Here is a 56070-nt window from a genome sequence, read left to right on the forward strand (position 1 = left end):
GGGCCGCCCATCCTGGCGCCCAGACGGCGGTCGACGACGGCCCCGAGACGTCGCGTGCCGGCGAGGATTCGAGCGGCTTCAGCGCGCCGCCGGTGATCGAGCCGATCCCCTCGTCGCGGGCCGGCAAGGGGCCGCCGAAGGCGTTCCAGCGCATCTTCCGGGGCTTTGTCGTCGCACGCGCCCTGCTGGCCGTGCTGCTGCTGGCGATGCAGGCGGTGATCGCCATCTATGGCACCGCTGGCTCGACGCTGTTCTCGCTGGCGGTCTGCGGCGGTTATGCGCTGGCCACCCTGCTGCTGGTCGCGCAGGTCGAGCTGCGCTGGCTGCCACGGCTGAGTGCGCCGCTGGACCTGCGTGGCCATCTGCGGCGGCGCTGGCAGGTGTTGACGATCGGCGTCGACCTGGTCGCCTTCTCGGTGCTGCTGGTGGCCTCGATTGCTGCGCCACTGAACATCAACGCGCTGTTCCTGCTGCCGGTGCTGACCGCAGGCGCGCTGCTGCCGCGCCGTTCGGCGGCAGCGGTGGCCGCCGCCGTCGTGCTGCTGTTGCTGGGTTCGGCCTGGTGGCGCGTGATCGATGGTGCCGACATGGCCGCGCAGCTGACGCAGTCGGGCATGTTCGGCGCGATGGTGTTCGCGCTGGCGCTGCTGACGGCCGAGATGGCCGACCGCCTGACCCGCCAGGAAGCCGCCGCACGCAGCACCCTGGAGATGGCGCGCCAGCAGGCGCTGCTCAACCGGCTGATGATCGAGGAGATGCAGGACGGCGTGATGGTGGTCGACACCGAAGGCCACGTGCGCGCCGCCAACCCGGCCGCGATGGCCCTGATCGGCGCACCGCCCGGCCGGCGCTTCATGGCCTTCGACCTGCGCCAGCACGAGGCCTGGGAGCCCCTCTGGCTGGCCCTGGAGCGTGCCTGGGCCACCGGGTTCTGGCCCGATGGCGGCGAGGAGATCCGCCTGCGCCTGAGCCAGGGCGCGAAGGTCGAGGAGCGTGGTCTGCGCCTGCGCATGCGCTTCACCCGCCGCCAGGACAACGCCGGCCCGGCCGACGAGGACAAGCCCGGCGAGTCGCTGCTGTGCGTGCTGTTCATGGAAGACGTGCGCACACTGCAGACGCGGGCGCGCCAGGAGAAGCTCGCCGCGATGGGCCGTGTCTCCGCCGGCATCGCCCACGAGATCCGCAACCCGCTGGCCGCGATCGCGCAGGCCAACGCGCTGCTGGCCGAGGACCTGATGCAGCCGGCGCAGCGCCAGCTCACGCGCATGGTGGCCGACAACGTCGTGCGGCTGCAGCGCATCGTCGACGACGTCATGGAGGTCGCCCCCGGCGCACCGCGCGAGGCGCCGGTGATCGACCTCTCCGCCCAGGTCCAGATGCTGTGCAACGACTGGGCCCGCACCGCCAGCCTGCCGCAGATCGGCCCGAGCCCGCTGATGGTCGAGGCCGGCGACGGCGTGCTGCCGGTGCGGTTCGATCCGGACCATCTGCGGCGCGTGCTGGTCAACCTGCTGGAGAACGCCCATCGCCACGGCAGCGGCCGCACCGATGCGCTGTGGGTGCGCGTGCATGCGCGTGGCGACGCGCAGGCCGTGGTCTCGGTGGCCAGCGACGGTCCGCCGATCGCCTCCGACGTCGAGCCCTACCTGTTCGAGCCGTTCTTCTCGACCCGCAGCCGCGGCAGCGGTCTCGGGCTCTACATCTGCCGCGAGCTCTGTGAACGTTATGGCGCCACGATCGAGTACCACCCGCGCGGCGCCGGTGCGCGGCACCGCAACGTCTTCGTGATGACCCTGCCGCGCATGATCCCGGTGACGCAGCCGATGCGGCCTGGGATGGCCCGATGAGCGCGACCTCGCTGCACAGCCTGCTGGTCGTCGACGACGAGCCCGACCTGCGCACGGTCTACGAGCTGACGTTGCTGCGCGAGGGCTATGAGGTCGAGACCGCCGGCAGCGTCGAGGAGGCCTGGGCGCAGCTCAAGGACCGCACCTACAGCGCCGTCATCACCGACATGCGCCTGCCCGACGGCAGCGGGCTGGACCTGCTGCGCCGGCTCGAACAGTCGGGCCGCAGCGAGCGGGCTATCGTCATCACCGCCTACGGTTCGGCCGAGAACGCGGTGCAGGCGCTGAAGTCGGGCGCCTACGACTACCTGACCAAGCCGGTCGACCTGAAGGTGTTCCGCAGCGTCGTCGCCGCCGCGCTGGGCCGCAGCCCGGCCGCACGTGGCGCCGCACCCCATGCCGGTCCGCCGGCCACCGGTGCCGTTCCGGTCGACTTCGGCCAGGGCCCCCGTTCGATCGTGCCGCGCCACGAGCGTGGCAGTGGCGCGCTGCGCCGCATGGCCGGCCAGTCGGCGGCGATGCAGCAGGTCCGCGCGCTGGTCGACAAGGTCGCGCGCAGCATGGCGCCGGTGCTGGTGCAGGGCGAGTCGGGCACCGGCAAGGAGCTGGTCGCGCGCTCGATCCACCAGGTCAGCACGCGTGCGGCTCAGCCCTTCATCGCCGTCAACTGCAGCGCCATCCCGGAACAGCTGCTGGAGGCCGAGTTCTTCGGCTACCGCAAGGGCGCCTTCACCGGCGCGGCCGAGGATCGCGAGGGCTTCTTCCAGGCCGCACACGGTGGCACCCTGTTCCTCGACGAGATCGGCGACCTGCCGCTGTCGATGCAGAGCAAGCTGCTGCGGGCGATCCAGGAACGCGCGGTGCGACCGGTCGGTGCCATTGCCGAGGTGGCCGTCGACGTGCGCATCATCAGCGCGACCCATCGCGACCTGGCCGACGAGGTGGCCGAAGGCCGGTTCCGCCAGGACCTGTTCTATCGCCTCAACGTGATCCAGATCCGGGTGCCGCCGCTGCGCGAGCGCCGCGACGATCTCTACGAGCTGTGCGCGCGTGTGCTGGAGCGGGTCGCCGCCGATGCCGGCATGGCCGTGATGCCACGCCTGACGCCGCGCGCGCTCGACCACCTGGCCCACTACGACTTCCCCGGCAACGTGCGGGAACTGGAGAACCTGCTGCACCGTGCCGTCGCGCTGAGCAGCGCCAGCCAGATCGACGTCGAGGACCTCGAACTGCCGATCCCGCCGCGTGGCCGTCCTGCTGCGGTGCCGTCCGCCCAGGCCACCGGCTGGGGCCAGGAGGCCCGGATCGACCCGCCGTGGACCGGTTATCCGTTCAAGCCGGCGACCGTCCTGCCGGCCGACGTGGCGCCGATGCTGTCGACCGTGCCGTCGATGGCCGAACCGGCCGTGCCCGATGACCTGGTGGCCTACCTCGACGAGGTCGAGCGCGCGGTGCTGGTGCGGGCGCTCGAACGCCATCGCTACAACCGCACGGCGGCCGGTGCAGCGATGGGCCTGACGCTGCGCCAGATGCGCTACCGCATGGCGCGCCTGGGCATCCAGGTGGCCGGCGAAGGCCTGACCGTCGACGACGGCGAGGGCGGCGTCGAGTGAGTCGGGCATGAAGGTCGCGCGCCGCCCGCGCGACGGACGTGGCCCGTGGCTGGCCGGCTGGCTCCGGTCGGCACGATGCGTCGCCAGTCCCAACTTCGGCCGGCGGCCCGAAGGCATCGCGATCGACCTCGCGGTGGTGCATTCGATCAGCCTGCCACCCGGCCGCTACGGTGGCGACGCGATCGAGCGGCTGTTCACCAACCGGCTCGACCCGCAGGCCCATCCCACCTTCGCGGCGCTGGACGGGCTGCAGGTCTCGGCCCATTTCGTGATCCGCCGTGACGGCGCGCTGCTTCAGTTCGTGCCGCTGCAGGGCCGCGCCTGGCATGCCGGCGTGTCGCACTGGAAGGGCCGCGACAACTGCAACGACTTCAGCATCGGCATCGAGCTGGAGGGCCTCGAAGGCCGCACCTTCGCGGCCGTGCAGTACCGCGCGCTGGCGCATCTGCTGCGCCGGCTCGCACGGGTCCTGCCGCTGCGCGAGGTGGCCGGGCACGAGCACGTCGCGCCGGGTCGCAAGGGGGATCCGGGCTCCGGTTTCGATGCGGCGCGACTGGGTCGCAAGCTGCGGCATCGGGGCCTGTCGCTGGCCTGGCGCTGAACCCGAAATGCAAGAGTCGCGGCACTCGGGGTAATTGCTCCCCTCACACTAGCGCTAGTGGCTGGCGGCTACCCAGGCACTAGCTATAGTGCCTCATCGTGTTATCCTTCGCCCCGTTCCAGACAAGCCCAGATCCCGCGATGCACCGGGCAACAGGCCATTTGACCGGTCATCCGGTCGGCCCTCCCGGATCGTGTCCCAAGGGACGTTTCCGACCCCATCCCGCAGTTCTTTGACCGCCGCCAGGCGAGACGCGCAGCGTTCCGATGCTGACGCCCGATGCCAGGCGAGGCGAAGCCTTGCCGAACGATTTTCCAGACATGCAAGGAGCCCAGATGCAAGCAACCGGCACCCCTCACCAGCAGCCTTCCCTGCACGCCCCGACCAGCACCCTTGGTGGTGACGCCCGGGTGGCGACCAGCGTCTATGGCAGCTACCAGATCATCCGCCGCAACGGTGCGGTGGTGGCCTTCGAGCCGCACAAGATCTCGGTGGCCATGATGAAGGCCTTCCTGGCGGTGCACGGGACCCAGGGCGCGGCGTCGGCCAGCGTGCGCGAGACCGTCGATGCGCTCACCGAGGCGGTGGTCCGCGCGCTGATGCGCTCGCGTCCGAGCGGCGGCAGCTTCCACATCGAGGACATCCAGGACCAGGTCGAGCTCGGCCTGATGCGCGGTGGCCATCACGATGTCGCCCGTGCCTACGTGCTCTACCGCGAACGCCGGGCCCAGGAACGTGCCCAGCAAGGCCAGGCCGCACGGGCGGCCGAGCCGGCCTTCTACGTCACCGACCGCGGCCAGCGTGTGCCGCTGGATCTGGCCCAGCTCAGCGGGATCATCGAGGCGGCCTGTGCCAACCTTGGCAGCGAGGTCGTGGCCGCGCCGGTGCTGGCCGAGACCCGCCGCAACCTGTACGACGGCGTGCCGATCGACGAGGTCTACAAGGCCGCCATCCTGGCCGCCCGCACGCTGATCGAGAAGGACCCGGCCTACACCCGCGTCACGGCCCGCCTGCTGATGCACACGATCCGTCGCGAGATCCTCGGCGAGGAGGTCACGCAAGGCGAGATGGGTGCGCGCTACGCCGACTACTTCCCCGCCTTCATCAAGAAGGGCATCGAGGCCGAGCTGCTCGACGAACGTCTGGCCCAGTTCGACCTGGCGCGCCTGGGTGCCGCACTGAAGGCCGAGCGCGATCTCGACTTCGACTACCTCGGCCTGCAGACCCTGTACGACCGCTACTTCCTGCACGTGCGCAAGGCCCGCATCGAGATGCCGCAGGCCTTCTTCATGCGCGTGGCGATGGGCCTGGCGCTCAACGAGGTCGACCGCGAGGCCCGCGCGATCGAGTTCTACGAGATCCTGTCCTCGTTCGACTTCATGTCCAGCACGCCCACGCTGTTCAACTCGGGCACGCGCCGCTCGCAGCTGTCGAGCTGCTACCTGACCACCGTGCCCGATGACCTCGACGGCATCTACGAGGCCATCAAGGACAACGCGCTGCTGTCGAAGTTCGCCGGTGGCCTGGGCAATGACTGGACGCCGGTGCGCGCACTGGGCTCGCACATCAAGGGCACCAACGGCGAGTCGCAGGGTGTCGTGCCCTTCCTCAAGGTCGTCAACGACACCGCCGTCGCGGTCAACCAGGGCGGCAAGCGCAAGGGCGCCGTCTGCGCCTATCTCGAGAGCTGGCACCTCGACATCGAGGAGTTCCTCGAACTGCGCAAGAACACCGGCGACGACCGCCGTCGCACCCACGACATGAACACGGCGAACTGGATCCCCGACCTGTTCATGCGTCGTGTCATGGAAGGCGGTGACTGGACCCTGTTCTCGCCGTCGACCTGCCCGGACCTGCACGACCGTTTCGGTGCCGACTTCGAGGCCGCCTACACCGCCTACGAGGCCCGCGCCGACCGTGGCGAGCTCAAGCTGTTCAAGCGCATCCGTGCCGTCGACCTGTGGCGCAAGATGCTGACGATGCTGTTCGAGACCGGGCATCCGTGGATCACGTTCAAGGACGCCTGCAACGTGCGCTCGCCGCAGCAGCACGTCGGCGTCGTGCACTCGTCGAACCTCTGCACCGAGATCACGCTCAACACCAACGATCGCGAGATCGCGGTGTGCAACCTCGGCTCGGTCAACCTGGCCCGTCACCTGACCGATGGCGAGCACGGCAAGCAGATCGACCAGGCCAAGCTGGCCCGCACGATCACGGTGGCGATGCGCATGCTCGACAACGTCATCGACATCAACTACTACGCGGTCCGCAAGGCACGTGATTCCAACCTGCGCCACCGCCCGGTCGGCCTGGGGATCATGGGCTTCCAGGATGCGCTCTACCAGCTGCGTGTGCCCTACGCGTCGCAGGAGGCGGTCGAGTTCGCCGACCGTTCGATGGAGGCGGTCTGCTACCACGCCTACTGGGCCTCGACCGAGCTGGCCGCCGAGCGTGGCCGTTACAGCAGCTACCGCGGCTCGCTGTGGGACCGCGGCATCCTGCCGCAGGACTCGCTCAAGCTGCTGGCCGAGGCGCGTGGCGGCTATGTCGAGGTCGACACCTCGTCGACGCTGGACTGGGATGCGCTGCGGGCCCGCATCGCCCAGCACGGCATGCGCAACAGCAACTGCGTGGCGATCGCGCCGACCGCGACGATCTCCAACATCATCGGCGTCGACGCGTCGATCGAGCCGTGCTTCGGCAACCTGTCCGTCAAGAGCAACCTGTCGGGCGAGTTCACGGTCATCAACGAGTACCTCGTGCGTGACCTCAAGAAGCTCGGCCTGTGGGACGACGTGATGGTCATGGACCTCAAGCACTTCGACGGCAGCCTGCGCCGCATCGACCGTGTGCCCGAGGAGCTCAAGCGCCTGTACGCGACCGCCTTCGAGGTCGAGCCGGTGTGGCTGGTCGAGGCCGCGTCGCGTCGCCAGAAGTGGATCGACCAGGCCCAGAGCCTCAACATCTACATGGCCGGCGCGTCGGGCAAGAAGCTCGACGAGACCTACAAGCTCGCCTGGCTGCGTGGCCTCAAGACCACCTACTACCTGCGCACGATGGGCGCGACGCATGCCGAGAAGTCGACCGTCAAGGCGGGCTCGCTGAACGCCGTGCCGGGTGGTCAGGGCGGTGGTCTGCAGGCCGCGTCGATGGATGCGCTGGCCGCTCAGGCACAGGCCCAGATGGCGGCTGCGACGGCCGAGTCCAACCCGGCCACGGACGTCCGTTTCTGCGCCATCGACGACCCGACCTGCGAAGCCTGTCAGTGAGCTGAGGCGACCTGATCCAGCCCTTGCCCGAAGGCCTCGTGCCGATGCGCTGCAAGAGGGCCACGCGCCCTCTTGCAGCGTGTCAATAAGTGCTTGGTGTTTCGACGCAACATTCAGATAATTCACGTCATCAGGAAGTCAGACATGCTCGTCTGGGAAGACACTCCGCGCCCCACGCCCTCGTCGGCGACCCCGTATCCATCGAACGTTCCGCGTGACGCTTCGATGCAGCCCTCGTCACTGCCGCACGCTGCGGTCGGCCTGCCGAGTGCGCGTGCATCGACGGCCGCGACCCATGAATCGGGCGACTCCGGCCGCCGCGTCAACATCGCCGACAAGCGCATCATCAACGGCCAGACCGACGTCAACCAGCTGGTCCCGTTCAAGTACAAGTGGGCCTGGGACAAGTACCTCGCGACCTGTGCCAACCACTGGATGCCGCAGGAGATCAACATGTCGCGCGACATCGCGACGTGGAAGGATCCGAACGGCCTGACCGATGACGAGCGCCGCCTCATCAAGCGCAACCTCGGGTTCTTCGTGACCGCCGATTCGCTGGCGGCCAACAACATCACGCTGGGCACCTATCGCCACATCACCGCGCCCGAGTGCCGCCAGTTCCTGCTGCGTCAGGCCTTCGAGGAAGCGATCCACACGCATGCCTACCAGTACATCGTCGAGTCGCTGGGGCTGGACGAAGGCGAGATCTTCAACGCGTACCACGAGGTCGCGTCGATCCGCGACAAGGACGAGTTCCTGATCCCCTTCATCGACGCGATCATGGACCCGGCCTTCAAGACCGGCACGCTCGAGAACGACCAGACCCTGCTCAAGAGCCTGATCGTCTTCGCCTGCCTGATGGAGGGCCTGTTCTTCTACGTCGGCTTCACGCAGATCCTCGCGCTGGGCCGGCAGAACAAGATGACCGGCGCGGCCGAGCAGTACCAGTACATCCTTCGCGACGAGTCGATGCACTGCAACTTCGGCATCGACCTGATCAACGCGATCAAGCTCGAGAACCCGCAGCTGTGGACGACGTCGTTCAAGGCCGAGATCAAGGCCTTGTTCATGAAGGCGGTCGAGCTGGAGTACCGCTATGCCGAGGACACCATGCCGCGCGGCGTGCTGGGCCTCAACGCCTCGATGTTCAAGGGCTACCTGCGCTACATCGCCAATCGGCGGGCCACGCAGATCGGCCTCGACGAGCTCTTCCCGAACGAGGAAAACCCGTTCCCGTGGATGAGCGAAATGATCGACCTGAAGAAGGAGCGCAATTTCTTCGAGACCCGCGTCATCGAGTACCAGTCCGGCGGTGCGCTGTCCTGGGACTGACCGATCGCCGCGCCGGCCGCTCGCCGGTGAAGCCGCGATCCGTTGACGAGGGTCCGACCCGAGTGGGCGCGGCAGGCTTGAAGGCCTGTCGCGCCTGAACACATCCCCGGCACCCGAGGTCGGCGCAAGAATGACCCGGGCTCTGTGGATCATGCGGTTCATCGGACCGCATGTCCCGTCAACCTGATCAAGGAGATTCACATGGCAACTGCGAAGAAGGCTGCAGCGAAGAAGGCAGCCCCGGCGAAGAAGGCTGCGGCCCCCGCCAAGAAGGCCGCCGCACCGGCGAAGAAGGCGGCTGCACCGGCCAAGAAGGCGGCACCGGCTCCGGCCAAGAAGGCCGCTGCGAAGAAGGCTGCGCCCGCCAAGGCTCCGGCCAAGGCACCGGCGAAGAAGGCTGCTGCGGCACCGAAGCCCGCGCTGAAGAAGGCGGCTCCGGCCAAGAAGGCGGCTGCCGCTCCGGCGAAGAAGGCCGCTGCGAAGAAGGCTGCTGCGCCGGCCAAGGCACCTGCCAAGAAGGCGGCTGCGGTCAAGAAGGCAGCGGCGCCGGCCAAGAAGGCGGCTGCGGCCCCGGCCAAGGCGCCTGCCAAGGCCCCGGCCAAGAAGGCCGCTGCGGCAAAGAAGGCTGCGGCGCCTGCCAAGGCTCCCGCGAAGAAGGCGGCCGCCAAGAAGGCCGCAGCGAAGAAGGCAGCCAAGAAAGCGGCCCCTGCGCCTGCTGCCCCTGCGGCGCCTGCAGCCCCTGCGGCGAAGACCACGCTGAGCCCTCAAGCGGCCTGGCCCTTCCCGACCGGCGACAAGCCCTGATCCAGCCACCGGCCGCCGTGCGGGTCTTGCGACCCACGGCGGTGGTGGCCCGATCCGGCCCGGACCTGTTCCGGGCTTTTTTTCGTCCGTGCCTTTCGACCCGAGCCTTGCGCATGAACCGGCGATCCAGCCCTCCCGCCCGACCTGCCGCCCCGTCCGCGGACGTCGTCGTGGCCAGCTTCCTGAACTGGCCGCAGGCCGGCGGCGTGCTGGTCGATGTCGCGGTGGTGCCCAACGCCAGCCGCACCGAGGCCGTCGGCCTGCATGACGGTGCCTTGCGGGTGCGGCTGGCTGCGCCGCCGGTCGACGGGGCCGCCAACGAGGCCTTGCAGACGTGGCTGGCGCGGTCGCTGGGCGTGCCGCAGCGGGCGGTCGAGCTGGTGCAGGGCCAGACCAGCCGACGCAAGCGCCTGCATGCCCAGGCCGATGCGGCGGCGGTGCGGCGCTGGCTGGCCGACCTGCGAACGGCCGGGGTACCGGACCTGCCGGCGGCGGATGCCTGATCGATCGGCCTGACGCCGCTTCAGGCGTCGGGTCCGGCCGCCCCGCTGGCGCCTTCCAGGCGGCCCTGGCTGCGTTCCGGCGAGTCCTGTGGGGGTGTGTGAGGGTTGGACGATTCCGATGCCGCCAGCCCCGTCGCCGGCCCCGCCACGAGACGGCCCGTGCCGGTCTCGGGCTCGTGCGGTGCATAGGCGGCCCGCAGCTGCCGGTTCTTCTCGCGCAGGCGCCGCACCTCGTCCTGCAGGCTGGCGATGTGGGCCTGATCCGATTCGGCCTCCGCCAGACGCTTGCGCAGCTCCAGCAGCTGGCGCGCGGCCGCCTCGCGCGAGATGCGCAGCTCGGTCTCGGTCTCGATGACCGTGCGGCGGGCGCGCTGGCGGTCCCAGCTGGCCAGCATCACCAGCACCAGCCCGGCGACCAGGCCGAGCACGCCGACGAGGCTGAAGACGACGTCCACGGGCGGTGCGGCCTGGGGCCTCAGGCCGCGACGAGGCCCAGCGCGACCGGGTCCAGCACGTGGTTCTGGGTGCCGGCCGCAGCGATCTTGATCGCGCCGACGCGGTTGCCCAGCTCGACGCAGCGGACCAGGTCCCAGCCGCGTTCCAGGCCGTAGAGCAGCGCGGCGCGGAAGGCGTCGCCGCAGCCGGTCGGGTCGACCACGGCTTCGGCCTGCACGCCGGCCACGCGGGTCACCTGGCCGTCGACCCAGACGTCGCAGCCCTCATGGCCCAGCGTCACGACCAGGCCATTCAGGTGCGAGCGCGACAGCGTGGCGAGGTCCGAGCCGGTGCGGTCGCACAGCATGCGGCCCTCGTAGTCGTTGACGGCCACCCAGGTCGCCAGCTCGACGAAGTGGCGCAGCTCGTCGCCGTTGAACAGCGGCAGGCCCTGGCCCGGATCGAAGACGAAGGGGATGCCGGCCTCGGCCATCTGTTCGGCGTGGCGCAGCATGGCGTCGCGGCCATCGGGCGCGATGATGCCGATGGCGATGTCGCCGCGCGGGTTGGGGATCACCAGCCGCACCGCATGTTCCATCGCGCCGGGGTGGAAGGCGGTGATCTGGTTGTTGTCGCGGTCGGTCGTGATGTGGCACTGGGCCGAGTAGCACTCGGGCAGCAGCGCGACGTGGCGGGCGTCGATCTCCAGGTCGCGCAGGCGCGCCAGGTAGACGTCGCCGTCGGCGCCGACGGTGGCCATCGGCAGCGGCTCGCCGCCGAGTTTCTTCAGCGAGTAGGCGATGTTGCCGGCGCAGCCGCCGAACTCGCGTCGCAGCGAAGGCACGAGGAACGAGGTGTTCAGGATGTGGATGTGATCCGGCAGGATCTGATCGGCGAAGCGGCCGGGAAAGGTGGCGATCGTGTCGAAGGCTAGGGAGCCGCAGATCAGGGCAGGCATGGTCACTCCGGTGTCGGGACGGCGGCGCCGGCCGCGTTGAAAACGGGCGCGATTGTCGCCTCGAAGGGCCCAGTCGACCGGGGGATGCTGCGCTGCACCGTGCGTTCGGGACGGATCGGCCCGGGCACGAAAAAAGAAGGGGGACGGGACAGGTGCTCCGGACGCTCGCTCTCTCTTGCCCGGCTTGCCCGCCCCCCTGGGACCTCACCCAGTCCCGAAGGCTACTCTGTCGAGGAGACGCAAAGTAGTTCTTCGACCGTCGCCGCGCCGGGGTGAGGCTCGCGCGGCGGCGGGGTTCGTCGACGCACCGGCGGGGGGCCGGGCGGGACTTGAATGACAGGCGCCGAGACCGTCGGACGGCTTCGGCGCCGGGGTGTCGGCCGTCAGCGCAGCTGCGCGGTGACGACACCCTGTTCGGGGCTCTCGGCGCCGGCAAAGGCGCCCAGTGCGATGACCAGCGCGGCAGCAGCCGCCCAGTCGGACCAGCGGAATTTCTTCATCTCCCGGCTCCCTCTTGAAGGCTGGAGGATCCTGGCAAGACCCTGAACCCAGCCTGATCTGAAAACGCAGGAGCCGTGCCATGCAGCGAATGTGTCGCCGATCACGGGCCGGGATCGGGTCTGAAATGGGTCATTGCAAGACTGACGCAAAACGTCAGACAGACTGACGGGAAACGTCGCCCGGGCCCCGCTCGACGGGGTTGAACTGCCGGAACCTGTCGAATCGGCGCGTGTCGCTCGCCTGTCAGCGCACCCGGCAGCCGTCGACGAAGGTGGCGAGCTCGCCCGGCTGCAGCGCCTGCCAGGCCTCGTCGCGGGTCAGCGGTTCGGTGACGACGATGGCCACGCGGTCGTCCGGCGTGGTCTGCGTGGCGAAATCCACGGTCAGGTCCTCGTCCTGCAGCTGCGCCTGCGCGAACGGGTGACGGCGCTCGACGTAGTGCAGCCGGGTCGAACAATGCGCCCACAGCGCCTCGCCGTGGCTGAGCAGGAAGTTGAAGGTGCCGTGGCGCGTGATGCGCGGCACCAGCTCGGCCAGCGTCTCGCTCAGGTGGGCGATGCTGGGCAGCGAGGCGTGGTTCTTGGCCAGCTCCTGCATCAGCCAGCAGAACGCGCGTTCGCTGTCGGTCGATCCGACCGGGTGAAAGGCGGCATGCAGCTTCGGGTGGAAGTCGACCAGGTTGCCGTTGTGCGCGAAGACCCAGTAGCGGCCCCACAGCTCGCGCTGGAACGGGTGGGTGTTCTCCAGCGCGACGACGCCCTGCGTGGCCTTGCGGATGTGGGCCAGGATGTGGCGGCTGCGGATCGGGTAGTGCTGCACCATCTTCGCCACCGGCGACTCGGTCGCGCTCTGGTGGTCGACGAACAGGCGCACGCCCTTGCCCTCGAAGAAGGCGATGCCGAAACCGTCCTTGTGCTCGACCGCCCGCTGCGCGAAGCCGGTGAAGCTGAAGACCAGGTCGGTGGGCGTGTTGGCGTTGAGGCCGAGCAGTTGGCACATGGCGATGGATCCCGTCAGCGCAGGGTGAACAGCCGCGCCAGGCCCTTGAGCGACAGCAGGTTGCCGGGGTTGCTGGTCTCCTCCAGCACGCCGCTCATGCGCCGCAGCACCGCAGCGCTGCGGCGGGCCCGCCAGATCACCAGATCGGCCAGCCAGGGGTGATGGTTGACCTGGTTGGCCTTCTCGTAGAGATCGAAGCGCGGCTGCAGCGCGGCCACGGCGGCCTGGTAGCGGCCCAGCACGTCGGCATCGGCCTGCGCATCGGTGCCGTCGTCGCGGATGCAGGCGGCGGCCAGCATGCCCGTCTCCATCGCCTTGCCGATGCCTTCGCCGCTGAAGTCGTAGGTCGAGCCGATCGCCTCGCCGGTGGCCAGCACGCCCGGTCGACCCAGGCGCGCGCCACGCAGCGTGCAGCGCAGCGGGGCGCCCTTGGTGTCGCCGCGCCAGCGGGCCTGCTGCATCAGCTCGCGGGCCGGTGGGTGGACCCGCACGAAGGCGTCGAACAGCTCGTGCAGGTTGGTGCCGTCGCCGCTCTCGCCGCGCTGGAAGAAGGCGCCGACGCCGATGTTGAACAGGCCGTCGCCACACGGAAAGATCCAGCCATAGCCGGGCCGCAGCGCGCGGTGCCAGACCACGTCCATCGTCGTCAGCCGCTGCGCCAGGTCGGGCGCGTGCACATGCACCCGCAGCGCCACGCCGGTGGGGGTGCGGCGCTCGCACAGGTCGGCCTTGATCAGCGCCGGCACGGCCGCGCCGGTGGCCATGACGACCCAGCGGGTGGCGACCTCGCGGGTCTCGCCCGCACTGCCGGGTGAACGCAGCCGGGCCCCGCGCACGCGGCCGTCGGACTCGATCAGGCCGTCGAACTTCCACGGCGTGCGCACCCTCGCGCCGCAGCGTTGCGCCTGCTGCACCAGCAGCGTGTCCAGCACCTGGCGCGGCAGCACCGCGAGCCGGCCCGGCACGTCGACCTGGCCGCCGCGCGGCGCGACGCAGCGCACGTGCGCGACGCCCTGGGCCCGCGCCATGACCGCATCGAGCACGCCCAGGTGCGCGAGCGCGGCGTGGGCATCGGGGATCAACCCTTCGCCGCAGACCTTGTCGCGCGGGAAGTCGTGCTGGTCGACCAGCAGCACCGATCGCCCGGCGCGCGCCAGCTCGATCGCGCAGGCACTGCCGGCCGGTCCGGCGCCCACCACCAGCACGTCGACCGAGGCGGGCCAGTCGCCACCGCCGTCGACCCGCAGCGTGGCGTCATGGCCGAGCCGGGCGGCGACCGCGTCGGGCAGTCCGGCGACGGGCATGGTCGGTGGGCGATCGGGTGCGGTCATGCGGAGGAGGGCTGCGGTGGATGGGTTGCGTCTGAAGGGCTGCGTCGGCAGGGGCCTGGGCGGCGCGCGGATTCTAGGGATCGCCCCTGCGCGGGCTGCCCCCCTGATCACCGGTCCGCACCGTCCACCTTGCGCGGCGTCAAGCCCGGCACTGCCGGGGCGCGAGAGCATGGGTCAACCACCGGAGAACGCCATGAACACCGTCCGCCGTCATCCCGACCCGAGCTTCCACGTCGCGCCGCCGCAGACCGGGCATCTGGATGTCGCGCAGCGACTGACCTTGCGCCACGTGCTGGAGCAGCGCCGCGAGCGCCTGCTGGCCGAGTTGCGCCTGCACGAGGCCGGCGACGGCCGTGTCGCCCATGCCGCCGACCTGCTGGCCCAGGACGGCGACGACGCGCCGCAGCGTGACGCTGACCGCGAGGTCGACCTGGCGCAGTCCGACCAGCTGCGCGTCGAGCTAGCGCAGGTGATGGCGGCGCTGGCGCGGCTCGACGGGCCCGGCTTCGGCCGTTGCGGGCAGTGCGGCGACGCCATCGCGTGGGCGCGCCTGCAGGTCCGTCCGGAAGCGGACCTGTGCATCGCTTGCGCGGTCGGCGCCGAGCGGGTCGGCGACCGCGTCGCGCATCCGAGGATGTGAGCCGGGCCGGCAGAATGGCCCGATGCGATGGCGACGATCGACGACAGGCCGGGCTGGCGGACTGCTGGCCCTGATCTTCATCAGCCTGGCTGCGGCCGGCCAGACGGGGCCGACCGGCCGGGCCGCTGGCCCGCCGCTGGCGGACTGCGGCCTGGCGCGCGGACTCCGGCCCTGCGTCGGACTGGTCCTGTCGGGCGGCGGCGCGCGCGGGCTGGCCCATGTCGGCGTGCTGCAGGTGCTGGAGGAGCGCCGCATCCCCGTCGACCTGATCGCCGGCACGTCGATGGGCGCCATCATCGGCGGGCTGCGGGCCTCGGGCCTGTCGGCCGACCAGCTCGAACAGGTGCTGCAGGGGCTGGACTGGGAGGCGCTGTTCGCCAACCGCCTGCCCCGCGAGTCGCTGCCGCCGCGTCGCAAGGACGAGGACCAGGAGATCTCGCCTGCGCTCGAGATCGGCCTGGCGCGTGACGGCACGCCGATGCTGCCGCTCGGTCCAGTCTCCAGCCGGGGCCTTGAACTGCTGCTGCGGCGACACACGCTGGCGGTCCGGGGCGTGTCCGATTTCGACCGCCTGCCGATCCCGTTCCGGGCTGTCGCGACCGACATGGAGTCCGGTTCGGCCGTGGTCTTCGACCGAGGCGACCTGGCCCAGGCACTGCGCGCGAGCATGTCCGTTCCTGGCGTCTTCCCGCCCTCGGACGTGCAGGGCCGGCTGCTCGGCGATGGCGGGCTGGTCGACAACCTGCCGGTCGACGTGGCGCGTCGGCGCGGCGCCGATGTCGTCATCGCCGTCAACGTCGGCACGCCGCTGGCCGGGCGCGAGTCGCTCGGCACGGTGGTCGGGCTGACGGCGCAGATGATCAACATCCTGACCGAGCAGAACGTGCAGCGCTCGCTGGCCACGCTGCGACCGGGCCAGGACGTGCTGGTGGCGCCGGCGCTGGGCGCCTTGACCTCGGCCGACTTCGGCCGTTCGCGCGAGCTGATCGCGCGCGGCCGGGAAGCCGCGAACGCCGCCTGGCCGCAGCTGCTCGCGCTGGCCTTGCCCGACGAGCGCTGGCTGGCGCTGCAGGCCCGGCGGCAACGGCCCGAGCCGGTCGCCGCACCGATCACCAGCTTGCGGTTCGAGGGCGCCGATGTCAGCCAGCCGCAGCAGCAGGCCGATGCGCTGGCGAGCCGGCCCGGGCTGGCCTTCGACCTCGACCGGGTCGAGGCCGACACGCGAACGCTGTCGGCCACCGGCGACTACCTGCATGCCGACTACCGGCTGGAGGACCTGCCGGCCGGCACCGGGCTGGTGTTCTCGCTGGTCGAGAAGCCGTGGGGGCCGGACTACTTCCGGCTCGGGCTGGAGATGGCGAGTGATTTCGCCGGCCGGGGCGACTTCAACCTCAAGCTTGGCCACAACCGCCACTGGCTTAGCAGCAGCGGCACGGAATGGCGCAACCGGGCCCAGATCGGCTCGGTGCCGCGCTGGTTCAGCGAGCTCTACCAGCCGCTGGGCAGCGTCTCGGCCAGCGGCGCACAGGCCTTCACGGCGCTGCAGATCGAACTGGAACGCCGCCGGCTGGACGTCTACCAGCCGATCGCGCCCGAGCAGGACAGCGCCGCCGCCGTGCTGGTCGCCCGCCATGCCCGAACGGCCGGCCGGTTCGGGCTGGATGTCGGCCGCACGCTCGGCCCGCTGGGCGAATGGCGCATCGGCCTGGCCAGCCTGCGCGAGCTGGAGATCGCCGAGCTGACGCGCGATGGCGCGGCATCCGCCACGACCCGCGACGAGCGTGAACGCACCCGCGAACGCGGCCTGCGCGCGCAGCTGCTGGTCGACCAGCTCGACCACGTCAGCTTCCCGCGCAGCGGCTACCGCGTGCGGCTGCAGGCGGAGGCGGGGCGACGGCTGCTGCGGCCGGAAGGGGTCGACGACCGGACCGAAAGCTACCGGCGTCTGGAGCTCGACGGCCAGCGGGTCGTCAGCCGGGGCGCGCACACGGTCGACGCCGGACTGCGCTGGCGCCAGGCCAGCCAGAGCCCGCTGCTGGGCCGGCAGGCCTACACGCTGGGCGGCTTCCACAACCTGTCGGGGTATGCCGTCGACCAGCTCGACGGCAACGCGACGCTGCTGGCGCGGCTGACGTGGACGTTGCGGCTGAACACCCAGCCGGTGCTGACGCGCGGCTTCTTCGCGGGTGCCACGCTGGAGGCCGGCAATGCGTGGCGCGATGCCGCGTCGGCCGACCTGCGCCAGCTGCGCCCGGGCAGCAGCGCCTTCCTCGGCGCCGATACGGGGCTGGGGCCGCTCTATTTCGGCGCGACCTGGGCGCCGCAGGGCAGCCCGGGCCTGTTCCTGCGGCTGGGTCGGCCCTGAACGCGGTTCAACCCGCTTGAACGCCCGGCGTCAGGCCGCCGAGCTGCGCCGCACCACCAGCTCGACCGGCAGCACGATGCTGGCGGTGGCTTCGCCGGCGGCCTGCTGCATCAGCGCGGCGACCAGCGCGTCGGCGGCCGGCTCGATTGGCTGGCGCACCGTCGTCAACGGCGGTTCGGCGTGGCTGGCCCAGCTGATGTCGTCATAGCCGGTGACGGCGACGTCCTCGGGCACGCGCAGGCCGTGGGCCCGCACGGCGGACATCGCCGCGATCGCCAGGATGTCGCTGCAGCAGACGATGCCGTCGATCGGCGTGCCCGTATCCAGCAGCGTCTGCACCGTCGTGCGGGTGTGCGCCAGGTCGGTCGTCTCGGTCAGATGCAGGGCCGGGGCCGGCGTCAGGCCGCAGGCCTCCAGCGCGTCCCGGTAGCCCAGCCAGCGTTCGGCCGGCTCGGGCGTGGACAGGTCGCCGATGAAGGCGATGTGGCGGCGGCCCTGGTCCAGCAGGTGGGCGGTGGCCAGCCGGCCGCCTTCGCGGTTGTCGCAGCCGACGCAGCAGTAGCCGATGTCGGGCAGCGGCGCCCCCCAGACCACCAGCGGCACGCCGGCGCGGGCAGCGGCTTCGAGCGAACCGGTGTCGTGCCACTGGCCCAGCTGGACGATGCCCACCGCCGTGCCCGAGGCGTGCAGCGCGGCGATCTGGTCGGCCGGCGTGCGCGACAGCAGCATGTCGTAGCCGCGGCTGGTCAGCGCATCGGCCAGCCGGCCGATCATCGCCAGCAGGAACGGATCGCTGATCGGCTGCGGCGCGGCGGGGTCGCGCGGCACCACGACCGCGACGGTCCGGTTGCCCTTGGTGCGCAGGTTCTTGGCGCCCGCGTTGACGGTGTAGTTGAGGCTGCGGGCCAGCTCGGCGATGCGCTCGCGGGTCGCCGCGCTGATCTCCGGATGCCCGTTCAGCGCCCGCGAGACGGTCGCGACGGAGACGCCGGCCAGGCGGGCGATGTCGACCATCTGCGGTCGACGGCGCAGGGGTGCCGGCACAGGGGCGGCAGGCTTGTCGTGGTCGTCAGGCATCGGGCGGGATGGCTTCTTCCGGTGTCGGTTCGGCGGGCTCGTCTTCACGCGGCCGGCACCAGGATTGCAGCACCTGCGCGACCTCGCCGACGCCGGACTTCGACAGCGCCGAGAACAGCGTCACGCCGACGTCGGAGTCCTCGGTGGCCAGCTCGCCGAGCACCGCCTGGGCGTTGCGCAGCGAGGCGCTGGCGTCCTTGCGGTTGAGCTTGTCGGCCTTGGTCAGCACGACCAGCAGCCGCACTTCGCCGGTGGCCACGCGCGGCTGCACGAACTGCAGCAGCTGGCGGTCGAGCTGGGTGAAGCCGTGGCGCGAGTCGACCATCTGGACGACCCCGCCGAGGTTGCGCCGCAGCGCGAGGTAATCGGCCATGACGGCCTGCCAGCGCAGCTTGGCGGCCCGCTCGACGGCCGCGTAGCCATAGCCGGGCAGGTCGGCCCAGTAGGCGTGCGGGGCGTCCTTCGGGCCGACCTCGAACAGGTTGACGTGCTGCGTGCGGCCGGGCGTCTTGGAGGCAAAGGCCAGCTGGCGTTGCTGCGCCAGGGTGTTGATCGCGGTGGACTTGCCGGCATTCGATCGACCCACGAAGGCGATCTCCGGCAGGTCGTGCGCGGGCAGCTGTTCGAGCTTGCTCGCGGTGGTGAGGAAGCGTGCGGTGTGGGCCCAGGCCAGGGCGGCGCGCGTGGCGTCCGCGCCACCTTCGGCGGGGTTGGGTGTCGGGCTCATGGGGGCCATTGTAAAATCGTCGGGTTTTGGATCTCATAGCCCTGTCCACCATGAAATCGCTGCCCAAGTCGCTCCTCGCATTGATCTGCGCTGTCACCCTGGCCGCATCGGCGCAGGCCAACGAAGCGGCAGCAGCCAAGGTCGATCCCGCCAAGGGCGCGACGATCTCGGGCCAGGTCTGCGGCGCCTGCCACACCGCCGACGGCTCGCGCGGTTCGCCCGCCAATCCGATCCTGCAAGGCCAGCATGCGGCCTACCTGGTCAAGCAGCTGACCGAATTCAAGTCCGGCAAGCGCGAGAACGCGATCATGAAGGGCTTCGCGTCCGGTCTGTCCGATGAGGACATGAAGAACGTCGCGGCCTTCTACGCCAGCAAGCAGGCCAAGCCCGGCTTCGCGAAGAACAAGGACCTGGTCGTGCTGGGCGAGAAGATCTACCGCGGTGGCATCGCCGACCGCAACATCCCCGCCTGCGCCGGCTGCCACAGCCCGACCGGTGCCGGCATCCCGGCCCAGTACCCGCGTGTTGCCGGCCAGCATGCCGACTACACCGAGGCGCAGCTGAAGGCCTTCCGCGACGGCATCCGCAAGAACAACGCGCAGATGACCGGCGTGGCCGCCAAGTTGAACGACCGCGAGATCAAGGCCGTCGCCGACTACATGGCCGGCCTGCACTGAGCGAGCCTCGCCCCCCTGAAGAAGCCGGTCCTGGACCGGCTTTTTTCATGCCCGGACACCCGCTGCGGGCGCCGCTGTAAGAATCGACCGGGCAGGCCCGACCGAGCCGGCACAACCCCCGCCACGATCCCAGGAGCGCGCATGCCATCCGTCCGACGCAACCCCCACGCGATGGGCTACCTCCATCCGCTGTCCAGCGAGATCACCCCCGCCGCCGTGTATGCCGACCGGCGCCGCTGGCTGCAGCAGGCCGGCCTGGGCGTCGCCGCCGGGGCGACCGCGCTGAGCGGCCTGCCGGCGCTGGCCCAGGGCGCTGCCGGCACGGTGACGCGGCCGGGCAAGCGCGCCGCGTTGCCGGGTGCCCGCAGCGCGGTCGCCGGGGCGGTCGTGATGGACAAGGTCACCGAGTTCGACAACGCCGCCGGCTACAACAACTACTACGAGTTCGGCACCGACAAGGCCGATCCGGCCCGCAACGCGCAGAAGCTCGTCACCCGGCCCTGGACCGTCACGGTCGAGGGCGAATGCAACAAGCCCGGCACCTTCGACCTGGACGCGCTGCTCAAGCTCGCGCCGATGGAGGAGCGCATCTACCGCATGCGCTGCGTCGAGGGCTGGTCGATGGTGATCCCGTGGGTCGGCTGGTCGGTGGCCGAGCTGCTGAAGAAGGTCGAGCCGCGCGGCAATGCCAAGTACGTCGAGTTCGTGACGCTGGCCGACCCGAAGCAGATGCCCTTTGTCGGCTCGCGCACGCTCGACTGGCCCTATGTCGAGGGCCTGCGGCTCGACGAGGCGATGCACCCGCTGACGCTGATGGCCTTCGGCATGTATGGCGAGGTCCTGCCCAACCAGAACGGCGCGCCGCTGCGTCTGGTGGTGCCCTGGAAGTACGGCTTCAAGGGCGCCAAGTCGATCGTCCGGATCCGCCTGGTCGAGAAGCAGCCGGCGACCGCCTGGGTCAAGGCTGCGGCCCAGGAATACGGCTTCTATTCGAACGTCAACCCGGCCGTGGACCACCCGCGCTGGAGCCAGGCGACCGAGCGCCGCATCGGCGAGGACGGCGTGTTCGCCAAGAAGCGCCCGACGCTGATGTTCAACGGCTACGAGGCCCAGGTCGGTCAGCTCTACGCCGGCATGGACCTCAAGAAGAACTACTGATGATCGCCGCCTGGCTGTTGCGCCCCTGGGTCAAGCCGCTGGTGCTGGCCCTGGCCCTGTTGCCGCTGGCGGGCTGGATCCGGGGCATCGCCGCCGACAGCCTCGGGCCCAATCCGGCCGAGGCGCTGCTGCGCGGCACCGGCCTCTGGACGCTGCGGATGTTGTGCATCACGCTGGCGATCACGCCGCTGCGGCTGTGGTTCGGCCTGCCGGCGCTGGCGCGCTGGCGTCGCATGCTCGGGCTGACGGCCTTCGGCTATGCGCTGCTGCACTTCCTGTCCTATGCGTGGCTGGACATGGGTTTCGACGCGGCGGCGATCGTGCGCGATCTCGACAAGCGGCCGTTCGCGCTGGTCGGCTTCGTCGCCTTCGTCGGCCTGCTGCCGCTGGCGCTGACCTCGTTCAACCGCGCCATCCGCGCGCTGGGTGCAGCGCGCTGGCAGGCGCTGCACCAGCTCGTCTGGCCGGTCATCGCGCTCGGCCTGCTGCATTTCCTGTGGATGCGGGCGGCCAAGCATCGCGAGAGCGAGGTGCTGGTCTACGCGGCGATCGTGGCGGTGCTGATCGCCGCCCGGCTGGCCAAGGGCGGCACCGTGGCGTGGTTCAAGGCTCGGCGCCGGCCTTCATCCGCCGGTCCAGTTCGGCGCGCTTGAGCTTGGCGACCGGGTCGCCCTGACGGGCCGCGCGGTCGTACCAGTAACGCGCCAGGCGCTCGTCGACGGCGGTGCCCAGCCCCGTCTCGTACATCGAGGCCGTCAGGTACTGCGCACCGATGTCGCCGGCCTTGGCGGCCTCGCGGTACCAGTGCAGGGCCTGACGTTCGTCGCGCGCCGTGCCGCGGCCCAGGTAGTGGGCCGATCCGACGTCGATCTGTGCCTGCACATGGCCGGCCTCGGCAGCGACCTGCAGCCAGGGCAGGGCGCCGGCCGGATCCTTGCGGCCCAGCCGCCCGCTCTCGTGCAGTTCGGCCAGCGCCAGGACGGAGGTCACGAAGCCCTGCCGCGCGGCCTTCTCCAGCCATTGCCGAGCCTGGTCGACGCTGGCATCGGGCAACTCGCCGCGCAGGTGCATCACGGCCAGGTCGTGCATGGCCACCGGTTCGCCGGCCTGGGCCAGCGTCGTGAAGGCGCGGGCGGCGGTCTCGAAATGGCCGGCGCGGTATTCCAGGATGGCCGCCAGCAGCGGCGACTGCGGCGCAAAGCCGTTGCCGTCGGTGACGGCGGCGGCCGCGTTGGCGCCGGCAGCCCGGGCGGCCGGCGTGGACAGCGCCAGCGGCGCGCCGAGCAGGGCGGCGACCACGGCGGCGACAAGGGGAAGTCTGCGGTGCGGCATGGTGATCCTGTGAAGGTTCGAGGGCAGGGTTCAGGCCTCTGTCGCCCGGGTCCGCCGATTCTTGCGCGGACCGTGCATCCTGGTCGACGCGCACGACAATCCGGGCCATGCCCGAAGCCCTCATCCGCCACCGCGGCCGCCTGCCCTACGAGCCCACCTATGCCGAGATGCGCGCCTGGACCGAGGCCCGCACCGAGGCCACGCCCGACGAGATCTGGGTCTGCGAACACGACCCCGTCTACACGCAGGGCCTGGCCGGAAAGGCCGACCATGTGCTGGCGCCCGCCGGCATCCCGGTGGTGCAGACCAACCGGGGCGGCCAGGTGACGTACCACGGGCCCGGACAGGTCGTGGCCTACCCGCTGATCGACCTTCAGCGCCTGGGCATCTACGTCAAGGAGTACGTCTACCGGATCGAGGAGGCGGTCATCCGCACCCTCGCGATCTGGAACGTGACGGGCCACCGCATCGGCGGCGCGCCCGGCATCTACGTGCGGCTGGACGACCCGTTCGACCACCGCGCGCTGACCGGCCCGGCCGATCCGCGCGACCCGTTCCGCGGCCTGGGCAAGATCTCCGCGCTCGGCATCAAGGTCAGCCGCCACCGCACCTACCACGGCGTGGCGCTCAACGTGGCGATGGATCTGGCGCCGTTCGACGGCATCAACCCTTGCGGCTACGCCGGGCTCCAGACGGTCGACCTCGCTAAACTCGGCGTCGCCGTCGAGGTCCCGGATGCCGCCCGGCGACTGGCCGACCAACTCGCGGCGCTGCTCGCACCCTGAGCCGCCCCCGCTGCCCACCGGCAGCCCGCAACGCCCCTCCGACATGTCCACCGACCAGCCGTCCTCCCCGATCCCGTCGACCCCTGCCGCCTACGACCCGACCGCCAAGCAGAAGGCCCAGGCCAAGACTGCGCGCATCCCCATCAAGGTCGTCGCGGCCGAGACGCTGAAGAAGCCCGACTGGATCCGCGTGAAGGCGGGCAGCCCGACGACGCGCTTCTACGAGATCAAGCAGATCCTGCGCGAGCACAAGCTGCACACGGTCTGCGAGGAAGCCAGCTGCCCGAACATCGGCGAGTGCTTCGGCAAGGGCACGGCGACCTTCATGATCATGGGCGACAAGTGCACCCGCCGCTGCCCGTTCTGCGACGTCGGCCACGGCCGCCCGGACCCGCTGGACACGGCCGAGCCGCTGAACCTGGCCAAGACCATCGCGGCGCTCAAGCTGAGCTACGTGGTCATCACCAGCGTCGACCGCGACGACCTGCGCGACGGCGGTGCCGGCCATTTCGTCGAGTGCATCCAGCGCACCCGCGAGCTGTCGCCGGCCACCCGCATCGAGATCCTGACGCCCGACTTCCGCGGCCGCATGGACCGCGCGCTGGAGATCCTCAAGGCCGCGCCGCCGGACGTCATGAACCACAACATGGAGACCGTGCCGCGCCTGTACAAGGAAGCGCGCCCGGGCTCGGACTACGCCTTCAGCCTGAACCTGCTCAAGCGCTTCAAGGAATTCGCGCCGGGCGTGCCGACCAAGAGCGGCCTGATGGTCGGCCTGGGCGAGACCGACGAGGAGATCCTCGACGTGATGCGCGACATGCGCGCCCATGACGTCGACATGCTGACGCTGGGCCAGTACCTCGCGCCCAGCGGCCACCACCTGCCGGTGCGCCGCTACGTCCACCCGGACACCTTCAAGATGTTCGAGGACGAGGCCTACAAGATGGGCTTCAGCCATGCCGCCGTCGGCGCGATGGTGCGGTCGAGCTACCACGCCGACCAGCAAGCCCACCAGGCCGGCGTCGAAGGCGCGATCTGATGCCCCTCGATCGGCGGGTACGCCGGTCGATCCCCCGAGGGGATGCGCAGGCCGCTTGGGAGCGGCCCGGCGCTGGCCTGCGGTCCTGAGGCCCCGGGGCAGCCCGTGAACCGTCAGCCGGGCTTGCGCTCGGGCAACGGGATGCGCTCGGTCTCGCCGGGCACGCGGCCGAGCGTGTCGTCCGACCAGGCCTGCGACGCCGCGTCGATCAGCTCGCGCCGCGTCGCGACGAAGTTCCACCACAGCAGGCGCCGGCCCAGAGGCGCGCCGCCGATCAGCGCGACCCGCGCCGGCTCGGCGCCGCTGCACAGCCGGGCGCTGCGGCCTTCGGGCAGCACCAGCATCTCGCCGGTGACCAGCCGCTCGGCGTGGCCGTCGTCGTCGAACACCACCTCCACCTCGCCATCGACGGCATAGAGCGCCTGCTCGATGCCGGGCTCGCGTGCCGGCAGGTCGACCCGGCCGCGTGGCTCCAGCCGGTGATCGAGGAACAACGTCGGCGAGGCCGTGCGCACCGGCGACACCAGCCCATAGGCCGAGCCCGCCAGCACCCGCGTCGTCACGCCGCAGGTCTCGTGCTGCGGGATGTCGGCGGCGGCGGTGTGGGCGAACTGCGGCTCGCAAGCCTCGTCGGCCTCGGGCAGGGCGACCCACAGCTGCAGGCCGTGCAGGCGGTAGTGGCGCCCGGCCAGATCGTCCGGCCGACGCTCGGAATGCACGATGCCGCGCCCGGCCGTCATCCAGTTGATCGCGCCGGGCTCGATGCGCTGCACCGCGCCGGTCGAGTCGCGGTGGACCATCGCGCCGTCGTAGAGGTAGGTGACCGTGGCCAGGCCAATGTGCGGGTGCGGGCGCACGTCGTGGCGGTCTTCCGGTTCGACCAGCAGCGGGCCGAAATGGTCGAAGAACACGAACGGACCGACCGCCTGTCGGCTGGCCGCCGGCAGGCTGCGGCGCACGGTCAGGCCGCCGCCGAGGTCCTTCACGTGGGGGCGCAGGCGTTCGACGGTCATGGGCGTTCCTGGGTCAGGTGTGCGGATGAGGGGAGACGTCCGGCACGATGTCCGGAAAAGGATCGACCAGCCAGTGGCCGATCACGTCGGCGCTGACCTGGGCCGCGACGACCTCGATGAAGCGCAGGAAGTCGACATGCGCGCTGTCATCGGCGCGGTCGGAGATCGTGCGCAGCACCGCGAACGGCAGGCTCAGGTCATGAGCCACCTGGGCCAGCGCGGCGCCTTCCATCTCGACGGCCAGTGCGTCGGGCAGCTCCTGCTGCAGGGCCAGGCTGGCATGCGCATCGCCGATGAAGCGGTCGCCGCTGATGACCAGGCCACGGTGCAGCGCCGGGTTCGTCACGCCCAGCGCAGCGGCGTCCGCGCCGAGGTGGCCGGGGCGTCCAAGCACCTGCCGGACCGAACGCGCCAGCGCCAGGTTCAGCGCGCGGTCGGTGTCGAAACGGCTGCGGCCGGTCAGCGGGATCTCGTGGCGCGGGAACAGCGGCGAGGCGTCCATGTCGTGCTGCAGCAGCGCGTCGGCCAGCACCACGTCGCCCACCTTGACGCCCGGACCGAGTCCGCCGGCCACGCCGGTGAAGACCAGCCGCCCGGCGCCGAAATGCGTGCCCAGCAGCGTCGCGGTCGTGGCGGCGGCGACCTTGCCGATGCCGCACAGCACCAGCACGACCTCATGCCCGTGCAGGCGGCCGACGTGGAAGTCGCGCCCGGCCAGCCGCACGACACGGTCGGTCTCGCACAGCGCCAGCAGCGCCGCGAGTTCCTGCTGCATCGCGCCGACGATGGCGGTCGGGCGGGTCATGCCGCCGCCTCAGCCGCCCAGGCCCAGCGCGCGCTGGACCATGCGCGCCATGCTCTCGCCGCGCACGCGCTGGACCTCGTCGATGAAGTCGCGGGCGACCTGTTCCAGCTCGGCCAGGTTCTGCGCCTTCTCGATGCGCAGCGTGTAGCGGTAGCCGCGGAACAGCCCCAGCGATTCGCGCAGCAGCGCGTTCAGGCTGTCGTACAGCTCGGTGTAGCCGAGGTTGCGCGCGCCTTCGGGCATCGGCGAGGTGTCCAGGCCGGCGAAGTCGCTCGGCGGGCGGCTGGACGGGCCGGACAGGCCGGCCGGGCGGGACAGCGGATCCAGCCCGCCGGGCGTCGTGTCACCCCGGCCGGACATGCCGGGCGGCAGCGTCGGCGGGCCGCCGGGCGAGCGGGCCGCGCCGCCGAGCCGGTCCAGGCCCATCGGCTCGCTGGCCAGGCCCGAGGTGGCCCGGGCTCCGACCGGTGCGGCGGCGGGGCGGGCCGGCGCGGCAGGCGTCGCGGGCATGGCCGGCGTCGCTGCGGGTGGCCGGACCGGCCGACCGGCGGGATCACGCAGGCCGGCGTACTGCGACGGCACCTGCCAGCCGGTGTGGCCCATCGGCTCGGTCGGCTCGAACTGGGCCGGACGATCGTCGGCGGACGGCGGCGACTCGATCAGGCCCGCTTCCAGCAAGGCGACCGCATCGGCCAGCGTCGCGCCCTGGATCATGTCGATCCAGGCCGTCAGGCTCTTGGAGCTGTCGAGGATCAGCAGCAGGTTGCGGGCGGTGCGCGACAGGTTGAGGCTGCGCTCGCGGACCTCGCGGCGCCCTCGCTCGGTCTTGCGAAAGTATTCGGCCATGACGGATTTTTCTCCCTTTGCCAGTTTCGCCGCAATGCGGGCCATCCAGGCGACAGGACAGTTGGCAGGAGGGACGAAGCCGGCGCGGCCGTTGTGCGGCGGCTGCGCCAGCAGGCGGGAACGGGCCGATCAGCCCGGCGTGGCGGTCGTCGACGCAGCGGGTGCGGCTGCGTGCGCAGGGGCCGGCTTGCCGCGCAGCTCGCGTCGCAGCACCTTGCCGACCGGTGTCTTGGGCAGCTCGGTGCGGAACTCGATCACCCGCGGCCGCTTGTAGCCGGTGAGGTTCTGCTCGCAGTAGGCCCGCACGTCGGCTTCGGCCAGGGCCGGGCTGCGCGGCACGATCACGACCTTGACGGCCTCGCCGGTGCGCTCGTCGGGCACGCCGATCGCGGCGCATTCGAGCACGCCGGGCATCAGCGTCAGGACATCCTCGATCTCGTTGGGGTACACGTTGAAGCCCGAGACCAGGATCATGTCCTTCTTGCGGTCGACGATGCGGAAGTAGCCGCGCTCGTCCATCACGCCGACGTCGCCGGTGCGGAACCAGCCGTCGGCGGTCATGACCTTGGCGGTCTCGTCCGGACGCTGCCAGTAGCCGGCCATCACCTGCGGGCCCTTGACCGCGATCTCGCCGGGCTGGCCGGCGGCGACCGGGTGGCCGTCGTCGTCGAGCAGGCGCATGTCGGTGTCGGGCAGCGGCAGGCCGATGGTGCCGCTGTAGCGCGTGCTGTCGGTGGGGTTGCATGACAGCGACGGCGAGGTCTCCGACAGGCCGTAGCCCTCGCAGATCGCGCAGCCGGTCTTGTCCAGCCACAGCTTGGCCGTCGCCTGCTGCACCGCCATGCCACCGCCCACCGAGATCTTCAGGTGGCTCCAGTCGACCGTGCCGAAGTCGGGGTGGTTGGCCAGCGCCATGAACAGCGTGTTGACCGCCGGGAAGGTGTGGAAGCGCTGGCCCTGCAGCGCCTTGAAGACGGCCGGCAGGTCACGCGGATTGGGGATCAGGATGTTGCACGCGCCGATGCGCATGCCCAGCATCATGTTCGTGTTGAAGCCGAAGATGTGATAGAGCGGCAGCGCACAGACCTGCACGATCTGCTCGCCTTCGGGCACCTTCTTCAAGGCCGGCTGGTACCAGGCCTCGCTCTGCAGCAGGTTGGCGACCAGGTTGCGGTGCAGCAGCACGGCGCCCTTGCTGACACCGGTGGTGCCGCCGGTGTACTGCAGCGCGGCGATGTCGTCCGGGCCGACGTGGACCGGCTGCAGCGTGCGGGCCGCGCCGATCGACAGCGCGTCCTTGAAGCGCAGCGAGCCGGGCAGCGACCAGGCCGGCACGAGCTTCTTCACGCGGCGCACGACCAGGTCGACGATCAGGCCCTTGGGGAAGCCCATCAGCTCGCCCATCGACGCCACCACCACCTGCTGCAGCGGCACCGTGCGGCGCACCTGCTCCAGCGTGTGGGCGAAGTTTTCGAGGATGACGATGACCTTGGCGCCCGAGTCCTTGAGCTGGTGCTCCAGCTCGCGCGGCGTGTAGAGCGGGTTGACGTTGACGACCACCGCACCGGCCCGCAGCACGCCGGCGACCGCCACCGGGTATTGCGGCACGTTGGGCATCATCAGCGCGACCCGGTCGCCTTGACCGATGCCGACGGACTGCAGCCAGGCCGCGAACTGGCGCGACAGCTGGTCGACCTGCGCGTACGGGAAGTCGCGGTCCAGGAAGCGGTAGGCCGGCTTGTCGGCGTGGCGCGCGAAGCTCGCTTCCATCAGCTCGACGAGCGAGGTGTACTGGTTCAGGTCGACCGTGGCGGGGACACCGGCGGGGTAGTGTGAAAGCCAGGGCTGCTGAGTCATTTTCTAAGGATGGGCTGATCTGGTCACGATTCTGACGGACGACTGACAGCCGGACTCCCGGGTATTACGCCTAGCCCTGAAGAGTCGACCGGTTCAGGCGCGCATGAAAAAGGCCGGCATCGAGCCGGCCTTCCAGGGTGTGAACAGCGCCTGCGCGCGGCCCTCGGGCCGGCGCGCGGCGAGCGGTCACTCGACCGCCTTGACCATGTCCTCGACCACCTTCTTGGCGTCGCCGAAGACCATCATGGTCTTGTCCATGTAGAAGAGTTCGTTGTCCAGGCCGGCATAACCGGCCGCCATCGAACGCTTGTTCACGATGATGGTCTTGGCCTTGTAGGCCTCCAGGATCGGCATGCCGTAGATCGGCGTGCCCTTGGTCAGCGCGGCGGGGTTCACCACGTCGTTGGCGCCCAGGATGATCGCCACGTCGGCCTGACCGAACTCGCCGTTGATGTCCTCCATCTCGAAGACCTGGTCGTAGGGCACCTCGGCCTCGGCCAGCAGCACGTTCATGTGACCGGGCATGCGGCCGGCGACCGGGTGGATCGCGTACTTGACCGTGATGCCCTTGTGCGTGAGCTTCTCGGCCAGTTCCTTGACGGCGTGCTGCGCGCGGGCGACGGCCAGGCCGTAGCCCGGCACGATCACCACCGTCTCGGCGTTGCCCAGGATGAAGGCCGCGTCGTCGGCGCTGCCGCTCTTGACGCTGCGCTGCTGCTGCGCACCGGCCGTGGCCGCCGTGGCGTCTCCGCCGAAGCCGCCCAGGATCACGTTGAAGAACGAGCGGTTCATCGCCTTGCACATGATGTACGAGAGGATGGCGCCCGAGCTGCCGACCAGCGAGCCCGCGATGATCAGCATCGAGTTGTTGAGCGAGAAGCCGATGCCCGCCGCCGCCCAGCCGGAGTAGCTGTTGAGCATCGAGACGACCACCGGCATGTCCGCACCGCCGATCGGGATGATGATCAGCACGCCCATCACGAAGCCCAGCGCGCAGATCAGCGCGAAGGACTCGACGCTCTGGCCGCTCCAGAAGGCCACCAGCAGCACCAGCGTGGCGATGCCCAGGGCGGCGTTGAGCTTGTGCTGGCCGGCGAACTGAACCGGCGCGCCCTGGAACAGGCGGAACTTGTACTTGCCGCTCAGCTTGCCGAAGGCGATGACCGAACCGCTGAAGGTGACCGCGCCGATGAAGGCGCCCAGCGCCAGCTCGATCCGGTTGCCGCCGGGGATCAGGCCGCCCTTCTCGGTGATCGAGAAGGCCCACGGTTCCAGCACGGCCGCGACCGCGATGAAGACCGCCGCCAGGCCGATCATGCTGTGCATGAAGGCGACCAGCTCGGGCATCTTGGTCATCTCGACGCGCTTGGCCATCGTGGCACCGAGGCCGCCGCCGATGACGAGGCCGGCCAGCACGTAGCTCATGCCGGCGGCGCTGCCCGCCAGCTTGACGATCAGCGCGGCCGTGGTCAGCACGGCGATCGTCATGCCGATCATGCCGAACAGGTTGCCGCGGATCGAGGTGGTCGGGTGCGACAGGCCCTTCAGGGCCTGGATGAAGCAGACGCTCGCGACGAGGTACAGCAGGGTGACGAGGTTCATGCTCATGTCAGTGCTTCCCTTCCGCTGCGGGCTTCTTGTCCTTCTTCTTGAACATCTCCAGCATCCGGCGCGTGACCAGGAAGCCGCCGAAGACGTTGACCGCCGCCAGCGCCACGGCCAGCGTGCCGAAGGCCTTGCCGGCGGTCGTCTCGGTCAGCGCGGCGGCCAGCATGGCGCCGACGATGACGATGGCCGAGACCGCGTTGGTCACCGCCATCAGCGGCGTGTGCAGCGCGGGCGTCACGGTCCAGACGACGTGGTAGCCGACGTAGATCGCCAGCACGAAGATGATCAGGTTGATGATCGTGGGAGAAACCGCATCCATGGTCTTCAGCTCCGGGTGACGTTGCCGTCACGGGTCACGAGGCAGGCGGCGACGATGTCGTCGTCCATCGGCACGTTGATCGCGGCGGCGTCCTTGGGCAGCACGAGCTTGAGGAAGTCGAGCACGTTGCGCGCATACAGGGCCGACGCATCGGCGGCGACCAGCGCGGGCAGGTTGGTCTCGCCGATCAGGTTGACGCCGTGCACCTGCACGGTCTGGCCGGCGACCGTCAGCGGGCAGTTGCCGCCACCGTTCGGGCCCTTGCCGGCGGCGATGTCGACGATGACCGAGCCCGGCTTCATGGCCTTGACCATGTCCTCGGTGATCAGCGTGGGCGCCGGGCGGCCGGGGATCAGCGCGGTCGAGATGACCACGTCGGCCTGCGCGACACGCTTGGCGACCTCGACCTTCTGGCGCTCCATCCAGCTCGCCGGCATCGGGCGGGCATAACCGCCGACGCCGACCGCGGCCTCGCGCTCTTCATCGGTCTCGTAGGGCACGTCGATGAACTTGGCGCCCAGCGACTCGACCTGTTCCTTGACCGAGGGCCGCACGTCCGAGGCCTCGATCACCGCGCCCAGGCGCTTGGCCGTCGCGATGGCCTGCAGGCCGGCGACGCCGACGCCCAGGATGACCACGCGGGCGGCCTTTACCGTGCCGGCGGCGGTCATCAGCATCGGGAAGAACTTCTGGTACTGGTTGGCCGCCATCATCACGGCCTTGTAGCCGGCGATGTTGGCCTGGCTGGACAGCACGTCCATGCTCTGCGCGCGGGTCGTGCGCGGCGCGGCTTCCAGCGCGAAGCCGGTCAGGCCGGCGGCTGCGATGCGCTCCAGGCCGGCACGGTCGAACGGGTCGAGCATGCCGACCAGCGCCGCGCCGCGTTTCACCTGCGTCAGCTCCTCGGCCGACGGTGCGCGCACCTTCAGCACGAGGTCGGCGCCCAGCGCGCCGGCCGCATCGGTGATCTCGGCACCGGCCGCCTCGTAGGCCGCATCGGTGGCGCTGGCCGCGAGGCCGGCACCGCTCTGGACGCGGATCACGTGGCCTTGCGCCTTCAGTTTCTTGGCCGTTTCCGGCGTCACCGCCACGCGGGTCTCGCCGGCGGCTGTCTCACGGGGTACCCCCACCAACATGTCAGATCCTCCTCGTCATGCGGCGGGGAGCATACACACGTTCGACCTTCGGCCGTACCCGGGTAGAGACGCGTGGCTGTTGTTTCACGGGCGGTACGGCGGAGCGTGCCGTTTCGCGACGCTGTGCGATCCGGCGACGCTGGCGCCGGCCTAGCATCGCGCCATGACCGACCTGCGCTGGAAGCCGAATGTCACCGTCGCGGCCATCGTCGAGCACGACGGCCGCTACCTGCTGATCGAGGAACGCACGCCCGAAGGGCTGCGGCTGAACAACCCCGCCGGCCACCTCGATCCGGGCGAGACGCCCGAGCAGGGCGTGATCCGCGAGACCCTCGAAGAGACCGCCTGCGCCTTCGTGCCGACGGCCTTCCTGGGGCTCTACATGGCCCGCTTCGTCCGGCCGGACGCGGGCGAGGACGTCACCTACGTGCGCCTGGCCTACAGCGGCCATGTCGGCGAACCCGACCCGGCCCGGTCGCTCGACGACGGCATCGTGCGGCGCGTCTGGCTGACGCTGGCCGAAGTCCGCGCCAGCGCCGCGTGCCACCGCAGCCCGCTGGTGCTGCGCTGCATCGAGGACCACGCCGCCGGCCGCGGCCATCCGCTCGACCTCGTCGTGATCGATCCGTCGCTGCTGGCACCGGAGATCAAGCGGCCCGCAGCTTCGTCCCCCGTCGCCGATCCCGACGCGGCGCTCGACCCGTGAGCACCTCGCCCTACAACCTCGCCCGCTTCGACTTCGTGTCGATCCGGCTGGCCGTGGGCTGCGCCCTGACCGGCAACCTGACGGCCGCCGCGCGCGACTGCAACCTCGTGCTGCCGGCCGCCAGCCGGCGCTTGCGCGACCTGGAGCGGGCGCTCGGCGTCGCCTTGTTCGAGCGCCACTCGCGCGGCCTGAAGCCGACCGCCTGCGGGCGGGTCTTCCTCAAGCGCGGCATGTCGCTGCTGCAGGAACTCGACCGCCTGGCCGAGGAACTGGCCGACGCGCAGCAGGGCGTCGTGCGCCATGTCCGGCTGTGCGCCAGCTCGGCCGCGATCACGCAGTTCCTGCCGCCGCTGCTGGCCGAACACGCGCTGCTGCGGCCCGAGGTCCGGGTCGACGTGGAAGAGCAGGTCTCCGAGACCGTGGTCGCGGCGCTGCGCGAGGGCCGGGCCGATGTCGGCGTGTTCGTCGAGGGACCGGACGTGCGCGACCTCGATGTCCACGACTTCCGCACCGACGAGCTGGTGCTGGTGCTGCCGGCCGGGCACCGGCTGGCCGGGCGTCAGCCGCTGGCCTTTGCCGACACGCTCGACGAGCCGTGGATCAGCCTGAACGCCGGCGCCGCGCTGCTGCAGGCCCAGCAGCAGGCCGCGCTGGCGGCCGGGCGGCCGTTCCGGCTGCGCATGCAGGTGCGCAGCTTCGACGCGGTCGGCCACATGGTCGCCTCCGGGCTCGGCATCGCCGCGTTGCCGAAGGTGGCGGCGCGTCCGATCCTCAAGTCGCTGCGCCTCGTCAGCCGCCCGCTGGCCGACGCCTGGGCGCACCGGCAACTGAAGATCGCGATCCGCGCCGACGCCGATGCGGCCAGCGTCGAGCTGCGGGATTTCCTGCGTCAGCCTTCGCAGAACGCTAAGGCTGGGAACGCGACTTTCAAATAGACCGGCCGGGGTGGGCAGCCAGACACTGGCGCCATGCCTTCCGCCCCATCCGCTCCCGAGACCTCCACGCCCGCCGCGCTGGCCGGCCTGAAGGTGCTCGAACTCGGCCAGCTGATCGCCGGCCCGTTTGCCGCCAAGACCCTGGCCGACTTCGGCGCCGAGGTCATCAAGGTCGAGGCCCCGCAGGTCGGCGACCCGCTGCGCAAGTGGCGCCTGCTCAAGGACGGCACCTCCGTGTGGTGGCAGGTCCAGTCGCGCAACAAGCGCTCGATCGCGCTCGATCTGCGCGAGCCCGAAGGCCAGGCCGTCGTGCGCCAGCTGGCGGCCGAGGCCGACGTGCTGATCGAGAACTTCCGCCCCGGCGCGATGGAAGGCTGGGGCCTGTCGCCGGATGCGCTGCTCGAACTGAACCCGCGCCTGATCGTGCTGCGCATCAGCGGCTACGGCCAGACCGGGCCCTACCGCAACCGGCCCGGCTTCGGTGTCGTCGCCGAGGCGATGGGCGGCCTGCGCCACCTGAGCGCCGAACCCGGCCGCGTGCCCGTGCGGGTCGGCGTCAGCATCGGCGACACGCTGGCCGCGTTGCACGGCACGATCGGCATCCTGCTGGCCCTGCAGCACCGCCACGCCAGCGGCCGCGGCCAGGTCATCGACGTGGCCCTGTACGAGGCCGTCTTCAACTGCATGGAGAGCCTGCTGCCCGAGTACAGCGCCTTCGGCGCGGTGCGTGGCCCCGCCGGCAGCGCCCTGCCGGGCATCGCGCCGACCAATGCCTACCGCTGCCAGGACGGCGGCTACGCGCTGATCGCCGGCAACGGCGACAGCATCTTCCGGCGGCTGATGACGCTGATCGGCCGCGACGACCTTGCCGCCGATCCCGGGCTGGCCGACAACGCCGGCCGCGTCGCCCGGGTCGAGGAACTCGACCGGGTCATCGGCGACTGGACCGCGCGCCACACGGTCGACGCGGTGCTCGCCGCGCTGGAAGGCGCCGCCGTGCCGGCCGGCCGCATCTGCACCATCGCCGACATCGCCGCCGATCCGCACTACGCCGCACGCGGGATGCTCGATGCGATCGAGCTGGACGACGGCAGCACGCTGCAGGTGCCGGGCATCGTGCCCAAGCTGTCGGCCACGCCCGGCCGTCACCGCCGCAACGCGCCGGCCCTCGGGCAGGACACCGATGCGGTGCTGGCCGGGATGGGCCTGAGCGACGAACAGATCCGGGGCCTGCGGGCCCGCGGGATCGTGCAATGAGCCCTGCGAGGAACCCCGCCATGTCGCGCATCCACTTCAACGAGGTCGTCACGCGTGACGGCTTCCAGAACGAACCCGCCTTCGTGTCGACCGATCACAAGGTTGCCCTGATCGACGCGCTCAGCCAGTGCGGCTACGCCAAGATCGAGGTCACCTCGTTCACCTCGGCCCGGGCGATCCCGATGCTGCGTGACGCCGAGGAGGTGATGGGCCGCATCCGCCGCATGCCCGGCGTCGAATACACCGTGCTGGTGCCCAACGCGCGCGGTGCCGAGCGGGCGCTGGAGGCCTACGCCAACGAGCTCAACCTCGTGATGTCGACCTCCGAGACGCACAACCTGACCAACCTGCGCATGTCGCGCGAGAAGAGCTTTGCCGGGCTGGCCGACGTCATCGCGATGGCTGCGGGCCGTGTGCCGGTCAACGTTTCGCTGTCGACCTGTTTCGGCTGTCCGATGGAAGGCGAGGTGCCTGCCTCCGAGGTGCTGCGCTGGGCCGACCGGTTCGCCACGCTGGGCGTGCGCGGCCTGACGATCTGCGACACCACCGGCATGGCGCATCCGGCCCAGGTGCAGCGCCTGTGCCGGGCCCTGCGCGAACGCTTCGTCGACCTGCAGCTGACCCTGCATTTCCACGACACCCGCGGCATGGGCCTGGCCAATGTGCTGGCGGCCACGCAGGTCGGCATCGACCGCTTCGACGGCTCGCTCGGCGGGCTCGGCGGCTGCCCGTATGCGCCCGGGGCGAGCGGGAACATCTGCAGCGAGGACGCCATCCACATGCTGCAGGTCATGGGCCACGACACCGGCATCGACATGACCCGCCTGCTGGCCATCGCCCGCCAGCTGCCCACCATCGTCGGGCACGAGGTGCCGGGCCAGCTGATCAAGGCGGGCCTGATCCACGACCTGCATCCCGCCCCGACCGCCTCGATGAACTGAAGGACCGCTCGCCATGATCGACCACCTCGACCACCTCGTCCTGACCACCTCGCGTCCGGATGCCTGCATCGACTTCTACACGCGCGTGCTGGGCATGCGGCTGGACGTCTTCATCGGCGGCACCCCGCCGGTCGAACGGCGGGCCTTCGCCTTCGGCCACCAGAAGATCAACCTGCACGTGCAGGGCGCCGAGTTCGAGCCCAAGGCGCACCTGCCGGTGCCCGGTGCGCTGGACCTGTGCTTCATCGCGGCGATCCCGCTCGATGCCGTCATCGAACGGCTCGCGCAACAGCACTGGCCGATCGTCGAGGGGCCGGTGAAGCGGACCGGCGCGACCGGGCCGATCCGCTCGGTCTATGTCCGTGATCCGGACCACAACCTGATCGAGCTGTCCGAGCCGCTCTGAGCCCGGGTCGGGCAAGCCCCGGCCTGCACACACGACCCACAAGACCCACAAGATCCCAGGAGACCACGATGAACCGACGCCTCGCACTGGCCTGCATGACCGCCGCCACCCTGGCCGCGATGACGGGCCCGGCCCCGGCCTGGGCCGATGGCAGGTACCCCGACCGGCCCGTCACGCTGGTCGTGCCGACGGCACCGGGCGGCACCACCGACTTCACCGCGCGGCTGATCGCCGACGCGCTGCAGCGCGCGCTCGGCCAGCCGGTCGTGGTCGACAACAAGCCGGGCGGCTCGGGGAACATCGGCAACCAGTTCGTGGCCCGCGCCAAGGCCGATGGCTACACGCTGCTGGTCGCCTACAGCGGCTACCAGGTCGCCAACCCGCACCTGTTCGCCAAGGCCGGCTGGGACCCGATCAAGGACTTCGCGCCGGTGGCCATGCTGACCCGCGCGCCGCAGGTCGTCGTCACCAGCGCCAACGTGCCGGCCAACACGCTGGCCGAGCTGGTGGCGCATGCCAAGGCCAACCCGGGCAAGCTGAACTACGCCTCGTCCGGCAACGGCTCGATCCAGCACATCGCCGGCGAGCTGTTCAAGCAGCGCACCGGCACCGCCATCACCCACATCCCCTATCGCGGATCGGGCCCGGCCGTGCAGGACCTGCTGGGCGGCCAGGTCGACCTGCACATCACCACGCCGGCATCGGTCGTCAGCCACGTCAAGGCCGGCAAGCTCAAGGCGCTGGCCGTCAGCAGCAACACGCGGCTGTCGGCCTTGCCGCAGGTCCCGACCGCCGTCGAGGCCGGTCTGACCGGCTTCACGCTGGACTCGTGGTTCGCGCTCTACGCACCGGCCGGCACGCCGCCGGAGGTCGTCGCGCTGCTCAACACCGAGATCGGCAAGATCCTGTCGTCGCCCGAGACCCGCAAGAAGGCCGAGGACGCGGGCACGTCGATCGAGCAGATGACGCCGGCGCAGCTCGGCGAGTTCACCCGCAAGGAGCTGGACGACTGGGGCCGCGTGATCAAGGCCGCCAGGATCACGGCCGACTGAGCGCCCCTCTGAGCAGCCCATCGACATGAGGATCGTCTTTCTCGACCGCGCCACGCTGTCGCCGGCGACGCGGCTGCGCGACCCCGCCTTCGCGCACCAGTGGGTGCTGCACGAGCGGACCTCGCCGCAGCAGCGCGCCGCGCGCATCGCCGATGCCGAGATCGTCGTCACCAACAAGGTGGCGCTGGACGCCGCCACGCTCGATGCCGCGCCCCGGCTGCGCCTGATCGCGGTGGCGGCGACCGGCACCGACCTCGTCGACCTGGCGGCCTGTCAGGCGCGTGGCATCGCGGTCTGCAACGTGCGCGAGTACGCCGTCCACACGGTGCCCGAACACACCTTCGCGCTGATCTTCGCCCTGCGCCGCAGCATCACCGCCTACCGGGATGCCGTGCGTCGCGGGCGCTGGCAGGAGGCCGGCCAGTTCTGCTTCTTCGACCATCCGATCCGCGACCTGGCCGGCTCGACGCTCGGTGTCATCGGCGATGGCGTGCTGGGCCGGGCCGTTGCCGACATCGGCCGCGCGCTCGGCATGCGCGTGCGCATGTCGGCCTTCAAGGGCCGGCAGGGGCAGGGCGCGCTCTACACGCCGTTCGAGCAGGTGCTGGCCGAGTCCGACGTGCTGACGCTGCATTGCCCGTTGCGGCCGCAGACCCGCCACATGATCGGCGTGGCCGAGTTCGCGGCGATGGCGCGCCGCCCGCTGCTGATCAACACGGCCCGTGGCGGCCTGGTCGACGAGGCGGCGGTCGGCCCCGCGCTGGCAGCCGGCCAGATCGCCGGTGCCGCCTTCGACGTGACCAGCACCGAGCCGCCGCCGGCCGATCACCCCTTCATGCGGTTGCTGGACCGGCCCGACTTCATCCTGACGCCGCATGTGGCCTGGGCCAGCGACGAGGCGATGCAGTCGCTGGCCGACCAGCTGATCGACAACATCGAGGCCTTCGAACGCGGCGAGCCGCGCCACCTCGTGGCGGCCTGAACGCGCTCGGGCCTACGGGCCGTCGGGCGTTTCAGCCCGCCAGCAAGGGCAGGCCCGGCAGCGCGACCTGATCGCTCAGGTCCTTCAGCGCCACGCCGGTCGCCTGCAGCGATTCGGCCTGCAGCACGTGCCACCAGATCTTGTGGGCGGCGCGTTCGTCGCCCAGGCCTTCGGGGCGGATGTTGCTGATGCAGTTGCGCTGCGCGTCATTCCGGCCCCGGCGCGGCGCGGCGGTCAGGTAGGCGCCCAGGCTGTCGGGCGAACTGAGGCCCGGCCGTTCGCCGATCAGCACCAGCACCTGCGCGGCGCCGAGGGCCTCGCCGATGTCGTCGCCCAGCGCGACACGGGCCTGCGTCGCGACGACGACCGGCGCGCCATCGCTGCCCGGTGCCGTCCAGCCCGGCGGCGTCATCGCCCGCAAGGCCCGCAGCAGCGGCAGGGCCTGGCGCGCGACCGCCAGCGACGACAGGCCGTCGGCGACGACCACCAGCAGGCGTGGCGACAGCGTCGTCGAGGCGGCCAGCGCGCGCAGCCGGGCCGATTCGGCCTCCGGCAGGCGCCGGCCCAGGTCCGGGCGCAGCAGGTAGGTGGCGCGGTCCGGTGCCGCGCTGGCGCTGCACAGCGTCTGCAGGCCTTCGGCTTGCAAGGCCTCGCGGAAGGCCTCGGCATCGAGCGCCAGATGCACGGCATCGCGGGCCTGCGCATGGGCCAGCCCGAAGGCCAGCAGCTCGGACGTCGGCAGGCTGACGCCGCTGCGGCCCAGCGCGATGCGGGCCGGCGTGTGGCGCCGCAGCGTGGCCCAGGGGTCGGGGCGCAGGTGGATAGGGCTCGTCATGTCGCAGCTCCTTCAGGCCAGCCGCCGCAGCGGCGCGACGCCGGCCTGCAGCAGCCGGTGGTCGGCGGCGATCGGGCGGATCTGCCCGTGTTCATCGGCAATCCCCATCGAGGCCAGCCAGGCCTCGAACTCGGGCGCACGCTTCAGGCCGAGCAGCCGGCGCAGCACCAGCGCGTCGTGGAAGGAGGTGCTCTGGTAGTTCAGCATCACGTCGTCCGCGCCCGGGATGCCCATGATGAAGCTCAGACCGGCCGCGCCGAGCAGCGTCATCAGCGCGTCCATGTCGTCGGAATCGGCTTCGGCGTGGTTCGTGTAGCAGACGTCGCAGCCCAGCGGCACGCCCAGCAGCTTGCCGCAGAAGTGGTCCTCCAGGCCGGCGCGGATGATCTGCTTGCCGTCGTGCAGGTATTCCGGCCCGATGAAGCCGACCACCGTGTTGGTCAGCAGCGGCGAGAACGCGCGCGCCACCGCATAGGCCCGCGCCTCGCAGGTCTGCTGGTCGACACCGTGGTGCGCGCCGGCCGACAGCGCGCTGCCCTGGCCGGTCTCGAAGTACATGACGTTGTCGCCGAGCGTGCCGCGATGCAGCGACAGCGCGGCCTCGCGGGCCTCGCGCAGCATCGCCAGGTCGATGCCGAAGCTGCGGTTGGTCGCCTCGGTGCCGGCGATGGACTGGAACACCAGGTCGACCGGCGCACCGGCCTCGATCATCCGCAGCGTCTGCGTCACGTGGGTCAGCACGCAGCTCTGCGTCGGCACGGCCCAGGTCTGGATGACCTCGTCGAGCAGCTTGACCAGGTCGGTCAGCAGCGCCAGGTTGTCGCTCGCCGGGTTGATGCCGATGACCGCGTCGCCCGCGCCGTACAGCAGCCCGTCGAGCACCGACGCGGCGATGCCGGCCGCCGAGTCGGTCGGGTGGTTCGGCTGCAGGCGCACCGCCAGATGGCCGGGCAGGCCGATCGTGTCGCGGAAGCGCGTGATGACGCGGCACTTGCGCGCCACCAGCATCAGGTCCTGCACCCGCATCAGCTTGCTGACGGCGGCGACCATCTCCGGCGTCAGGCCCGGCCGCAGCGCGGTCAGCGCGGCCTCGTCGGCCTCGTCCGACAGCAGCCAGTCGCGGAACGCGCCGACGCTCAGGTGCGCGACCGGTGCGAACGCGCTGGCGTCATGCGTGTCGACGATCAGCCGCGTGACCTCGTCGTCCTCGTAGGGGATCAGCGCCTCGTCCAGGAAGCGCCGCAGCGGCAGGTCGGCCAGGCACATCTTCGCGGCCATGCGCTCGACCTCGCTGCCGGCCGCCAGCCCGGCCAGCGCGTCGCCGGAGCGGGCCGGCGTGGCCTTGGCCATGACGTCCTTCAGGTCGCGGAAGACCCAGTTGAAGGTGCCGATGCGGTGCTGGTAAGCGGACATGGCGACAGATTCGGCCATCGGCCGGGGCTCGGCTATCCCGTTTCGGCAGGGGCCCGGCGTGGTGTGGACTTGGCCTCGGCCGGGATAATCCGGCCGGTGGAAACGCCCTTCAAGAAACATCGTGTCGTCGTCGGCCTGTCCGGCGGCGTGGATTCGGCCGTCAGCGCCTGGCTGCTCAAGCAGCAGGGCCACGAGGTCGTCGGCCTGTTCATGAAGAACTGGGAAGACGACGACGACAGCGAGTACTGCTCGACCCGGCAGGACTGGCTCGATGCGGCCTCGGTCGCCGACGTGATCGGCATCGACATCGAACACGTCAACTTCGCCGCCGACTACAAGGACCGCGTGTTCGCCGAGTTCCTGCGCGAATACTCGGCCGGCCGCACGCCCAATCCGGACGTGCTGTGCAACGCCGAGATCAAGTTCAAGGCCTTCCTCGACCACGCCATGCGGCTGGGCGCCGAGCACATCGCCACCGGCCACTACGCCCGCGTGCGCTTCGATCCGGCCAGCGGCCAGCACCAGCTGCTGAAGGGCCTCGATCCGCTGAAGGACCAGAGCTACTTCCTGCACCGGCTCAACCAGTCGCAGCTGGCCAGGACCATGTTCCCGGTCGGCGAACTGCCCAAGACCGAGGTGCGCCGCATCGCCGCCGAGATCGGCCTGCCGAACGCGCGCAAGAAGGACTCGACCGGCATCTGCTTCATCGGCGAACGGCCGTTCCGCGAGTTCCTCAACCGCTACCTGAGCCACCAGCCCGGCCCGATCCAGGACGACCGCGGCCGCACGCTCGGCGAACACGTCGGCCTGAGCTTCTACACGCTGGGCCAGCGCAAGGGCATCGGCATCGGTGGCGTGAAGGACAAGCGCGCGCCGCGTGGCGGCGGCGACCACGAGCCGTGGTTCGTCGCCCGCAAGGACATGGCGCGCAACACGCTCTATGTCGTCCAGGGCCACGACCACCCGTGGCTGCTGGCGCCGCGCCTGAGCGCCGATGACACGAGCTGGGTCTCGGGCCGGCCGCCCGCGCTCGGCCTGGGCGCCCACGGCGGCCTGGCCGCCAAGACACGCTACCGGCAGGAAGACGCGCCGTGCGCCGTCACCGCCGTCGACGACCACGGCCTGTCGCTCACGTTCGCGCAGGACCAGTGGGCCGTCACGCCCGGCCAGAGCGTCGTGCTGTACCAGGGCGAGGTCTGCCTGGGCGGCGCGGTGATCTCGGGCACCGGCGCCCAAGATTGACCTACGTCAAGCCGCCGCAGCCGTCCCCTGTCAGATTCGCGGCTGTGGGCCCGGGCTTGATCCACGTCATTGCCGAGGTCTAAGGTAGTCTGTATTGTCCAGGACAGATGGCTGTCGTGCTGTTCTGATGGCCCGTCACCGTCCGTTCCTCGCCGATGTGCTGGCGAGGTCTTGCAGGCTACACAAGGGGAATCGACATGGATGTGTCGCCGATTCCGGTCGATGAATGGCGACGTCTGGCCGCCGTGCACCGCCTGCGCGTCCTGGACACGAGCCCGGAGCCTGCCTTTGATGCGCTGGTCGAGGCGGCCGCCACCGCCTTGCGGATGCCGGTCTCGATGGTCAGCCTGATCGACGCCGACCGGCAGTGGTTCAAGGCCAGCCGGGGCGTCACCGGCACGCTGCGCGAGACCGCTCGCGAGATCGCCTTCTGCGGCCATGTGGTGGCCAGCGGCGAGCCGCTGGTGGTGACCGACGCGCGGCATGACCCGCGTTTCGCCGACAACCCGCTGGTGACCGGCGAGCCGCACATCCGTTTCTATGCCGGCGCGCCGCTGTGGCTGGCCGACGGCTCGTGTGCCGGTGCGCTGTGTGTCATCGACCGCGAGCCGCGCGAGCTCGATGCCGCCGGGCTCGATGTCCTGCGCAGCCTGGCGCGGGCGGTCGTGCATGCGCTGGAGGCGCGCCTGCTGGGCGTCCTGGAACACGAGACCCGCGCGGCCCTGCAGCGCAGCGAGGAGACCTTCCGGCTGCTGGCCGAGAACACCACCGACGGGCTGGCGATCTTCGAGGGCGGCGCGATCCGCTACATCTCGCCGTCCTACGCCCGGATGATGGGCGACGACCCCGAACTGGCGCCCGGCGGGCGCAGCGAGGCGGCGATGTTCGAGCGGGTCCACCCGGACGACCGCGCGATCGTCGCGGAAGCCGTCCGCAACGCGCTGGAGCGCCGCCTGCCGCACCAGGTCTACTGCTACCGGGTCCGCCACCGCCGTGGCCACTACTTCTGGCGCGAGGACTCGACCCGCTTCGTCTACCGCGAGGACGGCCAGCCCGAGCGCGCCTACATCGTCTGCCGCGACATCACCCAGCGCAAGCTCGACGAGGCGCGCATCGCCCACCTGTCGCTGCACGACACCCTGACCGGCCTGCCGAACCGGCTGCACATCCAGCGCAGCTTCGACGCGCTGTGTGCCCGCCTGCTGCGGGAAGGTCGGCGGGGCGCCCTGCTGCTGCTCGACGTCGACCTGTTCAAGGAACTCAACGACACGCGCGGCCACGACGTCGGCGACGAGCTGCTGCGGCAATGGGCGCGGCGCCTCGAGATCGGCGCCGAGGGCATGATCGCCGGCCGGCTGGGCGGCGACGAGTTCATCGTGCTGGTCGACCTGGGCGCGGATGTACGCGGCGATGCCGAGGCCGCCAGCCGCGCCTCCGCGATCGGCGCCGGCCTGCTGCGCCAGCTGGCCGAGCCGCTGACCGGTGCGCTGGCGCGCCACCGTGCGACGGCCAGCATGGGCGTCGTGCTGCTGCCGGGCGTGCAGGCCAGCTTCGACCGGGCGATCCAGCAGGCCGACATCGCGATGTACGAGGCCAAGTCGGCCGGCCGCGACACGCTGCGCCTGTTCACGCCGGCGCTGGAAGAAAGCCTGGCCAAGCGCATCGCCCGCGGCCTCGACCTGCGCCGCGCCGTACCCGAAGGGCAGCTGCGCCTGCATGTCCAGCCGCTGGTCGACCGGGCCGGCCGCTGCATCGGCCACGAGGCGCTGGTGCGCTGGCAGCACCCGCAGCTCGGGCTGCTGCCGCCCGGCGAGTTCATCGACCTGGCCGAGGCCACCGGCCTGATCGACGAGATCGGCCTGTGGGTGCTGGAACAGGCTTGCAGCCAATTGGTCGCCTGGCAGGGCATGCCCGACCGGGCGCACCAGACGCTGTCGGTCAACGTCAGCGCGGTGCAGCTGCGCCATCCGGAGATCGTCGAGCGCATCGCCGCCGTGCTGCGGCGCAGTGGCGCGCCGGCCAGCCGGCTGACGCTGGAGCTGACCGAATCGGTGCTGCAGCACGACGTCGACGACGTGATCCGCAAGCTGCAGGCGCTGCGCGCGATGGGCATCGGACTGGCACTCGATGACTTCGGCACCGGCTATTCGTCGCTCAGCTACCTGCAGCGCCTGCCGCTGACCGCCGTCAAGATCGACCGCTCCTTCATCCGCGACATCGACGCCGACGGCCACGACGAGGCCATCGCCCGCACCATCGTCCAGCTCGCCGGCACGCTGGGGCTGCGCGTGGTCGCCGAGGGCGTCGAGACCCGCAGCCAGTTCGAGCGGGTCGCCGCCATCGGCTGCGACGCGTTCCAGGGCTACCTGTTCGGCCGACCGCAGGCGCTGGGCGACACCTCGCCGGCCTGACGCTCCGGGCGCATGGCGCCCCGACAGGTGTGCGCACAGCGAACAAATCGTGGGTCCGGGCGACCCCGGCGCTACGCTTCCTTGACCTGACGCAGGTTGTGCCAGGTTCAAGCCGCGTGACATGCCCGACGACCCGAAGCCCGCTCCGCCGACGCCCCCCGACGAGACGACGCCCGCCGCCTCGCCGCGCGACTTCGTCGCCGCACTGGCCAGCGGTCTGCTGGTCATCGAGGCCTTCGACCAGGACCGCCCGCGGCTGTCGATCAGCGAGGTCGCCCAGCGTGCCGGCCTGACCCGCGCCGCCGCGCGCCGCCACCTGATCACGCTGACGCAGCTGGGCTATGTCCACCAGCAGGGCCGCCAGTTCGAGCTGACCGCCAAGGTGCTGCGCTTCGGCCAGTCCTACATGCATTCGGCCCGCCTGCCACGCCTGCTGCAGCCGCAGCTGACCCGCATGGCGCTGGCGCTGCAGGAGGCCAGCTCGGCCGGCGTGCTGGACGGCGACGACGTCATCAGCGTCGCGGCGGCGACCGCCGGGCGGGTCGTCTCGGCCACCCTGCAGCCGGGCACCCGCGTGCCGGCCTGGTGCACCGCCAACGGCCGTGTGCTGCTGGCGGCGCTGCCCAACGAGGCGCTGGACGCCTTCATCGCCCGCCAGTCCATGCTGCCGCTGACGCCGCAGACCCTCACCCAGCGCGACCGGCTGCGGCTGGAGGTCGAGCGGGTGCGCGTGCGCGGCTATGCGCTGGTCGACCAGGAACTCGAACCCGGCCTGCGCACGCTGTCGGTGCCGCTGCGCAACTTTCGCGGCGAGGTCGTCGCCGCGATCAACGTCAGCGCCCACGCCGGGCGCATGAGCACCGCCGAGCTGCTCGACCGCTGCCTGCCCATGCTGCTGGAGGTGCAGGCGCACCTGCGGCAGTTCCTGTGACCCCCAGAACCCGACGGAGACACGACCCATGACCCAGCCGACCCCCATCCCCACGCGCACCCAGGTCGCCATCATCGGCGCCGGACCGTCCGGCCTGCTGCTCGGCCAGCTGCTGCACAAGGCCGGCATCGACAACGTGATCCTGGAACAGCGCAGCGCCGACTACGTGCTCGGCCGGGTCCGGGCGGGCGTGCTCGAACAGGTCTGCGTCGACCTGCTCGACGAGGCCGGCGTCGGCGAGCGCATGCACCGCGAGGGCCTGGTCCACCACGGCATCGAGCTGATGTTCTCGGGCCAGCGCCACCGCATCGACCTGTCGGCGCTGACCGGCGGCAAGTCGGTGATGGTCTACGGCCAGACCGAGGTCACGCGCGACCTGATGGACGCCCGCCAGGCCCACGGCGCGCCGATCGTCTACGAGGCCGAGGACGTCGCGCTGCACGGCTTCGACGGCACGTCGCCGACGGTCACCTATCGCAAGGACGGTGTCGAACACACGCTGGCCTGCGACCACATCGCCGGCTGCGACGGCTTCCACGGCGTCTCGCGCGCCAGCGTGCCGGTCGGCGCGATCCGCCAGTTCGAGCGCGTCTACCCGTTCGGCTGGCTCGGCATCCTGGCCGACGTGCCGCCGGTCTCCGATGAGCTGATCTACGCCAACCACGCGCGCGGCTTCGCGCTGTGCAGCATGCGCAGCGCCTCGCGGGTGCGGCTGTACGTGCAGTGTTCGCTGCAGGACAAGGTCGAGGACTGGAGCGACGAGCGCTTCTGGGCCGAGCTGAAGTCGCGCCTGGACCCGCAGACCGCCGAGCGCCTGCCCACCGGCCCGTCGTTCGAGAAGAGCATCGCCCCGCTGCGCAGCTTCGTCGCCGAGCCGATGCGCTTCGGCCGCCTGTTCCTGTGCGGCGACGCGGCCCACATCGTCCCGCCGACGGGCGCCAAGGGCCTGAACCTCGCGGCGGCCGACGTGCGCTACCTCAGCCGCGCGCTGATCGAGCACTACGCCGACAAGTCCGATGCGGGCCTCGACGACTACTCCCGCAAGGCCCTGCGCCGCATCTGGAAGGCCGAGCGTTTCAGCTGGTGGATGACCAGCCTGATGCACCGTTTCCCCGCCGGCCCCGGCGACAGCGGCGACGTCGGCCACCGCATGCAGACCGCCGAGCTGGACTACCTCGTCCACTCGCCCGCCGCGATGACCTCGCTGGCGGAGAACTACGTGGGCTTGCCGTTCGAGGAGTGAGTCAGGCGGGGAGGGGTGGGGCGTGTGGCAGCATCGTCCGGACGATGCTTCACCCACTGCCACGATGACCTCGACCGATCCCCGGCCCTGGCGCTCACGCCTGTCCCACCTGCTCGGCGACTGGGTCCTCGAGGTCGATCGCGACAGCCTTCGCGCCGATGCGCAGGCGGCCTTGCTCGGGGCCTTGCTGGTGTTGCCGCAGGGCATCGCGTTTGCCGCGCTGGCGGGTTTGCCGGCGCAGTACGGGCTGTATTCGGCGGTGGTGCCGTGCATCGTCGCGGCGCTGGCCGGGTCGAGCCGGCATGTCATGAGCGGGCCGACCAACGCGAACTCGCTGGCGCTGGCCGCCATGCTGGCGCCGCTGGCGGCGACCGGCTCGGCGCACTACATCGAGCTGGCGCTGATGGTCACGCTGATGGTGGGCGCGATCCAGCTGGGCGTCGGCGCCTTGCGGCTGGGGCGGCTGGCCGACTTCATCTCGCCGGCCGCGCTGCTGGGATTCACCGGTGGCGCGGCCTTGCTGATCGGCCTGCACGCGCTGCGCGATGCGACCGAATCCGGCGTGCCGGCCGGCCTCGGCGCGGCGACGACGCTGTGGCAACTGGCCCGGCATCTGCCCGACAGCCACCCGCTGGCGCTGGCCGTCGCGGCGCTGGCGCTGGTCTCCGCCTGGGCGGCGCGACGCGTGTGGGCGCGCAGCCCGCACCTGCTGATCGGGCTGGTGCTGGCGAGCCTGGCCGGCGCCTGGGCCGGGGTGGTCTGGCCGGAACAGGCACCGCTGGTGCGCACCGGCGCGCTGCCCTCCGCATGGCCGAGTCCGCATCTGCCGCAGGTCGGCTTCCAGGAACTGGCCGAGCTGTTCGACAAGGCCCTCGCGCTGTCGGTCATCGCGCTGGGCCAGTCGCTGTCGATTGCCAAGGTGCTGGCCGCACGCTCGGGCCAGCGGCTGGACGTCAACCGCGAGTTCGTCGGCCAGGGCCTGTCCAACGTGGTCGGCGGCCTGATGCAGTGTTACCTGTCGTGCGGCTCGCTCAACCGGTCCTTGCCCAACCTGCAGGCCGGCGCGCGCACGCCGCTGGCCGCCGTGGGCTCGGCGGTGCTGCTGCTGGCGCTGGTCGCGCTGCTGGCCGATGCGCTGGCGCAGATCCCGCGGGCGGCCATCGCCGGGCTGTTGCTGCTGGTGGCGGCTTCGCTGCTGGACCTGTCGGCCTGGCGGCAGGTCTGGCGCATCGACCGGGCCGAGTTCTTCGTCGCGCTGGCCACGCTGGTGGCGACGCTGCGGCTGCGGCTGGAGACCGCGATCCTGCTGGGCGCCGGCCTGTCGCTGCTGGTCTACCTCTACCGCAGCGCCCGGCCGGCGATGCGGCTGATGGGCTTCGACCGCACGGGCGCCGAACGGCGTTTCATCGTCCGCGCCGACACGCCCGACGCGCTGCCCGAATGCCCGCAGCTGCACCTGCTGCGCATGGAGGGCTCGATCTACTTCGGCGCCGCCTCGCACGTCGACGAGCACCTGCACGCCTTGCGGCAGTCGCCCACGCCCGGGACCGCGCCGCGCCATCTGCTGGTCATGGCCAAGAGCATGAACTCGCTGGACAGCGCCGGCGCCGAGGTCTGGGAGCGCGAGCTGCGCGAACGCCGCGCGATGGGCGGCGACCTGCACTTCCACCGGCCGCGTCCGCAGGTCATCGAGCTGTGGCGGCGCAGCGGCTTTCTCGACCGGCTCGGGCCCGGTCACCTGCATGCCGACAAGCGCAGCGCGCTGGCCGCCATCCACCCGCAGCTGGATCCGGCCGTCTGCGCGCGCTGCCGCGCGCGGGTGTTCTGGGAATGCCAGAACGACGATCCGGGCGCGGCGATCTGAGCGGCAGCGGGCAACCGTCGCCATCCTCGGGTAACCCCGTGGCGATCGGGGCTGACGGCCGTTCTGGGAACATCGCCGGATGCCTTTTCAACCGCTGATCCCGGCGCTGCGCCGCCTGTTCCGACCGACCGCCCTGATCGTGCTGACCCTGCTGGGCGCAGCCGTCACGGTGGGCTGCGCCAGCCTGGACGAGCGCCAGCGCGCCTGGATCTTCCAGCCCGGCAAGTCCACCTGGGGCGGTGGCGCTGTTGCCGCCGAAGGCATGGACGAGGTCTGGATCGACTACCGCGACCGCCAGGACCGGCCCGTGCGCCTGAACGGCCTGTGGCTGGACCAGCCGCGCGCCGACGCGCCCGTGCTGCTCTACCTGCACGGCGCGCGCTGGAACGTGCGCAGCAGCGCGATGCGCATGCGCCGGCTGCACAGCCTGGGCTACGCCGTGCTGGGCATCGACTACCGCGGCTTCGGCCTGAGCACCGACGAACTGCCGTCCGAGCAGAGTGCCGTCGAGGACGCCCGCGCCGCCTGGGACTGGCTGGCGCGCGAACGGCCCGGCCGCAGCCGCACCGTCTTCGGCCATTCGCTCGGCGGCGCCATTGCCGTGGCGCTGGCCGCGCAGGTGCAGGACGAGGCCGGCGTGATCGTCGAGGGCACCTTCACGTCCATCCCCGACGTGGTGTCGACGTTCCGCTGGGGCTGGCTGCCGGTCGGCCCGCTGATCACGCAGCGCTTCGAGGCGGTCGAGCAGGTCGCGCACATCGGCTCGCCGCTGCTGGTCGTGCATGGCAGCGAGGACCGCCTGATCCCGCCCGAGCTGGGCCGCGCGCTGTACGACCGCGCGCGAGAGCCCAAACGCTACGTGCTGGTCGAGGGCGGCTCGCACCACAACACCAACGCGGTCGGCCTGGACCGCTACCGCGAGGCGGTGGCCGAGCTGTTCGGCATCGCGCAGCCCGATGCCGAGCCGGCGACGCGCTGATAAGGTCACGGGCCATGAAGAGCCACACCTACACCTTGCGCGTCGAGTTCGGTGACTGCGACCCGGCGCAGATCGTCTGGTTTCCCAACTTCTTCCGCTGGGTCGACGCGGCCAGCCGCCACTTCTTCGTCCAGTGCGGCCTGCCCGACTGGAAGACCACCGAACGCGAGCGCGGCATCCTGGGCACGCCGCTGGCCGACACGCAGGCGAAGTTCCTGCGCCCGGCCTCCTACGGCGACGTGCTGCAGATCGAGAGCCACGTCAGCGAATGGCGCCGCCGCAGCTTCGTCATGAAGCACCAGATCCGCCGCGCCGACGTCGTCCTCGTCGAGATCACCGAAGTCCGCGTCTTCGCCCGCCGCAAGGGCGACGGCAGCGACCCGCACGCGATCGAGGCGGTGGCGGTGCCGGAGGATTGGCGGGCGATGTGCGAGTGAGGGGCGAGTGAGGGGAGAGTGGGGGGCGAGCGAGGTGTGCGTGTGGCAGCACTTCTCAGGTGGCTGTTCGAGGCTCAGATCGACGAACTGAAACGCGTGTTCGGCTTGAGCCTGGACTGATCGCCCAGCCGGTCTCAGGCCCGGTGGATGAAGCGGAAGATCAGCATCCAGAAGCTCAGGATCATCGAGACCACCGGGAACTGCAGGGCCGAGGGCATGAAGTACACGGCGATGACGCTCGGCAGCCAGATGCACCAGAGCGCCACCTGCAGGGGCAGCACCTTCTGCGTCCAGAAGGTCGTCGTGCGCAGGCGTGCGGCGGTCTTCGCCCAGTTGCCTTCCTCATGCCAGAGGAAGGCTGTCAGGACGCAGCATTGCGTGAGCGGCGCGAACAGCAGCTGGTCGACCAGCGTCTTCCTGATGATCGTCAGCACATCGGTGCCTTCGCCGAACCACCACGCCTGCCCGGTGTAGAACAGGTCGACCGCCATGCCCGTGACGCCGAGCGTCAGTGCGGAAAACAGCAGGTCCCTGTTCGGCGTGGCCGGCTGGCGCAGGACCAGGCGGCTGAGCGCCTCCGGCAGCAGCACCGCGAAGACGACGTAGGACAGGAAGGCGAACGCAAGCCCTCCTTGCGCCTTCGCAGCTGCCCATGCGGCCATGCCGGACTTGACGGTGTCGCTCGATCCATAGGCGACCAGGAAGGCACCGAGCGCGAGCCAGAGCACCAGGCCGGGCAGCAGGTTGGCCTTCACCGCCTCGCGCACCAGCGTCAACGGGGAAGGGCGGTGTCCTTCGGGACGCGCCAGTTCACGGCCTTGCGCCCGTTCGGCGGTCGCGGTCATGCGCCTTCCTTTCGTGCCCCAGCCGGCATCTGCCGGGCGAAGGCCTCGCGGTGGTCCGGGTGCCAGCGCGACAGGGCCGGGCGGTTCAGGATCAGGTCGTCGGCTGCCCACTGCATGCGGTACTGGTCGAGCTCCCGTGTCACGTCGTTGTCCTGACAGAAGATGTAGAACTCGCCCGAGGCCAGACCTTCGACCAGCCGGTCGGCGACCTGCGCAGCGGTCCAGGGCGCGTCGGGCTTGGGGGTCGTGGCCGTCATGCCGGGGAAGTTCATCGGCGTGAAGGTGTAGCCCGGGATGAGTAGGTGAGCGGTGACGTGGTCGACGCGCTGACGCAGCTCGTGGGCCAGTTGCTCGGTCAGCACGCGCAACGCGGCCTTCGACACGGCATAGGCGGCGTTGCCCGGGGGCGTCGTGATGCCTTCCTTCGAGCCCAGGTTGACGATGGCCGCCGGCGTGCCCTGGGCGATCAGCGATTCGACGAACAGCTGCTGGACGTTCAGCGCGGACCAGAAGTTGACGTCCATGAGCCGCTGCCAGACGTCGACCGGGCCCCAGGGTCCCGCTTTGTCGGGCACCGCCGCGTTGTTGACGACCAGGCTGACCGGGCCGATGGCCTGCGAGCGCTCGAACAGCTGCTGCAGGCTCGCATCGTCGCGGACGTCGCCCGCCAGGGCGTGGATGCGGTCAGCGTGGCCGTCGCTGCTGAGCCTGCTCATGGCCTGTTCGAGGGCCGCTGCGTCCCGGTCGAACAGCAGAACCTGCATGCCCTCCCGAGCCAGCCGCTCGGCGATGGCGTAGCCGATGCCGACGGCGGCACCGGTGATGACGGCCAGGCCGTCCGGTCTGATGGCGGGGTGCATGGGGGGTGGTCCGATCGATGGTGGGTGATGTTGAGCAGAATTGAAGGATAGAGGCCCATGATGGCGTCTATTGAGAGATTGACCGCATGCTTCTGTGAAGCTGGCTCATCCATCGGAGACTGAACTTGAGCACCCGTCCCACCCGTCCGTACACCAAGCTGGGCCGCACCGACCTCGTCGACCTGAACGCCTTCATGGTCGTCGCCCGCCTGCGCAGCTTCACCAAGGCGGCCGTGGAACTGGGCGTCACGCCTTCGGCCGTCAGCCATGCCGTGCGCAACCTGGAAGAGCGACTGGGCGTCCGGCTGTTCAACCGGACCAGTCGCACCGTGGCCACGACGGACGCGGGCGCCACCCTGGCGGGCAGGCTCGCGATCGGCTTCGACGAGATCGGCGGGGCCTTGCAGGACCTGGACCGCCACCGCGACCGGCCGGCCGGTCGTCTGCGACTCAACGTGCTGGCCGACGGCGCGCGTCTGTTGCTGGCCGATGTGCTACCCGGCTTCCTGGAGGACTTCCCGGAGATCACCGTCGAGGTCGCGGTGGACGACAGGATGGTCGACATCGTCGAGGCCGGCTTCGATGCGGGCATCCGCTTCGGCGGCACCGTGCCGGAAGACTTCGTCGCCGTGCCGATCGGCGCCAGCTTGCGCTGGGTCGCGGCGGCATCGCCCGGCTACCTCAAGAGCCGGTCACCGATCCTGGTGCCCGATGACCTGAAGGCGCATCGCTGCATCCAGATCCGGACCGGAGAGGGGACCGTCTACCGCTGGGAGTTCTCGAAGGACGGTGACCGGCGGGCCATCGAGGTGCCCGGGCAACTCTGCGTGAACGAATCGGCGCTGGCCATGGACCTGGCGCTCGCCGGGCACGGCATCGCCTATGCCCTGGAGCAAAGGCTGGCCGGTCCCTTGCGCGACGGCACCCTGCAGGTGGTGCTGCCGGACTGGTCGCCGTGGGAGCCGGCCTTCCACCTCTACTACCCGGCCGCGCGACAGATGCCGCCGGGGCTTCGGGAGCTGATCGATGCCTTGAAGGCCCGCCGCCCGCGACCCCTGCCGCAACCCCTGCCGCGAGCAGACCCGCTCAAGCCCGCACGAACTCGATGATCCCGTCCGCCTTGCGCTGCACGCGCAGCTGGTGCTCGGACAGCAGGTCGAAGACGGCGGGTTCAAGGTCGTGGTTGACGGTCAGGCCGGCCAGGTCGCCCAGGCTGCAGACGGGGTGGCCTTCGAGCGCGCTGAAGTCCGGGCTGAGGGCCAGCGCGATCGCCTTGGTCGAGTGCCGCACGGCGGCGCTGTAGAGCCGGGCCGCGCCCGGATGCCGGCAGACCACCCGGCCGCGTGTGTCGACGCCCGAGATCACGATCACGCTCAGGTCGGCCGGGCGTGACAGCAGCCCCAGCTCGGCACCCGGCCCGAGCAGGCCGGGTTCGTCGGCGCTGTGCAGGCCGCCGGTCACGTGCAGCTCGCAGCTCAGGAAGCTCCTGGCGACCGAGGCCATCGCCAGGTCGTGCACCGTCAGCGCCACCCCCTGACGGGCCACCAGCAGCGGCAGCAGGCGCATCGCGATGCCGCCGCTGCTGAGGAAGACGGACATGCCGTCCTCGATCCAGCGCAAGGCCGCCGAGGCCACCGCCGCCTCGCTCGCGCCGTGGGTCGCCGCCTCCGGCTCGTGCTGCGGGCTGGCGCCGGTCTGCAGCGCCGGGTTGTATTTCGCCTTGCCGAAGGCGCGCACGACGTAGCCCTGGTTCTCCAGGTAGTTCAGGTCGCTGCGGATCGTCACCGAGGACACGCCCAGGCGCGTGCTCAGGTCCTCCACCCGCGCTTCCCCGTCCTTGCGGACCAGGTCGACGATCGCCAGCCGGCGCTTCAGCGTGCTGCTGCCTTCGCTTTGCATCTTGTTCTTCGGTTCTCGTTTTTCGAATGAAAGCCGTATCTCTCAAGATGAAAGTCTGCCGAGGCACCTGAGGGCTGTCAATCGACGTCGTTGCCCGGCTTGAAACCGGCCTTCTCCAGGGAAAACACCGACCAGGATGCTGATTGACTTCTTTCAGGTCGCTCCGCATACTTTCGACTCGAAAGACAGATTCGTCGATTCGAAAGACGTTGCAGCAGGAGCAAGACGATGACGAAGATCATGACCTTGGGCGAGATCCTGGTCGAGATCATGGCAACCCGGCGCGGCCAGACCTTCCGCGAACCCGGTCTGCTCAAGGGACCCTTTGCCAGCGGTGCGCCGGCGATCTTCATCGACCAGGTGGCCAAGCTGGGCCAGCCGGCCGGCATCATCGGCTGCGTCGGCGACGACGACTTCGGCCTGCTCAACATCGAGCGCCTCAAGCGCGACGGCGTCGACACCGGCGCCATCCACGTCGTCAAGCAGGCGACCACCGGCAGCGCCTTCGTGACCTACCGCGAAGACGGCGAACGCGACTTCGTCTTCAACATCGTCAACAGCGCGTCGTCCCACCTCAACGCCGGCCATGTCGATGCCAACGTGCTGAAGGACTGCCGGCACCTGCACGTGATGGGCTCGTCGCTGTTCTCGTTCCGCATCATCGACGCGACCAAGAAGGCCATCGAGATCGTCAAGGCCCAGGGCGGCACCATTTCCTTCGACCCGAACGTGCGCAAGGAGATGCTGCGCATCCCCGAGATGCGTGACGCGCTGCGCTACGTGCTCGAGTTCACCGACATCTTCCTGCCCAGCGGCCATGAGGTGACCCTGCTGGCCGAGGCGGCCGACGAGGCCGGTGCCGTCAAGGAGATCCATGCGCTGGGCGTGAAGGAGATCGTCATCAAGCGTGGATCCCACGGCTCGACCTACTTCGGCAGCCAGGGCCGCATCGACGCGCCGGCCTATCCAGCCATCGAGGTGGATCCCACCGGCGCGGGCGACTGCTTCGGCGCGACCTACACGACCTGCCGCCTGCGTGGCCAGTCGCCCGAGCAGGCGTTGCGCTACGCCAATGCCGCTGGCGCGTCCGCAGTCGGCCAGCTCGGTCCGATGGAGGGCACGGCCGATTTCGCCACGCTCGACGCGCTGATCGCGCGGTCGACGACGGAGGCCTGAGCCATGACCTCGCTCCTGCAGGAACTCGCCAGCGGCCGGCGTGCCGGGCGGCGAGACGGCATCTACTCGGTTTGTTCGGCCCATCCGCTGGTGATCGAGGCGGCCATGCACCAGGCGCTGGAAGACGGCACCGTGCTGCTGGTCGAGGCCACGTCCAACCAGGTCGACCAGTTCGGCGGCTACACCGGCATGAAGCCGGCGGACTTCATCACCTTCGTGCAGGACATTGCCGCACGGGTCGGCCTGCCGGCCGATCGGATCCTCTTTGGTGGTGACCACCTGGGCCCCAACCCGTGGCGCGACAAGCCGGCCCACGAGGCCATGGCGCTGGCCAAGGACATGCTCACCGCCTATGCGGCCGCCGGCTTCACCAAGCTGCACCTCGACGCCAGCATGCGCTGCGCCGATGACCTGCCGGTGCTCGACGACCGCGTCGTGGCCGAACGTGCCGCCGCCTTGTGCGCCGCCGCCGAGGCGGCAGCGAACGGCGTGCGGCCGGTCTACGTGATCGGCACCGAGGTGCCGGTGCCGGGTGGTGCGGCCGAGGCACTCGACCATGTCGAGGTCACGGCACCAGCGTCCGCCCGACGGACCGTCGACGTGCACGAGGAAGCCTTCGCGACCGCCGGCCTGCAGGACGCCTGGCGCCGTGTCATCGCGCTGGTGGTGCAGCCGGGCGTGGAGTTCGATCATGAACGGGTCGTCGACTACCAGCCTGAGGCGGCCCGGACGCTGTCGTCCGTGCTGGACGGCGACACCCGGCTGGTCTTCGAAGCCCATTCGACCGACTACCAGCGTCCGGACGCGCTGGCCGCCCTGGTGCGCGACGGCTTCGCGATCCTGAAGGTCGGACCCGGCCTGACCTTCGCGTTGCGGGAAGCGCTGTTTGCGCTCGCCGCGATGGAGGACGACCTGGTCGACGACGGCCGCCGTTCCAGCCTTCGGCAGGTGATCGAACGCGTGATGCTGGAGCGCCCCGAGTCCTGGCAACGCTACTGCCACGGCGATGCGCGCCAGCAGCGCCTGCAGCGGGTCTACAGCTACAGCGACCGGATGCGCTACTACTGGCCCGATGCCGAGATCGACGCGGCGGCGCGTCGCCTGTTCGACAACCTGGCCGCCGTCGGCATCCCCGAGAACGTGCTGAGCCAATACCTTCCTGAGCAGTACCGCGCCGTTCGGGCCGGGCGCCTGTCGCCCGATCCGAAGGCCTTGACGCTGGACCGTGTCCGCGATGCCTTGAGGCCCTATGCGGCGGCCTGCCGCGCCTGACGCCAGACCCGTCACCTGTTTCCCGGCCGAGAGGCCGAACCCCTGGCCGGATGACCTCCGGACCTTCACTCAGCAAGCCGTCCGGAAGGGCGAAAGCGGCTTGTTTGCCTTCACACGCCCTGACATTGGAGATGACATGAAGAAAGCAGTTCTCGCCGCGCTGATCGGCGCAGCCTTCGGCGCCGGTGCCGCTCAAGCCGCCACCGAACTCGTCGTGGCCACGGTCAACAACCGTCAGATGATCGAGATGCAGAAGCTCACGCCGGTGTTCGAGAAGGCGAACCCCGACATCAAGGTCAAGTGGGTCACGCTGGAAGAGACGGTGCTGCGCCAGCGTCTGACGACGGACATCGCCACCAAGGGCGGCCAGTTCGACATCATGACCATCGGCATGTACGAGACGCCGCTGTGGGGCAAGAAGGGCTGGCTCAAGGAGATCAAGACCGACGCCGCCTACGACATCGACGACCTGCTGCCCGGCATCCGCGGTGGCATGTCGCACGACGGCAAGCTGTTCGCGGCCCCGTTCTACGGCGAAAGCTCGTTCACGATGTACCGCAGCGACCTGGCCCAGGCCGCTGGCGTGACGCTGCCCGAGCAGCCCACCTACAAGGACATCGAGAACTTCGCCGCCAAGGTACACAACCCCGAGAAGGGCATCTTCGGCATCTGCCTGCGCGGCAAGCCGAGCTGGGGCGAGAACATGGCCTACCTGACCACGCTGGTCAACGTGCACGGCGGCCAGTGGTTCGACATGAGCTGGAAGCCGCAGGTCGACTCCAAGCCCTGGCAGGAAGCGATCACGTT

General features: G+C 70.5%; 51 protein-coding genes (2 of these 51 only partly in view). 32 read left to right on the plus strand and 19 right to left on the minus strand.

The features are described from left to right. The 7 genes from ACWA7K_RS20570 to ACWA7K_RS20600 all read left to right on the plus strand — a co-directional run. On the plus strand, window positions 1-1847 hold the 3' portion of the coding sequence (locus ACWA7K_RS20570) for an ATP-binding protein (protein ID WP_456163794.1). The gene continues 379 nt to the left of window position 1, outside the view; the window shows 1847 of its 2226 coding nt (coding positions 380-2226); its start codon lies beyond the left edge, outside the window; it ends in the stop codon at window positions 1845-1847. Further along, window positions 1844-3460 carry a sigma-54-dependent transcriptional regulator gene (locus ACWA7K_RS20575; RefSeq protein WP_456163796.1) on the plus strand — a complete coding sequence of 539 codons (1617 nt, stop codon included), beginning with the start codon at window positions 1844-1846 and terminating at the stop codon, window positions 3458-3460. Before ACWA7K_RS20570 ends, ACWA7K_RS20575 begins: the two co-directional genes overlap by 4 nt. Window positions 3461-3467: 7 nt before the next feature. Continuing rightward, on the plus strand, window positions 3468-4061 hold the full coding sequence (gene ampD / locus ACWA7K_RS20580) for a 1,6-anhydro-N-acetylmuramyl-L-alanine amidase AmpD (protein ID WP_456163798.1): 594 nt from the start codon (window positions 3468-3470) through the stop codon (window positions 4059-4061). Between the two features lie 335 nt (window positions 4062-4396). Further along, window positions 4397-7330: a ribonucleoside-diphosphate reductase subunit alpha gene (locus ACWA7K_RS20585; RefSeq protein ID WP_456163800.1), complete on the plus strand. Its 2934-nt coding sequence runs from the start codon at window positions 4397-4399 to the stop codon at window positions 7328-7330. A 144-nt stretch (window positions 7331-7474) separates the two neighbouring features. Next, window positions 7475-8662 carry a ribonucleotide-diphosphate reductase subunit beta gene (locus ACWA7K_RS20590; protein WP_456163802.1) on the plus strand — a complete coding sequence of 396 codons (1188 nt, stop codon included), beginning with the start codon at window positions 7475-7477 and terminating at the stop codon, window positions 8660-8662. Window positions 8663-8863: 201 nt separating this feature from the next. After that, window positions 8864-9466 (plus strand): histone, encoded by a 603-nt coding sequence (locus tag ACWA7K_RS20595; protein WP_456163804.1) that lies wholly within the window; start codon window positions 8864-8866, stop codon window positions 9464-9466. A 170-nt stretch (window positions 9467-9636) separates the two neighbouring features. Further along, the gene (locus tag ACWA7K_RS20600) at window positions 9637-9969 is read left to right on the plus strand and encodes a DUF167 domain-containing protein (protein WP_456163806.1); all 333 of its coding nucleotides are present in this window, start codon (window positions 9637-9639) and stop codon (window positions 9967-9969) included. A 20-nt stretch (window positions 9970-9989) separates the two neighbouring features. On the opposite strand, the gene ACWA7K_RS20605 is transcribed toward ACWA7K_RS20600, so the two are convergent. The 4 genes from ACWA7K_RS20605 to ACWA7K_RS20620 all read right to left on the minus strand — a co-directional run bounded on the left by ACWA7K_RS20605 (window position 9990) and on the right by ACWA7K_RS20620 (window position 14193). Continuing rightward, entirely contained in the window at window positions 9990-10424 is a 435-nt protein-coding gene (locus tag ACWA7K_RS20605; RefSeq protein WP_456163807.1) for a hypothetical protein, read from the minus strand. A gap of 20 nt (window positions 10425-10444) precedes the next feature. Continuing rightward, window positions 10445-11362 (minus strand): carbohydrate kinase family protein, encoded by a 918-nt coding sequence (locus tag ACWA7K_RS20610; RefSeq protein WP_456163809.1) that lies wholly within the window; start codon window positions 11360-11362, stop codon window positions 10445-10447. 744 nt (window positions 11363-12106) lie between these two features. Continuing rightward, window positions 12107-12862: a class II glutamine amidotransferase gene (locus tag ACWA7K_RS20615; RefSeq protein WP_456163811.1), complete on the minus strand. Its 756-nt coding sequence runs from the start codon at window positions 12860-12862 to the stop codon at window positions 12107-12109. Between the two features lie 14 nt (window positions 12863-12876). Then, entirely contained in the window at window positions 12877-14193 is a 1317-nt protein-coding gene (locus ACWA7K_RS20620; RefSeq protein ID WP_456163813.1) for a geranylgeranyl reductase family protein, read from the minus strand. A gap of 193 nt (window positions 14194-14386) precedes the next feature. Between ACWA7K_RS20620 and ACWA7K_RS20625 the strand changes: the two genes are divergently transcribed. Both ACWA7K_RS20625 and ACWA7K_RS20630 read left to right on the plus strand, forming a co-directional pair. Then, window positions 14387-14833 carry a TraR/DksA family transcriptional regulator gene (locus ACWA7K_RS20625; protein WP_456163815.1) on the plus strand — a complete coding sequence of 149 codons (447 nt, stop codon included), beginning with the start codon at window positions 14387-14389 and terminating at the stop codon, window positions 14831-14833. Window positions 14834-14855: 22 nt separating this feature from the next. Beyond that, complete coding sequence (locus tag ACWA7K_RS20630; RefSeq protein ID WP_456163817.1) at window positions 14856-17198, plus strand: patatin-like phospholipase family protein; 2343 nt, start codon at window positions 14856-14858, stop codon at window positions 17196-17198. A gap of 30 nt (window positions 17199-17228) precedes the next feature. Here ACWA7K_RS20630 and ACWA7K_RS20635 read toward each other — a convergent pair whose 3' ends face one another. Together ACWA7K_RS20635 and yihA are read right to left on the minus strand one after the other, a co-directional pair. Continuing rightward, a complete protein-coding gene (locus ACWA7K_RS20635) occupies window positions 17229-18275 on the minus strand; it encodes a LacI family DNA-binding transcriptional regulator (RefSeq protein WP_456163819.1) in 1047 nt (348 codons plus the stop codon). After that, on the minus strand, window positions 18268-19002 hold the full coding sequence (gene yihA / locus ACWA7K_RS20640; RefSeq protein WP_456163821.1) for a ribosome biogenesis GTP-binding protein YihA/YsxC: 735 nt from the start codon (window positions 19000-19002) through the stop codon (window positions 18268-18270). The genes ACWA7K_RS20635 and yihA overlap by 8 nt, the downstream gene beginning before the upstream one ends. Before the next feature lie 50 nt (window positions 19003-19052). Here yihA and ACWA7K_RS20645 point away from each other — a divergent pair, with 50 nt between their 5' ends. The 3 genes from ACWA7K_RS20645 (at window position 19053) to ACWA7K_RS20655 (ending at window position 21490) form a co-directional block, all read left to right on the plus strand. Next, on the plus strand, window positions 19053-19679 hold the full coding sequence (locus ACWA7K_RS20645; RefSeq protein WP_456163823.1) for a c-type cytochrome: 627 nt from the start codon (window positions 19053-19055) through the stop codon (window positions 19677-19679). 141 nt (window positions 19680-19820) lie between these two features. Further along, the gene (gene msrP / locus ACWA7K_RS20650; RefSeq protein ID WP_456163825.1) at window positions 19821-20837 is read left to right on the plus strand and encodes a protein-methionine-sulfoxide reductase catalytic subunit MsrP; all 1017 of its coding nucleotides are present in this window, start codon (window positions 19821-19823) and stop codon (window positions 20835-20837) included. Further along, a complete protein-coding gene (locus ACWA7K_RS20655) occupies window positions 20837-21490 on the plus strand; it encodes a sulfite oxidase heme-binding subunit YedZ (protein WP_456163827.1) in 654 nt (217 codons plus the stop codon). Before msrP ends, ACWA7K_RS20655 begins: the two co-directional genes overlap by 1 nt. Here ACWA7K_RS20655 and ACWA7K_RS20660 read toward each other — a convergent pair. Further along, entirely contained in the window at window positions 21441-22169 is a 729-nt protein-coding gene (locus tag ACWA7K_RS20660; protein WP_456163829.1) for a tetratricopeptide repeat protein, read from the minus strand. The two genes, ACWA7K_RS20655 and ACWA7K_RS20660, sit on opposite strands and share 50 nt — an antisense overlap. A gap of 107 nt (window positions 22170-22276) precedes the next feature. On the opposite strand from ACWA7K_RS20660, the gene lipB reads away from it, so the two are divergent. Further along, window positions 22277-22954 (plus strand): lipoyl(octanoyl) transferase LipB, encoded by a 678-nt coding sequence (gene lipB, locus ACWA7K_RS20665; protein WP_456163831.1) that lies wholly within the window; start codon window positions 22277-22279, stop codon window positions 22952-22954. A gap of 43 nt (window positions 22955-22997) precedes the next feature. After that, the gene (gene lipA, locus ACWA7K_RS20670; protein ID WP_456163833.1) at window positions 22998-23993 is read left to right on the plus strand and encodes a lipoyl synthase; all 996 of its coding nucleotides are present in this window, start codon (window positions 22998-23000) and stop codon (window positions 23991-23993) included. A 113-nt stretch (window positions 23994-24106) separates the two neighbouring features. Here lipA and ACWA7K_RS20675 read toward each other — a convergent pair whose 3' ends face one another. The 7 genes from ACWA7K_RS20675 to ACWA7K_RS20705 form a co-directional block, all read right to left on the minus strand. Then, complete coding sequence (locus ACWA7K_RS20675; RefSeq protein WP_456163835.1) at window positions 24107-25006, minus strand: pirin family protein; 900 nt, start codon at window positions 25004-25006, stop codon at window positions 24107-24109. A 13-nt stretch (window positions 25007-25019) separates the two neighbouring features. Beyond that, window positions 25020-25811 (minus strand): 5'-methylthioadenosine/adenosylhomocysteine nucleosidase, encoded by a 792-nt coding sequence (locus tag ACWA7K_RS20680; protein WP_456163837.1) that lies wholly within the window; start codon window positions 25809-25811, stop codon window positions 25020-25022. A gap of 9 nt (window positions 25812-25820) precedes the next feature. Then, complete coding sequence (locus ACWA7K_RS20685) at window positions 25821-26657, minus strand: hypothetical protein (RefSeq protein WP_456163839.1); 837 nt, start codon at window positions 26655-26657, stop codon at window positions 25821-25823. A gap of 129 nt (window positions 26658-26786) precedes the next feature. Beyond that, window positions 26787-28514, minus strand: a complete 1728-nt coding sequence (locus tag ACWA7K_RS20690) for a long-chain-fatty-acid--CoA ligase (protein ID WP_456163841.1) — start codon at window positions 28512-28514, stop codon at window positions 26787-26789. A 186-nt stretch (window positions 28515-28700) separates the two neighbouring features. Continuing rightward, window positions 28701-30122 (minus strand): NAD(P)(+) transhydrogenase (Re/Si-specific) subunit beta, encoded by a 1422-nt coding sequence (locus ACWA7K_RS20695; protein ID WP_456163843.1) that lies wholly within the window; start codon window positions 30120-30122, stop codon window positions 28701-28703. 1 nt (window position 30123) lies between these two features. After that, window positions 30124-30441, minus strand: a complete 318-nt coding sequence (locus ACWA7K_RS20700; protein WP_456163845.1) for an NAD(P) transhydrogenase subunit alpha — start codon at window positions 30439-30441, stop codon at window positions 30124-30126. Window positions 30442-30446: 5 nt separating this feature from the next. Continuing rightward, a complete protein-coding gene (locus ACWA7K_RS20705; RefSeq protein ID WP_456163847.1) occupies window positions 30447-31577 on the minus strand; it encodes a Re/Si-specific NAD(P)(+) transhydrogenase subunit alpha in 1131 nt (376 codons plus the stop codon). A gap of 163 nt (window positions 31578-31740) precedes the next feature. Here ACWA7K_RS20705 and ACWA7K_RS20710 point away from each other — a divergent pair, with 163 nt between their 5' ends. From ACWA7K_RS20710 to ACWA7K_RS20740, 7 genes are all read left to right on the plus strand, one after another. After that, window positions 31741-32283 (plus strand): NUDIX hydrolase, encoded by a 543-nt coding sequence (locus ACWA7K_RS20710; RefSeq protein ID WP_456163849.1) that lies wholly within the window; start codon window positions 31741-31743, stop codon window positions 32281-32283. Next, complete coding sequence (locus ACWA7K_RS20715) at window positions 32280-33218, plus strand: LysR family transcriptional regulator (protein ID WP_456163851.1); 939 nt, start codon at window positions 32280-32282, stop codon at window positions 33216-33218. Before ACWA7K_RS20710 ends, ACWA7K_RS20715 begins: the two co-directional genes overlap by 4 nt. A gap of 33 nt (window positions 33219-33251) precedes the next feature. After that, entirely contained in the window at window positions 33252-34475 is a 1224-nt protein-coding gene (locus tag ACWA7K_RS20720) for a CaiB/BaiF CoA transferase family protein (RefSeq protein ID WP_456163853.1), read from the plus strand. A 20-nt stretch (window positions 34476-34495) separates the two neighbouring features. Next, window positions 34496-35416, plus strand: coding sequence for a hydroxymethylglutaryl-CoA lyase (locus ACWA7K_RS20725; protein ID WP_456163855.1), 921 nt, complete (start codon window positions 34496-34498; stop codon window positions 35414-35416). A gap of 13 nt (window positions 35417-35429) precedes the next feature. Further along, complete coding sequence (locus tag ACWA7K_RS20730; RefSeq protein ID WP_456163857.1) at window positions 35430-35822, plus strand: VOC family protein; 393 nt, start codon at window positions 35430-35432, stop codon at window positions 35820-35822. A gap of 68 nt (window positions 35823-35890) precedes the next feature. Continuing rightward, window positions 35891-36874, plus strand: coding sequence for a Bug family tripartite tricarboxylate transporter substrate binding protein (locus ACWA7K_RS20735; protein WP_456163859.1), 984 nt, complete (start codon window positions 35891-35893; stop codon window positions 36872-36874). A 25-nt stretch (window positions 36875-36899) separates the two neighbouring features. Then, a complete protein-coding gene (locus ACWA7K_RS20740) occupies window positions 36900-37856 on the plus strand; it encodes a D-2-hydroxyacid dehydrogenase (protein WP_456163861.1) in 957 nt (318 codons plus the stop codon). A 31-nt stretch (window positions 37857-37887) separates the two neighbouring features. Here ACWA7K_RS20740 and eutC read toward each other — a convergent pair whose 3' ends face one another. Further along, window positions 37888-38691, minus strand: coding sequence for an ethanolamine ammonia-lyase subunit EutC (eutC, locus tag ACWA7K_RS20745; RefSeq protein WP_456163863.1), 804 nt, complete (start codon window positions 38689-38691; stop codon window positions 37888-37890). 12 nt (window positions 38692-38703) lie between these two features. Further along, on the minus strand, window positions 38704-40104 hold the full coding sequence (locus ACWA7K_RS20750) for an ethanolamine ammonia-lyase subunit EutB (RefSeq protein ID WP_456163865.1): 1401 nt from the start codon (window positions 40102-40104) through the stop codon (window positions 38704-38706). A 96-nt stretch (window positions 40105-40200) separates the two neighbouring features. Here ACWA7K_RS20750 and mnmA point away from each other — a divergent pair, with 96 nt between their 5' ends. From mnmA to ACWA7K_RS20785, 7 genes are all read left to right on the plus strand, one after another. Next, window positions 40201-41346 (plus strand): tRNA 2-thiouridine(34) synthase MnmA, encoded by a 1146-nt coding sequence (gene mnmA / locus ACWA7K_RS20755; protein ID WP_456163867.1) that lies wholly within the window; start codon window positions 40201-40203, stop codon window positions 41344-41346. 197 nt (window positions 41347-41543) lie between these two features. Further along, entirely contained in the window at window positions 41544-43757 is a 2214-nt protein-coding gene (locus tag ACWA7K_RS20760; protein ID WP_456163869.1) for a putative bifunctional diguanylate cyclase/phosphodiesterase, read from the plus strand. 121 nt (window positions 43758-43878) lie between these two features. After that, window positions 43879-44688 carry an IclR family transcriptional regulator domain-containing protein gene (locus ACWA7K_RS20765; RefSeq protein WP_456163871.1) on the plus strand — a complete coding sequence of 270 codons (810 nt, stop codon included), beginning with the start codon at window positions 43879-43881 and terminating at the stop codon, window positions 44686-44688. A gap of 28 nt (window positions 44689-44716) precedes the next feature. Continuing rightward, window positions 44717-45931: a 4-hydroxybenzoate 3-monooxygenase gene (pobA, locus tag ACWA7K_RS20770; protein WP_456163873.1), complete on the plus strand. Its 1215-nt coding sequence runs from the start codon at window positions 44717-44719 to the stop codon at window positions 45929-45931. Between the two features lie 64 nt (window positions 45932-45995). Further along, complete coding sequence (locus ACWA7K_RS20775) at window positions 45996-47795, plus strand: SulP family inorganic anion transporter (RefSeq protein WP_456163875.1); 1800 nt, start codon at window positions 45996-45998, stop codon at window positions 47793-47795. Window positions 47796-47874: 79 nt separating this feature from the next. Next, window positions 47875-48774 (plus strand): alpha/beta hydrolase, encoded by a 900-nt coding sequence (locus ACWA7K_RS20780; RefSeq protein WP_456210251.1) that lies wholly within the window; start codon window positions 47875-47877, stop codon window positions 48772-48774. Between the two features lie 14 nt (window positions 48775-48788). Beyond that, window positions 48789-49211, plus strand: coding sequence for an acyl-CoA thioesterase (locus tag ACWA7K_RS20785; protein WP_456163879.1), 423 nt, complete (start codon window positions 48789-48791; stop codon window positions 49209-49211). A gap of 134 nt (window positions 49212-49345) precedes the next feature. Here the strand turns inward: ACWA7K_RS20785 and ACWA7K_RS20790 are convergent, their stop codons facing one another. Together ACWA7K_RS20790 and ACWA7K_RS20795 are read right to left on the minus strand one after the other, a co-directional pair. Continuing rightward, window positions 49346-50056: a hypothetical protein gene (locus tag ACWA7K_RS20790; RefSeq protein ID WP_456163881.1), complete on the minus strand. Its 711-nt coding sequence runs from the start codon at window positions 50054-50056 to the stop codon at window positions 49346-49348. Continuing rightward, window positions 50053-50916: an SDR family NAD(P)-dependent oxidoreductase gene (locus tag ACWA7K_RS20795; protein ID WP_456163883.1), complete on the minus strand. Its 864-nt coding sequence runs from the start codon at window positions 50914-50916 to the stop codon at window positions 50053-50055. The genes ACWA7K_RS20790 and ACWA7K_RS20795 overlap by 4 nt, the downstream gene beginning before the upstream one ends. Before the next feature lie 125 nt (window positions 50917-51041). Here ACWA7K_RS20795 and ACWA7K_RS20800 point away from each other — a divergent pair, with 125 nt between their 5' ends. Then, on the plus strand, window positions 51042-52025 hold the full coding sequence (locus ACWA7K_RS20800) for a LysR family transcriptional regulator (protein WP_456163885.1): 984 nt from the start codon (window positions 51042-51044) through the stop codon (window positions 52023-52025). Here ACWA7K_RS20800 and ACWA7K_RS20805 read toward each other — a convergent pair. Next, entirely contained in the window at window positions 52003-52815 is an 813-nt protein-coding gene (locus ACWA7K_RS20805; RefSeq protein ID WP_456163887.1) for a DeoR/GlpR family DNA-binding transcription regulator, read from the minus strand. The two genes, ACWA7K_RS20800 and ACWA7K_RS20805, sit on opposite strands and share 23 nt — an antisense overlap. Window positions 52816-53043: 228 nt before the next feature. Between ACWA7K_RS20805 and ACWA7K_RS20810 the strand changes: the two genes are divergently transcribed. The 3 genes from ACWA7K_RS20810 to ACWA7K_RS20820 all read left to right on the plus strand — a co-directional run. Continuing rightward, window positions 53044-53991, plus strand: coding sequence for a tagatose kinase (locus tag ACWA7K_RS20810; RefSeq protein WP_456163889.1), 948 nt, complete (start codon window positions 53044-53046; stop codon window positions 53989-53991). A gap of 3 nt (window positions 53992-53994) precedes the next feature. After that, complete coding sequence (locus tag ACWA7K_RS20815) at window positions 53995-55263, plus strand: D-tagatose-bisphosphate aldolase, class II, non-catalytic subunit (RefSeq protein ID WP_456163891.1); 1269 nt, start codon at window positions 53995-53997, stop codon at window positions 55261-55263. A 136-nt stretch (window positions 55264-55399) separates the two neighbouring features. Further along, window positions 55400-56070: the 5' portion of an ABC transporter substrate-binding protein gene (locus ACWA7K_RS20820; protein ID WP_456163893.1), read on the plus strand. It continues 637 nt past the right edge of the window; 671 of the gene's 1308 nt are visible here — the first part of the coding sequence; the start codon lies at window positions 55400-55402; the stop codon falls past the right edge of the window.

This window comes from Leptothrix mechoopdaensis (SeqCode), from assembly GCF_053893855.1.

Excerpts from the sequence above, each read along its gene's own strand:
- ACWA7K_RS20575 (WP_456163796.1), top strand. The coding sequence starts at position 1,844 with ATGAGCGCGACCTCGCTGCACAGCCTGCTGGTCGTCGACGACGAGCCC.
- ampD (WP_456163798.1), top strand. The coding sequence starts at position 3,468 with ATGAAGGTCGCGCGCCGCCCGCGCGACGGACGTGGCCCGTGGCTGGCC.
- ACWA7K_RS20585 (WP_456163800.1), top strand. The coding sequence starts at position 4,397 with ATGCAAGCAACCGGCACCCCTCACCAGCAGCCTTCCCTGCACGCCCCG.
- ACWA7K_RS20590 (WP_456163802.1), top strand. The coding sequence starts at position 7,475 with ATGCTCGTCTGGGAAGACACTCCGCGCCCCACGCCCTCGTCGGCGACC.
- ACWA7K_RS20595 (WP_456163804.1), top strand. The coding sequence starts at position 8,864 with ATGGCAACTGCGAAGAAGGCTGCAGCGAAGAAGGCAGCCCCGGCGAAG.
- ACWA7K_RS20610 (WP_456163809.1), bottom strand. The coding sequence starts at position 11,362 with ATGCCTGCCCTGATCTGCGGCTCCCTAGCCTTCGACACGATCGCCACC.
- ACWA7K_RS20615 (WP_456163811.1), bottom strand. The coding sequence starts at position 12,862 with ATGTGCCAACTGCTCGGCCTCAACGCCAACACGCCCACCGACCTGGTC.
- ACWA7K_RS20620 (WP_456163813.1), bottom strand. The coding sequence starts at position 14,193 with ATGACCGCACCCGATCGCCCACCGACCATGCCCGTCGCCGGACTGCCC.
- ACWA7K_RS20625 (WP_456163815.1), top strand. The coding sequence starts at position 14,387 with ATGAACACCGTCCGCCGTCATCCCGACCCGAGCTTCCACGTCGCGCCG.
- ACWA7K_RS20630 (WP_456163817.1), top strand. The coding sequence starts at position 14,856 with ATGCGATGGCGACGATCGACGACAGGCCGGGCTGGCGGACTGCTGGCC.
- ACWA7K_RS20635 (WP_456163819.1), bottom strand. The coding sequence starts at position 18,275 with ATGCCTGACGACCACGACAAGCCTGCCGCCCCTGTGCCGGCACCCCTG.
- yihA (WP_456163821.1), bottom strand. The coding sequence starts at position 19,002 with ATGAGCCCGACACCCAACCCCGCCGAAGGTGGCGCGGACGCCACGCGC.
- ACWA7K_RS20645 (WP_456163823.1), top strand. The coding sequence starts at position 19,053 with ATGAAATCGCTGCCCAAGTCGCTCCTCGCATTGATCTGCGCTGTCACC.
- msrP (WP_456163825.1), top strand. The coding sequence starts at position 19,821 with ATGCCATCCGTCCGACGCAACCCCCACGCGATGGGCTACCTCCATCCG.
- ACWA7K_RS20655 (WP_456163827.1), top strand. The coding sequence starts at position 20,837 with ATGATCGCCGCCTGGCTGTTGCGCCCCTGGGTCAAGCCGCTGGTGCTG.
- ACWA7K_RS20660 (WP_456163829.1), bottom strand. The coding sequence starts at position 22,169 with ATGCCGCACCGCAGACTTCCCCTTGTCGCCGCCGTGGTCGCCGCCCTG.
- lipB (WP_456163831.1), top strand. The coding sequence starts at position 22,277 with ATGCCCGAAGCCCTCATCCGCCACCGCGGCCGCCTGCCCTACGAGCCC.
- lipA (WP_456163833.1), top strand. The coding sequence starts at position 22,998 with ATGTCCACCGACCAGCCGTCCTCCCCGATCCCGTCGACCCCTGCCGCC.
- ACWA7K_RS20675 (WP_456163835.1), bottom strand. The coding sequence starts at position 25,006 with ATGACCGTCGAACGCCTGCGCCCCCACGTGAAGGACCTCGGCGGCGGC.
- ACWA7K_RS20680 (WP_456163837.1), bottom strand. The coding sequence starts at position 25,811 with ATGACCCGCCCGACCGCCATCGTCGGCGCGATGCAGCAGGAACTCGCG.
- ACWA7K_RS20685 (WP_456163839.1), bottom strand. The coding sequence starts at position 26,657 with ATGGCCGAATACTTTCGCAAGACCGAGCGAGGGCGCCGCGAGGTCCGC.
- ACWA7K_RS20690 (WP_456163841.1), bottom strand. The coding sequence starts at position 28,514 with ATGACTCAGCAGCCCTGGCTTTCACACTACCCCGCCGGTGTCCCCGCC.
- ACWA7K_RS20695 (WP_456163843.1), bottom strand. The coding sequence starts at position 30,122 with ATGAGCATGAACCTCGTCACCCTGCTGTACCTCGTCGCGAGCGTCTGC.
- ACWA7K_RS20700 (WP_456163845.1), bottom strand. The coding sequence starts at position 30,441 with ATGGATGCGGTTTCTCCCACGATCATCAACCTGATCATCTTCGTGCTG.
- ACWA7K_RS20705 (WP_456163847.1), bottom strand. The coding sequence starts at position 31,577 with ATGTTGGTGGGGGTACCCCGTGAGACAGCCGCCGGCGAGACCCGCGTG.
- ACWA7K_RS20710 (WP_456163849.1), top strand. The coding sequence starts at position 31,741 with ATGACCGACCTGCGCTGGAAGCCGAATGTCACCGTCGCGGCCATCGTC.
- ACWA7K_RS20720 (WP_456163853.1), top strand. The coding sequence starts at position 33,252 with ATGCCTTCCGCCCCATCCGCTCCCGAGACCTCCACGCCCGCCGCGCTG.
- ACWA7K_RS20725 (WP_456163855.1), top strand. The coding sequence starts at position 34,496 with ATGTCGCGCATCCACTTCAACGAGGTCGTCACGCGTGACGGCTTCCAG.
- ACWA7K_RS20730 (WP_456163857.1), top strand. The coding sequence starts at position 35,430 with ATGATCGACCACCTCGACCACCTCGTCCTGACCACCTCGCGTCCGGAT.
- ACWA7K_RS20735 (WP_456163859.1), top strand. The coding sequence starts at position 35,891 with ATGAACCGACGCCTCGCACTGGCCTGCATGACCGCCGCCACCCTGGCC.
- ACWA7K_RS20740 (WP_456163861.1), top strand. The coding sequence starts at position 36,900 with ATGAGGATCGTCTTTCTCGACCGCGCCACGCTGTCGCCGGCGACGCGG.
- eutC (WP_456163863.1), bottom strand. The coding sequence starts at position 38,691 with ATGACGAGCCCTATCCACCTGCGCCCCGACCCCTGGGCCACGCTGCGG.
- ACWA7K_RS20750 (WP_456163865.1), bottom strand. The coding sequence starts at position 40,104 with ATGTCCGCTTACCAGCACCGCATCGGCACCTTCAACTGGGTCTTCCGC.
- ACWA7K_RS20760 (WP_456163869.1), top strand. The coding sequence starts at position 41,544 with ATGGATGTGTCGCCGATTCCGGTCGATGAATGGCGACGTCTGGCCGCC.
- ACWA7K_RS20765 (WP_456163871.1), top strand. The coding sequence starts at position 43,879 with ATGCCCGACGACCCGAAGCCCGCTCCGCCGACGCCCCCCGACGAGACG.
- pobA (WP_456163873.1), top strand. The coding sequence starts at position 44,717 with ATGACCCAGCCGACCCCCATCCCCACGCGCACCCAGGTCGCCATCATC.
- ACWA7K_RS20775 (WP_456163875.1), top strand. The coding sequence starts at position 45,996 with ATGACCTCGACCGATCCCCGGCCCTGGCGCTCACGCCTGTCCCACCTG.
- ACWA7K_RS20780 (WP_456210251.1), top strand. The coding sequence starts at position 47,875 with ATGCCTTTTCAACCGCTGATCCCGGCGCTGCGCCGCCTGTTCCGACCG.
- ACWA7K_RS20785 (WP_456163879.1), top strand. The coding sequence starts at position 48,789 with ATGAAGAGCCACACCTACACCTTGCGCGTCGAGTTCGGTGACTGCGAC.
- ACWA7K_RS20790 (WP_456163881.1), bottom strand. The coding sequence starts at position 50,056 with ATGACCGCGACCGCCGAACGGGCGCAAGGCCGTGAACTGGCGCGTCCC.
- ACWA7K_RS20795 (WP_456163883.1), bottom strand. The coding sequence starts at position 50,916 with ATGCACCCCGCCATCAGACCGGACGGCCTGGCCGTCATCACCGGTGCC.
- ACWA7K_RS20805 (WP_456163887.1), bottom strand. The coding sequence starts at position 52,815 with ATGCAAAGCGAAGGCAGCAGCACGCTGAAGCGCCGGCTGGCGATCGTC.
- ACWA7K_RS20810 (WP_456163889.1), top strand. The coding sequence starts at position 53,044 with ATGACGAAGATCATGACCTTGGGCGAGATCCTGGTCGAGATCATGGCA.
- ACWA7K_RS20815 (WP_456163891.1), top strand. The coding sequence starts at position 53,995 with ATGACCTCGCTCCTGCAGGAACTCGCCAGCGGCCGGCGTGCCGGGCGG.